At 60.6% G+C, this 56746-nt stretch carries 50 protein-coding genes and 1 pseudogene (2 of these 51 only partly in view); 25 read left to right on the forward strand and 26 right to left on the reverse strand.

Annotation, left to right across the window (positions count from 1 at the left end):
* The 3 genes from ACFSDX_RS11855 to ACFSDX_RS11865 all read right to left on the reverse strand — a co-directional run.
* Nucleotides 1-372: the 5' portion of a hypothetical protein gene (locus ACFSDX_RS11855; protein WP_382313649.1), read on the reverse strand. Its footprint begins 288 nt before the window's first position; 372 of the gene's 660 nt are visible here — the first part of the coding sequence; the start codon lies at nt 370-372; the stop codon falls past the left edge of the window.
* 94 nt (nt 373-466) lie between these two features.
* The gene (locus ACFSDX_RS11860) at nt 467-1900 is read right to left on the reverse strand and encodes an ATP-dependent DNA helicase (RefSeq protein ID WP_382313651.1); all 1434 of its coding nucleotides are present in this window, start codon (nt 1898-1900) and stop codon (nt 467-469) included.
* 12 nt (nt 1901-1912) lie between these two features.
* On the reverse strand, nt 1913-2155 hold the full coding sequence (locus ACFSDX_RS11865; protein WP_382313652.1) for a hypothetical protein: 243 nt from the start codon (nt 2153-2155) through the stop codon (nt 1913-1915).
* A 167-nt stretch (nt 2156-2322) separates the two neighbouring features.
* On the opposite strand from ACFSDX_RS11865, the gene ACFSDX_RS11870 reads away from it, so the two are divergent.
* Nucleotides 2323-3351, forward strand: coding sequence for a LacI family DNA-binding transcriptional regulator (locus ACFSDX_RS11870; protein WP_382313654.1), 1029 nt, complete (start codon nt 2323-2325; stop codon nt 3349-3351).
* 88 nt (nt 3352-3439) lie between these two features.
* On the opposite strand, the gene ACFSDX_RS11875 is transcribed toward ACFSDX_RS11870, so the two are convergent.
* Both ACFSDX_RS11875 and ACFSDX_RS11880 read right to left on the reverse strand, forming a co-directional pair.
* Entirely contained in the window at nt 3440-3865 is a 426-nt protein-coding gene (locus ACFSDX_RS11875) for a PaaI family thioesterase (RefSeq protein ID WP_382313655.1), read from the reverse strand.
* A 20-nt stretch (nt 3866-3885) separates the two neighbouring features.
* Nucleotides 3886-5391, reverse strand: a complete 1506-nt coding sequence (locus ACFSDX_RS11880; RefSeq protein WP_382313657.1) for an ArnT family glycosyltransferase — start codon at nt 5389-5391, stop codon at nt 3886-3888.
* Between the two features lie 151 nt (nt 5392-5542).
* Here ACFSDX_RS11880 and ACFSDX_RS11885 point away from each other — a divergent pair, with 151 nt between their 5' ends.
* The 3 genes from ACFSDX_RS11885 (at nt 5543) to coaD (ending at nt 7674) form a co-directional block, all read left to right on the forward strand.
* Nucleotides 5543-6034 (forward strand): NUDIX domain-containing protein, encoded by a 492-nt coding sequence (locus ACFSDX_RS11885; protein WP_382313658.1) that lies wholly within the window; start codon nt 5543-5545, stop codon nt 6032-6034.
* A 119-nt stretch (nt 6035-6153) separates the two neighbouring features.
* The gene (locus tag ACFSDX_RS11890; protein WP_382313659.1) at nt 6154-7047 is read left to right on the forward strand and encodes a DUF3822 family protein; all 894 of its coding nucleotides are present in this window, start codon (nt 6154-6156) and stop codon (nt 7045-7047) included.
* Nucleotides 7048-7203: 156 nt separating this feature from the next.
* Complete coding sequence (gene coaD / locus ACFSDX_RS11895; RefSeq protein WP_382313660.1) at nt 7204-7674, forward strand: pantetheine-phosphate adenylyltransferase; 471 nt, start codon at nt 7204-7206, stop codon at nt 7672-7674.
* A 101-nt stretch (nt 7675-7775) separates the two neighbouring features.
* On the opposite strand, the gene ACFSDX_RS11900 is transcribed toward coaD, so the two are convergent.
* Nucleotides 7776-8276 carry a DUF4199 domain-containing protein gene (locus ACFSDX_RS11900; RefSeq protein ID WP_382313661.1) on the reverse strand — a complete coding sequence of 167 codons (501 nt, stop codon included), beginning with the start codon at nt 8274-8276 and terminating at the stop codon, nt 7776-7778.
* Nucleotides 8277-8557: 281 nt separating this feature from the next.
* Here ACFSDX_RS11900 and ACFSDX_RS11905 point away from each other — a divergent pair, with 281 nt between their 5' ends.
* Nucleotides 8558-10189: an ABC-F family ATP-binding cassette domain-containing protein gene (locus ACFSDX_RS11905; protein WP_382313662.1), complete on the forward strand. Its 1632-nt coding sequence runs from the start codon at nt 8558-8560 to the stop codon at nt 10187-10189.
* A 126-nt stretch (nt 10190-10315) separates the two neighbouring features.
* Nucleotides 10316-11140 (forward strand): outer membrane protein, encoded by an 825-nt coding sequence (locus ACFSDX_RS11910; RefSeq protein WP_382313663.1) that lies wholly within the window; start codon nt 10316-10318, stop codon nt 11138-11140.
* Between the two features lie 90 nt (nt 11141-11230).
* On the opposite strand, the gene ACFSDX_RS11915 is transcribed toward ACFSDX_RS11910, so the two are convergent.
* Entirely contained in the window at nt 11231-11401 is a 171-nt protein-coding gene (locus ACFSDX_RS11915) for a lmo0937 family membrane protein (protein ID WP_144843642.1), read from the reverse strand.
* A 198-nt stretch (nt 11402-11599) separates the two neighbouring features.
* Here ACFSDX_RS11915 and ACFSDX_RS11920 point away from each other — a divergent pair, with 198 nt between their 5' ends.
* A complete protein-coding gene (locus ACFSDX_RS11920; RefSeq protein WP_382313665.1) occupies nt 11600-12478 on the forward strand; it encodes a 3-hydroxyacyl-CoA dehydrogenase family protein in 879 nt (292 codons plus the stop codon).
* Between the two features lie 194 nt (nt 12479-12672).
* The gene (msrA, locus tag ACFSDX_RS11925; RefSeq protein WP_382313667.1) at nt 12673-13212 is read left to right on the forward strand and encodes a peptide-methionine (S)-S-oxide reductase MsrA; all 540 of its coding nucleotides are present in this window, start codon (nt 12673-12675) and stop codon (nt 13210-13212) included.
* Nucleotides 13213-13329: 117 nt separating this feature from the next.
* Here the strand turns inward: msrA and ACFSDX_RS11930 are convergent, their stop codons facing one another.
* Together ACFSDX_RS11930 and ACFSDX_RS11935 are read right to left on the reverse strand one after the other, a co-directional pair.
* On the reverse strand, nt 13330-14190 hold the full coding sequence (locus tag ACFSDX_RS11930; protein WP_382313668.1) for a 2,3,4,5-tetrahydropyridine-2,6-dicarboxylate N-succinyltransferase: 861 nt from the start codon (nt 14188-14190) through the stop codon (nt 13330-13332).
* Between the two features lie 172 nt (nt 14191-14362).
* A complete protein-coding gene (locus tag ACFSDX_RS11935) occupies nt 14363-15577 on the reverse strand; it encodes an alpha/beta fold hydrolase (RefSeq protein ID WP_382313669.1) in 1215 nt (404 codons plus the stop codon).
* Nucleotides 15578-15879: 302 nt separating this feature from the next.
* Here ACFSDX_RS11935 and ACFSDX_RS11940 point away from each other — a divergent pair, with 302 nt between their 5' ends.
* From ACFSDX_RS11940 to ACFSDX_RS11960, 5 genes are all read left to right on the forward strand, one after another.
* Nucleotides 15880-17142: a glycosyltransferase family protein gene (locus ACFSDX_RS11940; protein ID WP_382313670.1), complete on the forward strand. Its 1263-nt coding sequence runs from the start codon at nt 15880-15882 to the stop codon at nt 17140-17142.
* 119 nt (nt 17143-17261) lie between these two features.
* The gene (locus ACFSDX_RS11945; protein ID WP_382313802.1) at nt 17262-18263 is read left to right on the forward strand and encodes a 3-oxoacyl-ACP synthase III family protein; all 1002 of its coding nucleotides are present in this window, start codon (nt 17262-17264) and stop codon (nt 18261-18263) included.
* Between the two features lie 102 nt (nt 18264-18365).
* Nucleotides 18366-19022: a metal-dependent transcriptional regulator gene (locus ACFSDX_RS11950; RefSeq protein WP_382313671.1), complete on the forward strand. Its 657-nt coding sequence runs from the start codon at nt 18366-18368 to the stop codon at nt 19020-19022.
* A gap of 175 nt (nt 19023-19197) precedes the next feature.
* Nucleotides 19198-20616, forward strand: coding sequence for a tRNA uridine-5-carboxymethylaminomethyl(34) synthesis GTPase MnmE (gene mnmE, locus ACFSDX_RS11955; protein WP_382313672.1), 1419 nt, complete (start codon nt 19198-19200; stop codon nt 20614-20616).
* 313 nt (nt 20617-20929) lie between these two features.
* The gene (locus ACFSDX_RS11960) at nt 20930-22222 is read left to right on the forward strand and encodes a citrate synthase (protein ID WP_382313674.1); all 1293 of its coding nucleotides are present in this window, start codon (nt 20930-20932) and stop codon (nt 22220-22222) included.
* 70 nt (nt 22223-22292) lie between these two features.
* Here ACFSDX_RS11960 and ACFSDX_RS11965 read toward each other — a convergent pair whose 3' ends face one another.
* The 6 genes from ACFSDX_RS11965 to ACFSDX_RS11990 form a co-directional block, all read right to left on the reverse strand.
* Entirely contained in the window at nt 22293-22484 is a 192-nt protein-coding gene (locus tag ACFSDX_RS11965) for a DUF4177 domain-containing protein (protein ID WP_382313676.1), read from the reverse strand.
* A gap of 82 nt (nt 22485-22566) precedes the next feature.
* A complete protein-coding gene (locus ACFSDX_RS11970; RefSeq protein ID WP_382313677.1) occupies nt 22567-22947 on the reverse strand; it encodes a hypothetical protein in 381 nt (126 codons plus the stop codon).
* A 312-nt stretch (nt 22948-23259) separates the two neighbouring features.
* Nucleotides 23260-25215 carry an OmpA family protein gene (locus ACFSDX_RS11975; protein ID WP_382313678.1) on the reverse strand — a complete coding sequence of 652 codons (1956 nt, stop codon included), beginning with the start codon at nt 25213-25215 and terminating at the stop codon, nt 23260-23262.
* A 124-nt stretch (nt 25216-25339) separates the two neighbouring features.
* The gene (locus ACFSDX_RS11980; protein WP_382313679.1) at nt 25340-25996 is read right to left on the reverse strand and encodes a 7-carboxy-7-deazaguanine synthase QueE; all 657 of its coding nucleotides are present in this window, start codon (nt 25994-25996) and stop codon (nt 25340-25342) included.
* Between the two features lie 177 nt (nt 25997-26173).
* Nucleotides 26174-27073, reverse strand: a complete 900-nt coding sequence (locus ACFSDX_RS11985) for a bifunctional 5,10-methylenetetrahydrofolate dehydrogenase/5,10-methenyltetrahydrofolate cyclohydrolase (RefSeq protein WP_382313680.1) — start codon at nt 27071-27073, stop codon at nt 26174-26176.
* Nucleotides 27074-27197: 124 nt separating this feature from the next.
* Nucleotides 27198-29576 carry a mechanosensitive ion channel domain-containing protein gene (locus tag ACFSDX_RS11990; protein ID WP_382313682.1) on the reverse strand — a complete coding sequence of 793 codons (2379 nt, stop codon included), beginning with the start codon at nt 29574-29576 and terminating at the stop codon, nt 27198-27200.
* Nucleotides 29577-29637: 61 nt separating this feature from the next.
* On the opposite strand from ACFSDX_RS11990, the gene ACFSDX_RS11995 reads away from it, so the two are divergent.
* Nucleotides 29638-29991 carry a DUF805 domain-containing protein gene (locus tag ACFSDX_RS11995; protein ID WP_382313683.1) on the forward strand — a complete coding sequence of 118 codons (354 nt, stop codon included), beginning with the start codon at nt 29638-29640 and terminating at the stop codon, nt 29989-29991.
* A 49-nt stretch (nt 29992-30040) separates the two neighbouring features.
* Here the strand turns inward: ACFSDX_RS11995 and lepA are convergent, their stop codons facing one another.
* Nucleotides 30041-31828 (reverse strand): translation elongation factor 4, encoded by a 1788-nt coding sequence (lepA, locus tag ACFSDX_RS12000; protein WP_133655230.1) that lies wholly within the window; start codon nt 31826-31828, stop codon nt 30041-30043.
* 62 nt (nt 31829-31890) lie between these two features.
* Between lepA and ACFSDX_RS12005 the strand changes: the two genes are divergently transcribed.
* The gene (locus tag ACFSDX_RS12005; protein ID WP_382313684.1) at nt 31891-32772 is read left to right on the forward strand and encodes a hypothetical protein; all 882 of its coding nucleotides are present in this window, start codon (nt 31891-31893) and stop codon (nt 32770-32772) included.
* Between the two features lie 151 nt (nt 32773-32923).
* Here ACFSDX_RS12005 and ACFSDX_RS12010 read toward each other — a convergent pair whose 3' ends face one another.
* Entirely contained in the window at nt 32924-33844 is a 921-nt protein-coding gene (locus tag ACFSDX_RS12010) for a helix-turn-helix transcriptional regulator (RefSeq protein WP_382313685.1), read from the reverse strand.
* Between the two features lie 247 nt (nt 33845-34091).
* On the opposite strand from ACFSDX_RS12010, the gene hxlB reads away from it, so the two are divergent.
* The 4 genes from hxlB (at nt 34092) to fdhA (ending at nt 37390) form a co-directional block, all read left to right on the forward strand.
* Nucleotides 34092-34676 (forward strand): 6-phospho-3-hexuloisomerase, encoded by a 585-nt coding sequence (hxlB, locus tag ACFSDX_RS12015; protein WP_382313687.1) that lies wholly within the window; start codon nt 34092-34094, stop codon nt 34674-34676.
* An 84-nt stretch (nt 34677-34760) separates the two neighbouring features.
* Complete coding sequence (hxlA, locus tag ACFSDX_RS12020; RefSeq protein ID WP_382313688.1) at nt 34761-35393, forward strand: 3-hexulose-6-phosphate synthase; 633 nt, start codon at nt 34761-34763, stop codon at nt 35391-35393.
* Nucleotides 35394-35636: 243 nt separating this feature from the next.
* Complete coding sequence (locus ACFSDX_RS12025) at nt 35637-36044, forward strand: GlcG/HbpS family heme-binding protein (RefSeq protein WP_382313690.1); 408 nt, start codon at nt 35637-35639, stop codon at nt 36042-36044.
* 116 nt (nt 36045-36160) lie between these two features.
* Entirely contained in the window at nt 36161-37390 is a 1230-nt protein-coding gene (fdhA, locus tag ACFSDX_RS12030) for a formaldehyde dehydrogenase, glutathione-independent (RefSeq protein ID WP_382313692.1), read from the forward strand.
* Between the two features lie 108 nt (nt 37391-37498).
* Here fdhA and ACFSDX_RS12035 read toward each other — a convergent pair whose 3' ends face one another.
* Complete coding sequence (locus ACFSDX_RS12035; RefSeq protein ID WP_382313693.1) at nt 37499-37798, reverse strand: TIGR03643 family protein; 300 nt, start codon at nt 37796-37798, stop codon at nt 37499-37501.
* A gap of 216 nt (nt 37799-38014) precedes the next feature.
* Between ACFSDX_RS12035 and ACFSDX_RS12040 the strand changes: the two genes are divergently transcribed.
* The 6 genes and pseudogenes from ACFSDX_RS12040 to ACFSDX_RS12065 all read left to right on the forward strand — a co-directional run.
* Nucleotides 38015-38617 carry a Uma2 family endonuclease gene (locus tag ACFSDX_RS12040; RefSeq protein ID WP_382313694.1) on the forward strand — a complete coding sequence of 201 codons (603 nt, stop codon included), beginning with the start codon at nt 38015-38017 and terminating at the stop codon, nt 38615-38617.
* A 21-nt stretch (nt 38618-38638) separates the two neighbouring features.
* A complete protein-coding gene (locus ACFSDX_RS12045; protein ID WP_382313695.1) occupies nt 38639-38995 on the forward strand; it encodes a hypothetical protein in 357 nt (118 codons plus the stop codon).
* A gap of 120 nt (nt 38996-39115) precedes the next feature.
* Nucleotides 39116-42538 (forward strand): methylmalonyl-CoA mutase family protein, encoded by a 3423-nt coding sequence (locus tag ACFSDX_RS12050; protein WP_382313696.1) that lies wholly within the window; start codon nt 39116-39118, stop codon nt 42536-42538.
* Nucleotides 42539-42630: 92 nt separating this feature from the next.
* Nucleotides 42631-43608, forward strand: a complete 978-nt coding sequence (locus ACFSDX_RS12055; protein ID WP_382313698.1) for a hypothetical protein — start codon at nt 42631-42633, stop codon at nt 43606-43608.
* 187 nt (nt 43609-43795) lie between these two features.
* On the forward strand, nt 43796-44104 hold the full coding sequence (locus tag ACFSDX_RS12060; RefSeq protein WP_382313699.1) for a Fic family protein: 309 nt from the start codon (nt 43796-43798) through the stop codon (nt 44102-44104).
* Between the two features lie 234 nt (nt 44105-44338).
* Nucleotides 44339-44494 (forward strand): annotated as a pseudogene (locus ACFSDX_RS12065) (Fic family protein); the annotation flags it as partial.
* A gap of 24 nt (nt 44495-44518) precedes the next feature.
* Here ACFSDX_RS12065 and ACFSDX_RS12070 read toward each other — a convergent pair.
* From ACFSDX_RS12070 to ACFSDX_RS12105, 8 genes are all read right to left on the reverse strand, one after another.
* Nucleotides 44519-45592: a dipeptidase gene (locus ACFSDX_RS12070; RefSeq protein ID WP_382313701.1), complete on the reverse strand. Its 1074-nt coding sequence runs from the start codon at nt 45590-45592 to the stop codon at nt 44519-44521.
* A 13-nt stretch (nt 45593-45605) separates the two neighbouring features.
* Nucleotides 45606-46709 (reverse strand): D-TA family PLP-dependent enzyme, encoded by a 1104-nt coding sequence (locus ACFSDX_RS12075; RefSeq protein ID WP_382313703.1) that lies wholly within the window; start codon nt 46707-46709, stop codon nt 45606-45608.
* A 145-nt stretch (nt 46710-46854) separates the two neighbouring features.
* A complete protein-coding gene (locus ACFSDX_RS12080; RefSeq protein ID WP_382313705.1) occupies nt 46855-47319 on the reverse strand; it encodes a RidA family protein in 465 nt (154 codons plus the stop codon).
* Between the two features lie 9 nt (nt 47320-47328).
* Complete coding sequence (locus ACFSDX_RS12085; protein ID WP_382313707.1) at nt 47329-48645, reverse strand: gluconate:H+ symporter; 1317 nt, start codon at nt 48643-48645, stop codon at nt 47329-47331.
* 8 nt (nt 48646-48653) lie between these two features.
* Nucleotides 48654-50975, reverse strand: a complete 2322-nt coding sequence (locus ACFSDX_RS12090) for a glycoside hydrolase family 20 protein (protein ID WP_382313710.1) — start codon at nt 50973-50975, stop codon at nt 48654-48656.
* Nucleotides 50976-51066: 91 nt separating this feature from the next.
* Complete coding sequence (locus ACFSDX_RS12095; protein ID WP_382313712.1) at nt 51067-52695, reverse strand: alpha-L-fucosidase; 1629 nt, start codon at nt 52693-52695, stop codon at nt 51067-51069.
* Between the two features lie 151 nt (nt 52696-52846).
* Nucleotides 52847-54388 carry a SusD/RagB family nutrient-binding outer membrane lipoprotein gene (locus ACFSDX_RS12100; protein WP_382313714.1) on the reverse strand — a complete coding sequence of 514 codons (1542 nt, stop codon included), beginning with the start codon at nt 54386-54388 and terminating at the stop codon, nt 52847-52849.
* 15 nt (nt 54389-54403) lie between these two features.
* A protein-coding gene (locus ACFSDX_RS12105; protein WP_382313717.1) for a SusC/RagA family TonB-linked outer membrane protein crosses the window boundary here: on the reverse strand, nt 54404-56746 show its 3' portion. It continues 1104 nt past the right edge of the window; the window shows 2343 of its 3447 coding nt (coding positions 1105-3447); its start codon lies beyond the right edge, outside the window; it ends in the stop codon at nt 54404-54406.

The following is a 56746-nucleotide window of genomic DNA, read 5'->3' on the forward strand; positions in this document are numbered from 1 at the left end:
CTGCTCCATGGTCATGGCGGGCAGCTTATCGGCCGTGATGCTGTTCTGGGCCAGCAGGGCGTTGGTTTTGGCAATATCCTGCACGTCCACTAGCAGGTCCTTGTCTTCCTTTTGCTTTAGAAAATAGGATTGCAGCGCGCTCTGCACGTCCAGGCCCTCGCGCTCTTCGAGGCGGCGCACGCCCTCGGGGCCACCCTGCTTGGCTACCTCGTTGGGCCGCAGCGACAGCGTGGCCCGGAAGGGCAGGATGGCCAGCGTTTTGTGGTCTTTGGCCAGCTCTTTAAATTTTGCATTGGTATAAATTTCGCGGGTTTGGGCCGCCGCGCTACCTATCCCTACTACCAATAGCCACAGAAAGAAACAGTACTTCATAAACTCAGAAAAAAGAATAGAAAAGATGAAAATTTTGCGCCAGCAAAGTAAATAGGCTGCGCCGTAATCTTCTATTTCGCTATCATTAATTTCTTTAATCCTCGCTCACTTCGCTCTCCGCAATAAGGCGCTGCTGAAAGTTGAGCAAAAACAGCCGCTCCGAGGCCCGCGTAATGGCCGTGTAGAGCCAGCGCGCAAACTCACCTCCCACCGGCTCGTCGGGCTTCAGGAAGCCGTGGTCCACGAACACGGCCTGCCACTGGCCGCCCTGCGCCTTATGGCAGGTGAGAGCGTAGGCAAATTTTATTTGCAAGGCATTGAGGTACGGGTCTTTGCGCATTTCGGCGTTGCGCTCGCTCTTTTTGGTGAGGTGACTATAGTCTTCGCCGATGGCCTGGTAGAGCGCCTCGTTCTGGTCGCGCGGCAGCGAGGGGCTTTCGGTGTGCAGCGTGTCGAGCAGCAGCTTTACTTCCAGCTCGGGCTCGTCGGGATAGTCGACCAGCCGCACCCGCGCCTGGGCAAAGCGGCAGCCAAATACTTCCTCGCGGCGGATAATTTTGGTGATTTCCAGGAAGTCGCCGTTGGCCAAAAAGCCAATTTCCGAGTCCTTGGGCAGCCAGAAATAGTTGTTGCGCACCACCATGATGTAATCGCCGGCCTCAATCTCCTCCTCGGCATCGAACAAGGTGCGCCGGATGAGTTGGTTGTACTGGTTGGCATTGCGGTTCGAGCGGCAAATAATAGTCGTGTTCTCGTGCCCAAAGTTGCGGTAGGCCCAGCGCAGGCCGTCCTCCAGCTTGTCGCCGCCCATCTTAAACATGTCCTTGAAACCCTTGGTATGCAGCCGAATATCGGGCACCTCCTGGCGCAATTCTTCGCGCAACTCGGTGGCATTGACCAGAATGCCCGATGCCTCGGCCTGGCGCATCACCTGGCGCAGCTCCACGCCTTCCACGCGGGCGCGGAAGCGGTGGGCCAGCAGCTCGGGGTCGAGGGCCGGGCTCAGGAGCTGGCCCACGGGCGGCAGCTGGGCAGTATCGCCAATGAGCAGCAGGCGGTTGGTGCTTTTCTCGAACACGTAGCCCATCAAATCGTCCAGCAACCCGCTCTCGCCGAAGGCTTTCTCGTCCGATATCATGGAGGCCTCGTCCACGATGTAGAGCATTTCTTCGGTGCGGTTGGGCTGGCGCTGAAAGCTGAGGCGCTCGGTGGGCGCACCGCTGGTTTGGCGATATATCTTTTTGTGAATGGTACTGGCGGGCACGCCGGCGTAGGCGCTCATCACCTTGGCGGCGCGGCCGGTGGGCGCCATAAGCGTGTATTTGCGCTGCAACTTACTGAGCCACTGCACCAGAGCGCTCACCACGGTGGTTTTACCGGTGCCAGCGTAGCCGCGCAGCACGAACACCTTGCGGCCCGGCAGCGGGTCGCGCAGAAACTCATCGAGCTGGGTAAAAAGCACAGCCTGGTCGTCGGTCGGCTCGAACGGGAAATAGTCGCGGACGGACGGAAATCGGGTTTTTAACATTAATCTAGGTACTTACGACCGCTTAAATCTTTTAAGAATGTGCGGAGCTTTTACCTCATTGCACACTCGGCCAAGTTCACTCTCAAAAAAGTCACTTCTATCCTCTTGCCAGGCAATGACATAGCCCATTAACCCTTCCAATTCATCGAAATAAGTAAAAGAGTCTGGGCCTGACATTCCCTCTCTGGAAAGTCGGCGGCCTTCTATCAGCAAGCGGTGAATGGCTTTTAGGGCTTGCTTTTCTTTAACAACCATTTTATGCTATTAGCTCAATGAAAGTGACCGTTTGGCCGCTTGTAGCGAAGGTAGGCAAAGCGGCCGGTGCGGGCTACAAGCCCCGTATTACTCCTGGGTAGCGTACAAGTTTATCCCGGCTTCCTGCTTAGCTTGCGGGGCCCATTCCTACCCCTACTTTCCTTCCCGTGTCCTCCGTTACCCTGAAGCAGCTAGCCCAGCAGCTAGGCCTGGCTTCTTCCACCGTGTCGCGCGCGCTGCGCAACGGCTCCGACATCAGCGCCGAAACCAAGCGCCGCGTGCAAAGCATGGCGACGCAGCTTCAGTACCAGCCCCACGCCTACGCCAGCGGGCTGCGCAACCAGCTCAGCCACACGATAGGCGTGGTAGTGCCCGAAGTAAACGACCGTTTCTTTTCGCTGGCCATTGATGGCATCGAAGAGCTAGCCCGCCAAAACGGCTACCACACGCTCATCTGCCTCACCCACGACAGCTACGACCTCGAGGCCGAGGTGACCCGGCAGCTCACCCGCGGCCGGGTCGATGGCGTGCTCATCTCGCTGGCCGGCGAAACCCAGGGCCCCGCCCACCTCCAGCAGCTCAGCAGCCGGGGTGTGCCAGTAGTGTTTTTCGACCGCGTGAGCGACGCCCTAGGCACGGCCACGGTCACGACCAACGACTTCGACGCTGCTTACCAGGCCACCGAGCACCTGCTCAGCAACGGTTGCCGCCGCGTGGCCTACCTATTGATGTCGGGCAAGCTCGCCATCGGCAACCAGCGGCAGCGGGGCTACGAGGCCGCCCTGGCGGCCCACGGCCTGCTTCTCGACCCCGACCTGGTGCTGGAAGGTGGCGGCTCGAACGACGAGAACACCGCCGCCATCAGGGCCCTATTGCAGCGGCGCCCCGACCTCGATGGCCTGTTTGCCTCTACGGGCCGGCTGGCGCTCAGCGCCTACCAGGCCTGCCAGGAGCTGGGCCGCGCCATTCCACAAGATGTGAAAGTCATCGGCTTCTCGAACCTCGAAATTGCCTCCCTGCTGGCCCCGCCCCTCTCCACCGTCACGCAGCCGGCCTACGAAATCGGCCGCGAAGCCGCCCGCTTGCTCTTCAGCGCCATTATCGAGAAGAAGCCCCTGCTGGCCAGCCAAAGCGTGGAGCTCCCGGCCGAGCTCATCGTGCGGGCTTCTACCGCAAACTTAGTTGTCAGTGCTTAGGCATTAGTTGTTAGTGGTTAACTATTAGCGCTTAGGTATAATGCACTAAGCACTAATAGTTAATCACTAACAACTAAACACTAACGACCTACTGCACTACGACCATCGTGGCCGAGGCCTTGGCCACGAGCACGTCATCGCACCACACTTCAGCTTCGCAGAAGTATAGGCGCCGGCCGGCCTTCAGCACCCAGCCCAGGGCTTTGAGGCGGGCGCCCACAGCGGGGTTGAGGTAGCTCACTTTGAGGTCGGAAGTGACCACGCCTACCTCGTCGGGCACGAGCGTGACGGCCGCAAAGCCCGCCGCCAAGTCGGCCATGGTAGCCACCAGCCCGCCGTGGGCATAGCCGCGCTGCTGCTGGTGCTGCTGCCCCATAACCAACTCAGCCTCGATGCGGCCGGGCTCGATGCGGGTAAGGTCGGCCCCAATGAGGTGCATAAAGTGCTGGCGCTCGAGCTTGCGCCGGATGCGGGCTTCCAGGTCGGAAGCGGGGGAAAGGGCAGAATCTGACATGAGTAGCGGGGGTTAGACACTTATTTGACAGCTGGTTGGCTAGCCACTGCCGGGCCAGTCACTTCGTAGAGCGTGCAAGTCTCGCGCTGGTTGACGAGCCGCACGGCGTAGCGCTGCAGCAGGCGCTGGCGCAAATCGGGCAGGCACACCAGCACCTGGGCGCCGGGCGCGAGCTGCCGGGGCAGGCTATCGGGGCCGCAGCAGCGCAGGTGCAGCCCCCGCGCCCCCAGGGTTTGCTGATAAAAATGCAGGCTGCCGAAGTAGTCGTCGTCGTAATACGCCAGCACGTGGGCCGGCTTTTGGGCCGGCTGGTAGGCGCGCACATAGGCGCTGTAGGCCCGGTAGCTGCCCCATACCTGGTAGCCCACGCGCTCCTGCTTTATCCAGTAGAAAGCCCGGCCCAGCGGGATGGCCACCAACCCCACCGCCAGCGCGGCGCCCAGCAGCGGGCGCCACCAGGCGCGCTGCACCCGGGCCGGCAGCCAGCTTTGTACTCTGGTGTAGGCCGCCCCCACCCCCAGGGCCAGCAGCAGGGCCAAGGCCGGCAGCATGGGTCCCGTGTACCACTCAAATTTGGTTTCGGAAAACGTGATGACGGCCAGCCATTGCACCAGAAACAGGCCCAGCAAGGCACCTAGGCGGCGGCCCGCCGAAGGCGGCGCGGCCACCAGAAAGCCGGCGAGCGGCAGCAGCGGCAGCCAGGCCTTGCACTGGTACTTTACCAGGTTAGCCACGTGAAACAGCAGCGGGTGCGGGCCATACGACAAATCATGGGCGTAGCGGCCGCCCAGCTCGTTTTCCCACACGGCAGCCAGGTAGCCGGGCAGCGCCCGCTCGCGCAGCAGGTAGTAGGCCACCGGGCCGGCCAGGCCCACCGCCGCCGCGCCCCAAAAGGCGGGCCGACGCAGCGTAGGCCCCAGCTTTTTTTGCAGCAGCAGGTACAGCACCAGGCTGGGCAACCCCAGCAGCCCGGCCACGCTTTTGGTAAGCACGGCCCCGCCCACGGCGCCCGCCGCCAAAAATAAATAGCGCCGCCGCCCGGTTTCGGCGTAGGCGAAGGTGGCGAGCAGCTGCCCCAGTACCCACAGGCACAGCAGGGCGTCGTAGTCGCCGCTGCGGGCCAGGTGCGGGCCCCGATAGCCCGGCATGGTCACGAGCAGGGCCCCGGCCAGCAGTCCCAGGCCCGGCCGGCCCACCCGGCGGCCGGCCAGGTACAGCAGGCCCACCACCCCCAGCGAGGCCAGCAGCGAAGGCAGCCGCACCGCCACCTCGGTGGGGCCCAGCACGCTCATGCTCAGGGCTTGCAGCCAAATAAGCAGCGGCGGCTTGGTGTTCCACAAATCGGGCTGGTGGTCGAAGGTAGTGACGAGCCACTGCCCACCTGAGCGTAGCATTTCCAGCGAATTAACGGCCTGGCGGGCTTCATCCCAGCTCTGAATGGGCAGGGCCCCTAGGTCGAAAGCCAGCGGCGACCCGATAAGCAGCAGGGCGAGGACCGTCAGGGCTGCCTCGTATTTTTTCAGCATACACGCTTTTGCCTAACCAGGCACCCGGCAAAGATAGCCGCTACCCTAGGTGCCCGGCGGCCTTTAGGCCAACCGCCGGGCCGCCGCGCACGTTAGGGCAGGGCTACGTTTCCTGCCCCAGGCTTTGCGGGGGCCTAGCCCGACTATTATCATGGCATATACTGACGACTTACTACGCCCCTACGCCGGGCAGGTGCGCGTGCGCGTGGGCGGCCTGCTGCTGCGCGAAGGCACGCTGCTGCTGGCCGCCCACCGCGGGCTGCTGGCCGGGAGGGCGCCCTTCTGGTCGCCGCCGGGCGGCGGCTGGGTTTTTGGCGAGTCGCTGCGCGAGGCAGTGCGCCGCGAGTTTCGGGAAGAAACCGGGCTGGCCGTGCAGGCGGGCCGCCTGCTGCACCTGCACGAGTTTCAACAGGGCGAGCTGCAGGCACTAGAGCTATTCTTCGAAGCCCTGCCCGATGACCCCAAGGCGCAGCCCCAGCTGGGCCACGACCCCGAGCACGCCCCCGACCACCAGCTGCTTACTGAATTGGCCTGGTTTAGCCCGCGCCAGCTGCTGGCCCTGCCCCCCGCCCAAGTACATCCCGTGCTGCGCGGGCTGCTCAGCGTCGACGATGTTTTTGTGCCCCAGCAGCTGCTTAAGTAGCTGCTATTTAGCGTATAGTTAAGGTAGCATACCGGGTTTAGTCTCCCCTCGCCGCTCACGGCGCCGGGCGGTATGCTACTTTTATCCCCGGCGGCCGCCAGCGGCCGCCGCCCTTGCCCGTGTCCGCTACCGCTATTCTTCCTCCTTCTTCGGCCCTGCTGCCCGCCCCCGTCGTGCAGCTGCACGACGAAACCTTCGACCCGGCCCACCTAGGTGCCTACCACCTCGATATTCTGCTCACGGAGGGCCACTGCCGCCTGGCGGTGCGCGAGGCGGCCCGCCAAAAAGTAGTGGTGTTGGAAGACTGGACGCTTGCGGCACCGGCCGATTTGCCCGCCCTGGCGGCCGGCCACGAGCTGCTGGGCCGCCCGGGCTGGGCCGCGGTGCGGCTCGCGGTGGGCGGCGGGGCATTCACGCTGCTGCCGGCGCCCTTGTTTCGGGCCGGCGACGAGGCCGCTTATTTGCAGTTGCACCACCCACTGAGCGCCACCGAGCAAGCCTGGGCCTACGCGCTGCCGCCGGGGTCGCCCGCGCACGAGCTGGTGAGCCTTTTTGCGGTTGAGGCGGCCGTGGCCGAATGGCTGCATGCCACCCACGGCCCCGGCGCCCGCCTACTGCACCACACCAGCGCGCTGGTGGCCGGCCTGCTGCACCAGCGGGGCCCAGCGGCCCCCACCCGGCAGCTGTACCTGCACCTGGCCGGCCCCGAGCTGACGCTGGTAGTGCTGGGCGCGCAGCTAGAGTTTTGCAACGTCTTCGCCATCAGCACGCCCGAAGACGCGGTGTACTACACCATCCTGGTGATGCAGGAACTGGGCCTGAATCCCGACCAGGATGCCGTGGCCGTGTGGGGCGACCTCACCAGCGAGTCGGCCATCTTTACGCTGCTGCGCACCTACGTGCGGCACCTGCGCTTCGGCAGCCGCCCCTTTGGCCTCCAGTACAGCTACCGCCTCAATGAGCTGGCCGAGTGCCGCCACTTCGAGCTGTTTAGCCTCGCCTTTTGCGCCTAGGAGGGTTTCATTTAACATTGGTCATTTAATAGTTAACAGCTCGTAGAGATTGCTATAAATGTGCTTACCAGTTTGCTGCCAAGCTCTACGAGCTGCTAGAAGCTTTCTGTTGAATAAAAAACGACGAGTTGTTAAGTGTTAAATGACCAGTGTTCAATGAAAAAAATCGCGCTCTTTCCTGGTTCTTTCGACCCTTTCACCAACGGCCACCTCGACGTGGTGCGCCGGGGCGCCGAGCTGTTCGATGAGATTATCATCGCCATCGGCAACAACAGCAGCAAGCAGCGCTACCTACCGGTGGAGTGGATGGAGGCCCAGATAACTGAGCTGTTCGAGGACGAGCCGCGCGTGTCGGTGCGCAGCTACCGCGGCCTCACGGCCGATTTTGCCCGCAACACCGGGGCGCGCTACCTGCTGCGGGGCCTGCGCAACACCACCGATTTTGAGTACGAAAACACCATCGCCCAGGCCAACCGCCACGTCAACCCGGCCCTGGAAACCGTGTTTCTTATCACCTCGCCCCTGCTGGCGGCCATCAGCAGCACCATCATCCGCGAGATTCACCGCTTTGGGGGTGACGTAAGCCAATTTGTGCCGTTTGCGTTGCCCCTGCCCAAGGAATATTGAGTGCAGAGTTAAGCGTGATGCGTTAAAAGATAAAGCCCTGACCTCTCAGCAGAAGTCAGGGCTTTATCTTTTAACGCATCACGCTTAACTCAATCTCGCTCCTAGCTCTCCTCCATCATGTGCAAGGGGTCGGGAGTCGATACTTTGAAGTACTGCATGGCCACGAGCGACGTGATAACGCCCGTCATGGCGCCCATCAGCACGATGGCCAGCAGGGCAATTACGACCGATAAGTCAAAGCCAAACAAGCTTTCTACCTGCGTGAGGTCCATCGACTTGGGTATCAGCACCGTGAGAACTACGAAAAACAGGCCCAGGATAATAGACGCTACCAGCGCCGAAATGATGCCCGTGCCGTAGCCGCCGAGGTAGGGCATGTGGTCGCCCCGCACCTTGCGGAAATTGCGGATGGCCAGTACCGCCCCGAGGATTAGAATGAGCACGTCGAGCGCACCGGCCTCGATGCGGGAGAAAAAGCCCAGCAGCGCGGCTACTAGCGTGTAGGCGCACAAAACGATTCCCGTGATGAGGCCGTAGCGAAAGCCGTTTTGCTCGGGGGAGAGTACGGGGGTGGTAGAAGTGGAGGTGGGGCGGGCAGCCATAAAAAGACGAACTTGTGAGATGAAAAAGCAACCGGGCCAGCTAGTGCAGCAGCTTAGGGGCTATACTCCTTTTTGCGGCCCTACGTTGTGCCTAGGTTGCCTGATAAGGCGGTACCCAGCGCATTAGACCGACCTACGAGCGGCGCCAACCAGCCCGGCCGCCGGGCACAAATTGGCGAGCTGGGTTGTTAAGTAGCCTCGGGGCCGGGCCACGCGTGTGCGGCAAACCCGGCAGCCGCTGTATTTTTGCGGGGCTATTTGTAGTTTTTATTCTGGCTTAGATGATTTCGACCTCCAACGTGAGCTTGCGCTACGGCAAGCGGGTATTGTTTGAAGACGTGACGGTGAAGTTTTTGCCGGGCAACGTGTACGGCCTCATTGGGGCCAACGGCGCGGGCAAATCCACCTTCCTCAAGATTCTCTCGGGCGAGATTGAGCCCAACACCGGCTCGGTAGAGCTGCCCGCCGGCCAGCGCCTGGCGGTGCTCAAACAGAACCAGTTTGCCTACGACGACCAGCAGGTGCTGGCCACCGTCATTCAGGGCCACCAGCAGTTGGCGGCCGTGATGCGCGAGAAGGACGCCCTCTACGCCAAGTACGACCTGGGCACCGCCACCGACGCCGACGGCGAGCGCCTAGGTGTCCTGGAAGGCGAATTTGCCGACATGAGCGGCTGGGATGCTGAGTACCAGGCGGCTGAATTGCTGAGCGGCCTCGGCATCACGGAGGACAAGCACTATTCGCTGATGTCGGACCTAGGGGCCTCCGAAAAAGTGCGCGTGCTGCTGGCCCAAGCGCTGTTTGGCAACCCCGACGTGCTGCTGCTCGACGAACCGACCAACAACCTCGACGCCGAGAGCGTGCTCTGGCTTGAAAACTTCCTCGACAATTTCGAGAACACCGTTATCGTTGTAAGCCACGACCGGCACTTCCTGGATGCCGTGTGTAACTACATGGCTGACCTCGACTTCTCGAAAATCACGATGTACCCCGGCAACTACGGCTTCTGGTACGAGAGTAGCCAACTGGCCCTGCGCCAGCGCCAGGACGTGAACAAAAAGACCGAGGACAAGCGCAAAGAACTCGAAGAGTTTGTGCGCCGCTTCTCGGCCAACGCCTCGAAATCGAAGCAGGCCACTAGTCGCCAAAAGCTGCTGCAAAAGCTGACGCTGGAAGAAATCAAGCCTTCGTCGCGCCGCTACCCCTACATCGCCTTCAAGCCCGAGCGCGAAGCCGGCAACCAGTTGCTGAGCATCGAGGGCGTGACCAAGCTGGTGGACGGCCACCCAGTGCTGAAAAACGTGAGCTTTACGCTCGACAAGGGCGATAAAATCGCCATCGTGGGCCGCGACGACCGGGCGGCTTCGCTGCTGTTCGACATTCTGTTCGGCGAGGCCAAGCCCGACAAAGGCACCTACGACTGGGGCACCACCATCACGCCGAGCTACTTTCCGAAGGAAAACAGCTCGTACTTCCAGGCCGACAACATGAACCTGGTGGACTGGCTGCGCCAGTACTCGGTGGAGAAAGACGAGAGCTTTGTGCGCGGCTGGCTGGGCCGCATGCTGTTCTCGGGCGAGGAAAGCCAGAAGAAGCCTAACGTGCTGAGCGGCGGCGAGAAAGTGCGCTGCATGCTGAGCAAGATGATGCTCGAAAGCGGCAACGTGCTAGTGCTGGACGACCCCACGAACCATTTGGATTTGGAAAGCATTCAGGCCCTGAACAACGGCCTCAAGGACTTCACCGGCTCGCTCATTTTCGCCTCCCACGACTTGCAGTTTATCGAAACGGTGGCCAACCGCATCATCGAGCTCACGCCCGATGGCATCATCGACCGCCGCATGAACTACGAAGAATACTTGTCGGACGAAACCCTGAAAGCACAGCGCCAGAAGATGTATCAGCTGGCCTAAGAAATTAAAAATTATGAATTAAAAATTAGAAATTGCTTCCTAGGGCTACTTGGGAAGCAATTTTTAGTCAATCAGTTCTTAATCAGTAATTTTTAATTCATAATTTCTAATTTTTAATTACCCCCAATGAAGCGTTTGCTTTTTCCGTCGCTGCTCGTAGCAGTGGCGCTGTTGGCTCCCGGCCGGCTGCTGGCCCAGGATAAACCGGTGCTGAATACGGCGCCCGTAGTGGTGCCCGCCCCCGTGCAGGTGCCGCCCCCCGCCGTTCCTGTACCTGTACCTGTGCCCGTAACGCCGACTACGCCGGCCGAAACGCCCGCTACCACGACGCCTACCCCCGCGCCCACTACGCCGGCCAACGCTGACTTGCCCGCGCCCGACACCTACAGCCCGTCGGGCCTGGAGCTACCCGAGCGCGAGCAGAAGCGCAAGGCCTTGCAGCAGCACGCTGAGCAGTACACCAAGATGTTTGTGTACTCGGGTATCGGGCTGGGCTACAGCTCGTACTACGGCCTGAGCAACTTCAACTTTAGCATCTCGCCGGCCGTGGGCTACCGCGTGAGCGACCGGTTTTCTATCGGGCCGGGCATCAGCTACGCCTACAACTACTACGGCGCCGACAATGGCCGGGGCGGCAGCACCAGCTTTAATACCAGCAGCTTTGGGGTGAAAGGCTTTGCCCAGTTCATGGTGTACAACCAGTTCTTCGTGCACGCCGAATACGAGGTAACTCGCGCCGAGCTGCTGGCCGTTGACAACAACGGCTACCTAACCGGCGGCAAAGTGACCCGCTCGATTCAGACGCCGCTGCTGGGCGCTGGCTACCGCTCGCAGATTAGCAACCGCGCCGCCGCCGACATTGTGCTGCTCTATAATTTTCAGGATGACTACAACAGTATTTATCCTAACCCCGTCATTCGGTTTAATTTCTTGTTCAACATCGGGCGCTAGCCCCTGGTTGAGTTGACCTACAAAAAAGCCCTTGCTACGATACGTAGCAAGGGCTTTTTTTATAGGGTGTGCGCTGGGCGAAACGCCTGCTTACACCGGGCGGCGGCCACTGATGACGCGCAGCAGAATAGCAACGATAGCGATAACCAGGAGAATGTGAATCAGGCTGTTGCCCTGAATACCAGTTCCAAGAATACCAAAGAAGCCGAGGGCCCACACGATGATGAGAATGACGGCGATGAGATACAGGAGGTTACCCATGAGTGAAAGGAGCGTGTTAAGATTGGAAGAGTAGCGAAAGGCTTTCCGGGCCTTCCGGGGTGTTGTACGAAGCCGTAAAAAAAAGGATAATGTGGCGCTTATTTTTTTACCTATCCAGCGGCCTACCCTAGCCGTGGCAAGGCTAGCGAGTAGTTTTGCGAAATCTTTTTCACTCGTTTCCAGCTCGCTTTCCCACCCATGCAAATTGCCGTTATCGGTTCGGGTACTATGGGCAATGGCATTGCCCACGTGTTTGCCCAGCACGGCTTTGCCGTCTCGCTCATCGACATCAACCAGCCGGCCCTCGACCGGGGCCTGTCCACTATCACCAAGAATCTCGACCGCCAGGTAGCGAAGGCTACGCTGAGCGAAGAAGACAAAACGGCTACCCTAGGTCGGCTGCGCACCTTCACGAGCATCGAGGCCGGCGTGGCCGGCGCCGAGCTGGTGGTGGAGGCTGCCACCGAAAACGTGGACCTCAAGCTCCAGATTTTTCGCGACCTCGACCAATACGCGCCCGCCGGGGCCATCCTGGCTAGCAATACCTCGTCGATTTCGATTACCAAGATTGCGGCCGTTACCAAGCGCCCGGCGCAGGTTATCGGCATGCACTTTATGAACCCCGTGCCGGTGATGAAGCTGGTGGAGGTTATTCGGGGCTACGCCACCTCCAACGAGGTGACGGCGCGCGTGATGGACTTGTCGCGCCAGCTCGGCAAAACGCCCACTGAGGTCAACGACTACCCCGGCTTCGTGGCCAACCGCATCCTGATGCCCATGATTAACGAGGCCATTATCACGCTCTTCGAGGGCGTGGCTGGCGTGGAAGAGATTGACACGGTGATGAAGCTCGGCATGGCCCACCCCATGGGCCCGCTCCAACTGGCCGATTTCATCGGCCTCGACGTGTGCCTGGCCATCCTGCGGGTGCTGCACGAAGGCCTGGGCAACCCCAAATATGCGCCCTGCCCGCTGCTGGTAAACATGGTAATGGCCGGCCGCCTAGGTGTCAAATCAGGCGAAGGCTTTTACCAGTACACGGCTGGCTCGAAAGAACCGCAGATTAAACGAATTTAACGGATTACGCGGATACGCTTGCTACGCAAGCTGACTATGCGCTGTAGAGCGCTGTAGCTGGCACCAACTAGCAATGAGGGCGAACGCTGAGCCATTCTTTTTCGTTAGTAAACCAGTGCGGTAGCGGCATCAGTCCGCAGTCAGCTTGCGCAGCAAGCGTATCCGTGCAATCAGTTAAATCAGTTAAATCTGCGATGGAACATGCAACTTTTGGGGCCGGCTGCTTTTGGTGCGTCGAAGCCGTTTTTCAGAATTTAAAAGGGGTAGAGAAAGTGGTATCGGGCTACGCCGGCGGCCGCATCAAAAACCCTACGTACCGCGAGGTATGCAGCGGCATGACCGGCCACGCCGAGGTGATTGACATCACCTTCGACCCGGCCATCATCAGCTACGAGGAGCTGCTCGAAATTTTCTTTAAGACCCACGACCCCACGACCCTCAACCGCCAGGGCGCCGACACCGGCACGCAGTACCGCTCGGTTATCTACTACAATACCGAGGAGCAGCACCAGCTGGCCGAGCAGTGGAAGAAAACCCTGAACGACAAGCAGGCTTTTCCGAACCCCATTGTGACCGAAATCACGGCCGCGCCCGAGTTTTACGTGGCCGAGGACTACCATCAGAACTACTTCAACATGCACGGCCACGAGCCTTATTGCCAATTTGTGGCCAAGCCGAAGGTGGATAAGGTGAAGGCGCTGTTTGGCGAGAAGTTGCGGTCAGTAGCCGCTTAAAATCGTAAATTCAAACAAATTTTTCAGAGTAAACAACAAAAAAGGCTGCTCAGTAGAGCAGCCTTTTTTGTTTAATATATGTAGCCCGCCCGCCGTGGGCGGACTTGAATCCGCTATCTAGACGGATACGCCAAAATCACGCAACGCGTCATTAAGCGACGTTTTCAAGTCGGTGCTGGGCTTGCGCTGGCCGATGATGAGGGCGCAGGGCACCTGGTACTCGCCGGCCGGGAAGCTCTTGGGAATGGTGCCCGGAATGACGACCGAGCGCGGCGGCACGTAGCCGCGGTATTCCTTGGGCTCGGGGCCAGTTACGTCGATGATTTTGGTGCTGCCCGTGATGGTAACACCCGCGCCGATAACGGCTTCCTTGCCAATGCGGCAGCCTTCAACCAAGATGCAGCGCGAGCCGATGAAGGCACCGTCTTCGATGATAACCGGGGCCGCCTGCACGGGCTCGAGCACGCCGCCTAGGCCCACGCCGCCGCTCAGGTGCACGCCTTTGCCCACTTGGGCGCAGCTGCCCACGGTGGCCCAGGTATCGACCATGGTGCCTTCGCCCACGTAGGCACCAATGTTGGTGTAGCTCGGCATCAGGATGACGCCGGGGGCCAAGTAGGCGCCGTAGCGGGCCACGGCGGGCGGCACCACGCGCACTTTCTGGCTGGCGTAGTCGGTTTTGAGGGCCATCTTGTCGTGGAACTCGAAGGGGCCGACTTCCTGGGTTTCCATCTTGCGGATGGGGAAGTACAGAATCACGGCCTTCTTCACCCACTCATTGATAGTCCACTCGCCGCCTTCTTCGGTGGGCGGCTCGGCTACGCGCAATTTGCCCTTGTCGAGGTCTTCAATGACGTGCTCGATAGCAGTTTGGGTTTCGGGCTGGTCGAGCAAGGTGCGGTCGTCCCACGCGGCTTCGATGGCCTCTTGGGCGGCAAAGCGGTCGAGTACGGGGCTGTGGTGGCTGGTAGTATCCATGAAAAAAGAGAAGTAAAACTGGGCGCAAAAATAGCCCCGCGCTTACTTCTCTTTTTCAGAAAGAATGGGCATCGCCGCCACCTAGGTGGCACAAGTAACATAATAGCGGCGCTAATAGGCTACCAATCAGCACAACGCACCAAAACCGGGCAACAGGACATAGGCCGGCCGCTTACTTATCCAGCGATTGCAGCCAGGGTAACGCGTCGGCCATCATGGGTATGATGCTCGTTGCGTGCATGCCGTTCGGGATGGAAATAAGCGTGACGTTGGTAGCGCCCGCAGCCTGGAAACGGGCCGCCGTGGTGGCCGAGGTTTGGTAGAATACGCTCTCGTCGGCGGTGCCGTGGTAGAGGCGCGTGGGGCTGCGCGGCACCCAGCCGCCGAAGCTATTATCGGCCAGCTGCTGCTTGAGCACGGCCTCGCCGCTGGCGGTACCTAGGGCTGTGTAGAAAGCGGGCGTGAACAAGGCCACCGGGCTGGTCGTGAGCTGGGCGTCGATGGTCGCGCGGTCCTTGGTGCCGTCGAGCAGCGCCGGAATCCGAGCCGCGTAGGGCGCCTGAAAGAAGTCGGACAGTGGCCGGTTCCAGCCGTAGGTCGTGTTGTAGCCGTTCAGCAAAAGCGCTAGAAAAGAGGGCGTGGCGTAGGTGGGCGTGGTGGCAATGCCGCTGAGCATGCCCGCCAGGTCGTAGCCGCCTGCACCTTCGGCAGCGGCCGTGAGCGTGAGCTGGTGGGCGGGGTTGGTTTCGATTTCCTGCTGCGCGGCCATCGTCACGTAGCCGCCTTCGGAGTAGCCCAGCAGAAACAGGTTTTTATTGGTAGCAATGCTTTGCTGCTGCAAAAAATACTTCGCGGCCTTGAGCATATCCACCACCGTGCTGGCCGAGGTGGCCTTGTCGTAGTAGGGCTGCACCACATTGCTCGACGCGCCCAGGCCGATAAAATCGGGAATGACCGTGACGAAGCCGGCGCTGGCAAACAGCTCGAAGCCGGTGAAAGCACTGGGAAAGTTGGACGGGGCGTCGCTTTGCTTGAACATAGTGCCGTGCTGCGCGCTGAGCAAGGCGGGCGGCGTAGGCGTATTGAGCGGCACGCCCAGCAGCCCCGATACCTGGATGAGCTGGCCCTTATAGGTGGTCTTGTACAGGAACTTGTAGTAGGTGGCGTCGTACTTGAGCTGCGGCGCGAACGCCCCGAAGCCCACCAACGCGGCCTGGCTTTGCAGCAGCAATCGGGGCACAGTACCGATGGACTGCGCCGATACGAAGAGGTCCTGGCCGGTGGGTTGCGTAGGCTGCGGGTCTTCGGTGGTGCGGCGGCAGCCTAGGCTGCTCACCAATAAGGTGGCCAGCAGCAGCAGGCGAACGGGGCGAAATAGTGTTTTCATAAGCAGGAATGAGTGAGGGCCGCTGCACGGGCGGGCAAAGGCGCCCGCGTCGCGTAGTCAGCCAGAATGCCCAGCAATATAGCGGCAAGCGAGGCAATACACTGTTCATTAAAGTATTAACCCGAACCTTAACTTCTGTGCACGACCTGCTTACTAGCCTTAGGCGCTGCACAGCTAGCAGCCGGGCCTTGCTCACCTAACCTGTTTATATACAAATTTCTAGCTACATACCTGGCAAAACCGGGGGCACCCCGTGCCCCCAGGCGCCCCTGCTTTAAGGAAATGCGCAGCATCTTTGGAAGATGTCACCGCCCCGCCCACCGGCTCCAACCTACGGGGCTACACCTAGGATAGTCGCCACCGACGATACGCTGCGCCCCGTGGTACTGGCCTCGGTACTGAAGCCGGTGGACGATACCCGGATGCGAGGCAAATTTGCCGAGACCATTCTGCAACGGCCCGACTTGCGCGTGCACGTGACTGGCCGCGGCACGGGCGACGACCTGCACCCGGACCTGGTAAAGCCGCGCGTCATCCATAATGCTATTTTCTGGAGCTCGCGGCTGAGCCTAGGGCGGCTAGCGGCCCAGTGGCGCTACTGGCGCCTGCTGCGGATGCTGCGCCCAGCCCCGGCGCTAGTGGTGGTGCATGCGCCCGAGCTGCTGCCCCTCACGCTGCTGTGGCAGCACCTAGGGCGCGGCCGGCAGTTTGTCTATGACATTCGCGAGAACTACGCCCTCAACATCCGCAGCCAGGGCGTGTACCCGGCCGTGGTGCGCCAAGTACTGGCTGCCACCTTGCGCCGGGTAGAGGACGTGGCCGCCCGCCGCGCCGCCGCCGTGGTGCTGGCCGAGGCCAGCTACGCCGACGAGCTGCCCTTTCTTACCGACCTGCCCGCCGGCCGGGTGCTGCTGCTCGAAAATAAATACCAGCCCCAGCCCGGCGAGATACTGCCCCACGCCGCCCGCCCGCTTCCCATAGGTACTGAGCCGCTGCGGCTGCTGTTCTCGGGCACCATCGCGGAGCTGACGGGCGTGCGCGAGGCCATTACGCTGGCCCGGCACCTAGGGGCTGCCTGGCCGGGCGGGGTGCGGCTCACCGTCATCGGCTTTTGCCAGCAGCCAGCGCTGCTGGCAGAGTTGCAGCACCTGGCCGCGGCCGAAGCCAACTGGCTCACGCTCATTGGCGGCGCGGCGCTGGTGCCCCACGCGCAGGTGGTGGCCGAAATGGGGCGCAGCCACCTAGGGCTGCTACCCTACCGGCCGCACCCCAGCACCGAGCGCTGCCGCCCCACCAAACTGTTTGAGTATCTGGCCCACGGCCTGCCAATGCTAGTGCCGCCCAATCCGCTCTGGACGGAGCTGGTGCAGGCGCACGGGGCGGGGCTGGTGGTCGATTTTGCGCAGCCCGCCGCGGCGGCAGCGCAGGTGGCCGCGGCCTTGCCAACGGCTGCTTTTTACCCCAAAGGCCCGCCCACCGACGAGGTGCTGTGGGCGGGCGAAGGCAAAAAATTACGGCATTTGCTGGAAAGCCTGCTGCCACCCGCCACCTTTGCACCCGCCTAGCGTAGCCTAGATGAGGTAATTTTGAGTTGCTTCACTGTTTCCTCATTCGGCGCAGGCTGGCCACTACCCTCCCCTCCCACCCCCTTTTTCGTTCATACTCAATGGCTTCTCCTACCACCTTGCGCCGCGCCGAAATTGCGGGCGTGGGCCACTACGTGCCCGACCGCGTAGTCAAAAACGCGGACCTCGAAGAAATGATGGCCACCTCCGACGCCTGGATTCAGGAGCGCACCGGCATTCAGGAGCGCCGCTGGTTTGAGGAAGGCAAGGACACGACCGCTGGCATGGGCGCCGAGGCGTCGCGCCGCGCGCTGGCCGCCGCTGGCCTGCAGCCCAACGACGTGCAGCTCATCGTGTTTGCTACGCTCTCGCCCGACTATTTTTTCCCCGGCTCGGGCGTGCTCATGCAGCGCGAATTGGGCATGACCAACAACTGCCCCGCCCTCGACGTGCGCAACCAGTGCTCGGGCTTCATCTACGCGCTGTCGGTGGCCGACCAGTTCATCCGCACTGGCATGTACGATAACGTGCTGGTGGTGGGCTCCGAAATCCATTCCTCGGGCCTCGACAAGTCGACCCGCGGCCGGGCCGTATCGGTTATTTTTGGCGACGGCGCGGGCGCGGTCTTGCTGCGGCCATCTAGCCAGGAGGGCCACGGCATTCTCAGCACGCACCTGCACGCGCAGGGCGAGTTTGCCGAAGAGCTGATTGTGAAGGAGCCCGGCTCAAACCGGGAAGACCGCGCCGGCTACGTGGCGGATAATCCGCTGGAATTGTACCCCTACATGAACGGCCAGAACGTGTTCAAGCACGCCGTGGTGCGCTTTCCGCAGGTCATTAAGGAGGCGCTCGACCAGAACGGCCACCAGCCCCAGGACATCGACCTGCTCATTCCGCACCAAGCCAACCTGCGCATTACGCAGTACGTCCAGCAGAAAATGGGCCTCGGCGATGACAAAGTGTTCAGCAACATTCAGAAGTACGGCAACACCACAGCCGCCAGCATCCCCATTGCTCTGAGCGAGGCCATGCAGGAAGGCCGCATCAAGCGCGGCGACCTCGTGTGCCTAGCTGCCTTTGGCTCGGGCTTCACCTGGGCCTCGGCGCTGATTAAATGGTAGGTAGTAATGAGCAATTAACAATAAGTAATGAGCAGCTTTTCCTGATTGTTATTTCTCGGTGTTACCTGCTCATTGCTCATTGTTAATTGCTAATTGAAAGCAATGCCCAGCCACACCGAAGAGAATTATCTAAAAACCATCTATAAGCTGGCCGAGGCCGAGCCGGGGCAAGACGTGAGCACCAACCGCATTGCGGCGGCGCTGACCACCCGGGCGGCCTCGGTGACGGACATGCTGCGCCGCCTGGCCGAAAAGGAGCTGCTGCGCTACGAGAAGTACCGCGGCGTGCAGCTCACGCCCGAGGGCCGGCGGCTGGCGCTGCTCACGGTGCGCAAGCACCGGCTATGGGAGGTGTTCTTGGTGCAGCAACTGGGCTTCAACTGGGACGAGGTGCACGAGGTGGCCGAAGAGCTCGAGCACGTGCAGTCGCCGCTGCTAATGCGGCGGCTCGATGAGTTTCTGAATTACCCTACCCTCGACCCGCACGGCGACCCCATTCCGGCCGAGGACGGGGCCATGCGCCGCCCCACGCAGCGCCTGCTCGCCGACCTAGCCGTGGGCGAGCGCGGCACGCTGGCGGCCGTCAAAGACACCTCGGCGCCCTTCCTCCAGTACCTCGATAAGGTAGGCCTGCCCTTAGGTGCCCACCTTAAAGTACTGGATAAAGTAGAGTTTGATAACTCGCTAGAGCTGCGCGTTAACCGTGAGCGCACCATTCTTATCTCGGCCGAAGTCGGGCGCAATTTGTTTATCACCTAGCAGCTTGTCAGAACCACGGATTCGTCGGATTTTTCGGATTACACGAATTCTGTGAACGCCTGAATAATACGTCCCTAGGTTCAGCAGTTGCCTTGTGCTTCATTCACATTCATACGGAAGATGCTGACTTTCTGAAAAGCGGGCGGCTGCAAAATCCGAAAAATCCGACGAATCCGTGGTCCCGACCTTATCCGATACTATCGTTGCCCTTTCCACGCCGCCCGGCATTGGGGCGCTGGCCGTGGTACGCCTCTCGGGGCCCGACGCGGTAGCCATTACCCAGGCGCTGTTTTCGAAGAAAAACCTAGCCGCCCAGCCCGGCCACACCCTGCACTACGGCACCCTGCGCGACCCCGCCAGCGGCCAAATCCTGGATGAAGTAGTGGCGGCCCTCTACCGCGCCCCGCGCTCCTACACCCGCGAGGACGTGGTAGAGATTTCGGGCCACGGCTCCGATTTTATCGTGCGCCAGGTGCTCGGCGCCCTGCTGCGCCAGGGCGCGCGCCTGGCCGAAGCCGGCGAGTTCACTAAACGCGCTTTTCTCAACGGAGCACTCGACCTGGCCCAGGCTGAGGCCGTGGCCGACCTCATCGCGGCCGACTCCGCTTTATCGCACCAGGTGGCACTGAACCAGCTGCGCGGCGGTTTTTCGGATGAGCTGCGCGGCCTGCGGGCCCAGCTCATCACCTTTGCCGCGCTGCTGGAGCTGGAGCTGGATTTTGGCGAAGAGGACGTGGAGTTTGCCGACCGCACCGGCCTCATGCGCCTGCTCACCGAAGTGCAGGGCGTCGTTAATGGCTTGCTGCGCTCGTTCGAGCTGGGCAACGTGATTAAGAACGGCATTACCACCGTCATTGCCGGGCGGCCTAATGCGGGTAAGTCTACGCTGCTCAATGCGTTGCTGCGCGAGGAGCGGGCCATTGTGTCGGCTATTCCGGGCACCACCCGCGACTTTATCGAGGATGAGGTGAGTATTGATGGCTTGCGCTTTCGCTTCGTGGATACGGCCGGCCTGCGCGATAACCCCGCCGACGAGGTCGAGGCCATTGGCGTGCAGCGCACGCGTCAGCGCATCGGTCAGGCGGCCTTGCTGCTGTACCTCTTCGACTTAACTAACATGACGCCCGCCGAAGTGCGGGCCGACCTAGGCGAGTTTACCGCCGCGCACCCCAAACTGCCGGTGCTGCTAGTAGGTAATAAACAAGACGCTGCCACGCCCGCTCAGCTAACGGCCTTTACGCAGCTCGCAAGTGCTCTAAATTCCGATTCTCAGCTTTCTACACTCTTTATATCCGCTGGGCAGCGCCTAGGTTTGGAGGAGCTACAAGACGCCCTGCTGACCCAGGTGCGCGGCGCGGGCCTGGCCACCACCGGCGCAGCTACCATCGTCACCAACGTGCGCCACGCTCGCGCCTTGGAGGCCGCCGCCGAGCACCTAGGGGCCGTGCAGCAGGGCCTGGCCACTGGCCGCGGCACCGAGCTGCTGGCCGCCGACCTGCGCCATGCCCTCGGCGCGCTGGGCGAAATCACGGGCGACATCTCGTCGGACGACCTGCTGACGAGCATCTTCACCCAGTTCTGCATCGGTAAATAAATCGCAGATTTAACTGATTTAACGGATTGCGCAGATACGCCCGCCTGCGGCGAGCTGACTAGGCTGGCTGGGGCAATGAGGGCAAACAAAGCCTTCTAACGGGTTGTTCTTTAGCCAGAAAAAAGGCGGCAGTGGTGCTTTCTCCTTCTTAGCGTCATATCTGCTTTGCCCTCATTGCCCCAGCCAGCCTAGCCAGCCCGCCGCAGGCGGGCGTATCTGCGCAATCCGTTAAATCAGTTAAATCTGCGGTCCGGCGTTAGCTTCGCGCTTAGAATCCTCCCTGACGTTACACCACCCACTCCTCTCTAGTACAATGGCAGAAACTGCTGACCTCACCCTCGATGGCAAGACCATTAGCTTGCCCATTATCGAAGGCACCGAGCACGAAAAGGCCTTCGACATCGGCAAGTTGCGCGACCAGACCGGCTACGTGACCTACGACCCCGGCTACAAGAACACCGGCGCCACCAAAAGCGCCATCACGTTTCTCGACGGCGAGGAGGGCATTCTGCGCTACCGGGGCTACCCCATCGAGCAACTGGCCGAAAAGTCTACCTTCCTGGAAGTAGCTTACCTGCTGATTTACGGCTCGTTGCCGACGCAGGCCGAGTTCGATGCGTTTCGCTACGACGTTACCCAGCACTCGCTGGTGCACGAAGACATTCGCAAGATTCTCGACGGCTTCCCGTCGTCGGCCCACCCCATGGGTATTCTGGCGTCTATCGTGTGTTCGCTCACGGCGTTTTATCCCAAGAGCATCGCCCCGGAGCTGAGCAAGGAAGAGCTGAACCTCAACATCGTGCGCCTCATCGCCAAGCTGCCGACCATCGCGGCCTGGAGCTACAAGAATTCGGTGGGCCACCCCTTCGTGTACCCGCGCAACGAGCTCGACTACACGTCCAACTTCCTCTACATGATGTTCAGCTACCCCACGGAGCAGTATGAGCAAAACCCGGTGGTAGTGAGCGCGTTGAACAAGCTACTCATCCTGCACGCCGACCACGAGCAAAACTGCTCGACCAGCACCGTGCGCCTCGTGGGCTCGGCCAACGCCAGCCTCTACGGCTCGGTATCAGCGGGCGTGAATGCCCTGTGGGGCCCGCTGCACGGCGGCGCCAACCAAGAGGTTATCGAGATGCTCGAAGAAATCGAGCGCGACGGCGGCGACACCAGCAAGTTCATCGCCAAGGCCAAGGATAAGAACGACTCGTTCCGCCTCATGGGCTTCGGCCACCGCGTGTACAAAAACTTTGACCCGCGCGCCAAAATCATCAAAAAGGCCGCCGACGAGGTGCTGCAAGCCCTAGGTAAGCAAGACAGCCCGTTGCTGAAAATCGCCCAGGAGCTGGAGCAGGCGGCCCTCACTGACCAGTACTTCATCGAGCGCAAGCTGTACCCGAACGTAGACTTTTACTCGGGCATCATCTACAAGGCCCTAGGTATTCCCACCGAAATGTTCACGGTGCTCTTCGCCATGGGCCGCCTCCCCGGCTGGATTGCCCAGTGGAAAGAGCTGCGCGAGAACAAGGAGCCCATCGGCCGCCCCCGCCAGATTTATACCGGCGAGACCGAGCGCGACTACGTAGCGATGGGCGAGCGCGCCTAGGTAGCTATTCATCAGTAAAAAAGGGCCAGCCTGCAAGTAGCAGGCTGGCCCTTTTTTTAGTGGTCCTACCCTACCCTGGTAGCTCGCGCTTGAGCGTGATAAGCAAGTTGTTGAGTTGATTGCCGGCCGGGGCGTTAACTGTCGAAACTACCTCCCAGCCTTGGCTACCTAGTTGATTGAGCTGGGTAGTGATTTTATCATAGTCGTAGCCCTTGAAAACACCACTTTCAGGGTTGAGCAGGCGGTATTCAAATTTTTTCATGGGTTAAAACGAGTTATTTCACGGAAGTAATTCAATCGCTGCCGATGGAGGCTAGGCCTCTATCGGCAGCGACCCAAACTTATTACAGCCGGTGCGCAGTAAACGAGGCCCGCAGCTGCTGGTAGGCCAGGCGCTGCTCGGGCTCCAGAATATTATTGAGCGCCTGCTCGTACTGGTACTGGGCGGTAGACAGCTGCTCGTCGCGTTCGGCGGCCGGGGCGTTGGCAATACCTAGCTCAAATTCCATCTGGCGGCGCTCCTCTAGGTAGTGCAGGTGCAGCTTCTTGATGGCGAGGTACTGCCCCTCGTTGCAGTGAATGCGGCGGGCCAGCGCCTGGGTCAGCGCCGTAGCATGCGTGGCTACCGACCGGGGGTACGCCTTGGGGTCTTCGCCGGGACCGTGGGCGGGGCGGGCACTGGTGAGGCCCACCGTGAGGCAAGCAGCGGCTAATAGGTTTTTCATGAGTAAAAAAGGTAGAGGTTGGAAAATGATGATATTTTAGGAAGCCGGCCAGCAGCGTTGCCGAAGTGGCCGGGGTAACTGATTCAAACCTACACGCTTTTTATTTTTTGGACAAAATCGGGTGACTATGGCACTTTTTTAATTCGCCTATTTTTTACTCAAAACATAACCATCTCATATTCGGCTTCTTATTTTAGATTGAAAAAGCCAAGCTTGAGATAAAAAAAATGCCCGCACAAAGGCGGGCACTACATTTTATTCGAACAATCCTAGTAAATTTTCGCCCTCTTAAAGCCTTGCTTTAAGTCACGGCTACAGAATCCGCAGCTCGATACGCCGGTTTTGGGCACGGTGCACTTCCGTATCATTAGCCGCCAGCGGCCGGGTTTCGCCGTAGCCCTTGGCCCGCAGGCGGGCGGCGGGCACGCCCTGGCTGGCGAGGTAGTCCAAAACCGTCTGCGCCCGGCGCTGGCTCAGGCTCAGGTTGGCGGCCGGCGTGCCCACGTTGTCGGTGTAGCCGGCTACTTCCACGCGCAGGCTGGGGTCCTGGCGCAGAAACTCGACCAGCCGGCTGAGCTCGGTGCGCGAGCGGGGCTTGAGGGTGGCCTTGTTGGAGTCGAAGAAGAGGTTGTTGAGCACCGCGCTCCGGCCGCTTTTGGCGGGGTCGAGGTAGATGTCCAGCGTCAGCGGGTCAAACTTTTGCTGGTTCGAGTAGTCGAAGCTCAGGCTTTTGAGCAGGTAGCCGGGCGCAGCGGCGTACATGGCGTAGGCGCGGCCCTCGTTGAGCACGGCGGTGTACTCGCCGGTTTCGCCATCCGAGTACACTTGCTGCATCAGGGCATTGGTATTCAGGTCAAACAGCTGCACCATAGCCTCGATGGGCTTTTTGGTCACGGCGTCAAACACGCGGCCCTGGGTGTAGGTGCTGGTTTCGCGGGCGCGGGCGCTGGCCGGCACCTCGCTGCCGTAGAGCAGGATGGCGGGCGGCAGGCCGGGCGCGTCGCCTGACTGCGGCCGCTCGGTGCGGGTGTAGTAGGCGCGCTTATTATCGGAGCTGATGAAGAGCGAGGCCTCGTTGGCAAACGTGTTGAGCGGGTAGCCCACGTTGAGCGGCTCGCCCCACTGGCCCTTCTCATCGAGCACCGAGCGGAAGATATCGGAGCTACCTAGGCCCACCCGGCCGTTGGTGCTGTAGTAGAGCGTGGTACCGCTGGCGTGGATGAAGGGCGCCAGGTCGTCGCGGGTGGTGTTGATGGGCACGCCTAGGTTGCGGGCGGCGCCCCAGCTGCCCTCAGCCCCGATGGTGCTCACGTACACGTCGTAGCCGCCCACGCCGCCGCCCCGGTTGGAGGAGAAGTACAGCGTGCGCCCATCGGCCGAGAGCGAGGGCTGCGAGTCCCAGGCTTTGGAATTCACCAGCACGCCTAGGTTACGCGGGGCCGTCCACTGGTTGCCGCGCCGGTGCGAGATGTAGAGGTCGCAGTTACCCAGCCCACCCGCCCGGCCGCAGCTGGTGAATACCAGTGTTTTGCCATCACCGGAGATGGTGGCCGCGCCCTCGTTCTCGGGCGAGTTGATGACCGGCGAAATCGACTGCGGCGCCCCAAACTTACCGCTGGCATCGACGGCGCTGATGAGCAAATCCTCGTTCTCCTGGCCTTGCTTCTCGGGATTGCGGCGCACCGTGAACACCAGCGAACGGTTGTCGGCGGTGAGCACCGGGAAGTACTGGTCCCGAAACTGATTGAGCGGCGCGGCTAGGCGCTCGGGCGGCGGGCCGGTGGGATGCGCCATGGCCTCGGCCGCAAAATCGCAGTTTTGCAGCTGCAACTTGGCCGTCTCCACCTGGCTTTTACTGTTCGGGTTGGTTTGCAGGTAGTTGGTAAACGCCGTGCGCACGGCGGCATAGTCGCCCACTTCGCCGGCCAGGCGGCCCATCAGGAAGTAGTCGGCGGCGCGGGCGGGCTCCACGGGCAGCTTACTGAGGCCGGCCTGGTAGGCTTCAAGCGCCCTAGGGTGGTCGCCGAGGGTGAGCAGCAGCGACGCCTTGCGCAGGTAGGGCTCGCCGTAATCGGGGTATTTATCGGTGAGCTGCTGCCACACGGCCAGCGCCTGCTGGGGCTGGCGGTCGCGCTGGAGTAGCTGCTGAGCCTTTTCGTAAAGGCCGCGGGCCTTGTTGTCGGTGATGCTAGCGGGCACTTGCGCCAGGGCGGGCGCAGCGGCCAAACCAACGAGCAGGCTGGCAGAAAACAGGATTTTGGGCAGCATAGAGCAGAAAAGACGCGAGCAGGTGCCCTAGGTGGGCCAACCCGAACAGCTTAACGACGCAAGCCGCCCGACCGTTCAGGCCTCCTTCACCTAGGCTCCGCAAAGATGCAGCGCCCGCGCCGCGCTACGGAATATCGAGGTACTTGTGGGTTTGCAGCGACACCTGCCAGCGCGGGTGGGCCTTCACGTAGTCGATGAGGGCGGGCGTCATGCGGGCGGCGCGGCTCCACTCGGGTTGTAAGTATAGGCGCGTGGTGGGCGGCACGAGGGCCGCGTGCTCCTCAGCCCACTTGAAGTCGCTGTCGTTGAAGACGATAATTTTCAACTCGTCGGCGTGGGCCAGCACCTCGGGCAGCGGGGCCTTAAACTTCTTGGGCGACACGCATATCCAGTCCCAATTGCCCGAGAGCGGGTGCGCGCCGCTGGTTTCAATCCAAGTTTTAAACCCGGCTTCCTGCAAAGCTTTGGTGAGCGGCAAGCAGTCGTGCATCAGCGGCTCACCGCCCGTGATAACTACGTTGCGGCCGGGGTACTCGCTGGCTGACGCTACCAGGTCGGCAATGGCGTGGCGCGGGTGCGCGTCGGCATCCCACGACTCTTTCACGTCGCACCACACGCAGCCCACGTCGCAGCCCCCTAGGCGGATAAAATAAGCCGCCCGCCCCGTATTAAAGCCTTCGCCCTGAATGGTATAGAACTGTTCCATTACGGGCAGCGCGGTAGCGGGCTCGTGGGCGGTAAGGATAGGCAACGAAGCAAAAAAATCGGTGACGGCAGACATAAGCAACTAAAAAAGGGCGCGACTTACGTCAACGCCCGCGGCGCGGCCGGGGGTTCCGGCCGCTCAAATTTACGAAAGGAATCCCCCGTTTGTCATTGCGAGCGCAGCGAAGCAATCGCACCTGTTCAGCCGCCGCTCAGGTGCGATTGCTTCGCTGCGCTCGCAAGGACAGAAAGACTACTTCGGATACACCGTCCCCTTGGCCGCGCGCAGCGTGTTCAGCAGCAGCATGGCAATGGTCATCGGCCCCACGCCGCCCGGCACGGGCGTGATGCGCGAGGCCAGCGGCGCCACTTCGGCAAAGTTGACGTCGCCTTTCAGGCTGAAGCCGCTTTTCTTGTTGGCATCGGTTACGCGGGTCGTACCCACGTCGATAACCACCGCGCCGGGCTTCACCATATCGGCCGTCACGAACTCGGGCCGGCCGATGGCGGCCACGATAATGTCGGCTTGGCGCACGATTTCGGCGAGGTTCTTAGTGCGCGAGTGGCATAAAGTAACCGTGCAATTAGCCGTTTCTAAGTTCTTAGCTAATAGTATACTAACCGGCGTGCCCACGATGTTACTGCGCCCGATTACCACAGCGTGCTGGCCGCTGGTTTTGATGCCGGCGCGGGCCATCAGCTCCACAATGCCGGAGGGCGTAGCGGGCAGCAGGGCGGGTAGCCCGGCCACCATGCGGCCCAGGTTGGTGGGGTGAAAACCGTCCACGTCCTTCTCGGGGCGGATGGCCTCAATTACCTTTTCGGCGTCGATGTGCTTGGGCAGCGGTAGCTGCACGATGAAGCCGTCGATGTCGGCATCCTCATTGAGCTGCTGCACCTGGGCCAGCAGCTCGGCCTCCGTAATATCGTCCTCGAAGCGCAGCAGCGTGCTACCAAAGCCCACGCGCTCGCAGGCCAGCACCTTGTTGCGCACGTAGGTTTCGGAGCCGCCATCGTGGCCTACTAGGATGGCGGCGAGGTGCGGCACTTTCTGGCCGGCCGCTTTGAGCGCTTCTACTTCGGCGGCAATTTCAACTTTGATGTCTTCGGCGGCTTGCTTGCCGTCGATGAGGTGCGGGGCGTTTTCGGGCATGGGGGAAATTAAAAATTGGCTGTCATTGCGAGCGTAGCGAAGCAATTGCACCTGAATGGCTCGTTTTGATGCGATTGCTTCGCTGCGCTCGCAATGACAGACTTTAAGTAAGTAAATAATGACGTTATCGCATCGTAATGCCGGCCTCCGTAAGGTGCTGGTAGATACTGGCCAGCAGCTCACTTTTTAGAGCTTGCTCCTGGCGGATGTTGTTTATCCAGAATAGCACCTTGAGTTCATAGCCAGCAGTATTGACGCTGTTGAGCAGGATTTCGGGTGCCACACGGTGCAGCGTATTAGGGTTGTTGAGCACGTCCTCGGTGATGAGCTGCCGGGCTTTGTCGAGGTCAGCATCCGGCCCTAGGCTGAGCGCTAACTCGCTGCGAATATGATTGTTGCTGAGCGTCCAGTTGATGACGTGGCCCGAAAGCAGGTCACCGTTGGGCAGAATAATCTCGGAACCCGCCTGCGAAATAAGCTTGCTGGAGCGGATACCAATGTCCTTCACGCGGCCGGTTTTGCCATTGACCTCGATATAGTCGCCCACCTGAAACGGCCGCTCAAAGATGAGAATCACGCCCGACACGAGGTTGTTGATGATGTTCTGCAAACCCAGGCCAATACCAACACCTAGGGCACCCAGCACGATGGCGATTTTATCGACCGGCAGCCCCGAGGCCAAAGTGGCCAAAAACAGGCCCACCGCCAGAATCCCCAGCCGGATGGCCACCATCCAGGAGCCCTTCCGGTCGGTATCGACGCCGAAATCGTCGTCGGCCTCGCCGAAGAAGTAGCCCACGTACTTCTGCAACTGAATGGTAATAAAGATAATACCCGTAAAAAGCAGAATATTACCCAGCGTAAACGTGGTGCTGCCCAGCTGGTGCGGGGCCGTGAGCGCGTGCTCGATAATGCGGTAGAAGAGGTTGTACAGGTTCAGATTAGCGAAGAACAGCATCAGCCAGAGCACGCCCACCATCACCGTGAGCGCCTTGCGCAGGCCGCTCTCTATCTTGCCGAAGCTGAACCGATTACCAAACTTACCGCCCTGCCGCGTACGCCGCACCTGGAGGTAAAACGCCTCCGTAACTACCCGCACGAAGGCTGACAGCGCCACCACCTGCGTGAGACCGTAAATGGCGGCCGTGGTGAACATTTTGGCTAGGCTCATGCGGCCGTAGGCGTTGGCCAGCACGGCCAGCACCTGTAGGCCAATGAAGAGCAGCACCACCGGCCGCACGAAGCCCGCCAGCACCCGGTTTTGGCGCAGGTAGCGCCAAAACTGCCAGCCCAAGCCACCCGCCGCCACGTTGAGCAGCAGCGCCACCCAGCGCATCCCTAGCCCCGGCGCCCGCCCCGCGTAGGCAAACGTGAGGGCAAAAAAAGCGACCATAATACCCACCCAATACCAGAAAACCGGCCGCGGCCAGCTGCGCCAACCCAGCACCGAGAGCGTGATAAGCAGCAGCAGTTGCAGTAGGCTCGTGTAAGCGGCCGGCGCGTTCAGGTCAAAAAACGGAGCCAGGCTAAACACCACCAGCAGGGCCGCCGCCACCGGCCCCGGCCGCAGGTAGTGCAGCCGCTGCTCGGGCAGCTCCAGCGGCGTGGGGGCCGCCGCGTCCCTCGTCGCCGCCAGCCGCAAGGCCCGGAAACTGCGCGATACCCAGGCAAAAAAGCCGCCCGCCAGCACTACCATCCACAGCCAATACGCCCAGTTTTCGCGGAAATAATAGCTTACCAGCGAGCGCTGGGCGGCGTATGACTGCCGCGCCAGTTCGCCCATGCGCTCGTCGGCCACGATGCGGCTGGGCTGCCACAACGGCGGCAGTTCGGCCCGGCTGTTGCTGCGGTTGAAGCGGAACATCTGCTCGCGTACCACATCCTGCAATTCCAGCACCTGAATGTAACCGTCCGACACCCGGGTTTGCAGGCCGGTTACGGTTTGGCGGCTGCGGCGCAGCAGGGCGGTGGCCTTGTCTTCCTTACTTTGGAGGCGGGCCAGGGCGCGGCCCACGGGCGTGGTGGCGGGCGGGCGCTGGGCGGCGGGCGGTAGCTGAGTGGCCAGCGTATCGAGCCGGGCCTGCATGGCCGTGAGCTGCTTGCCGCCATCGGCCAGGGTGGTGCGCCAGCCGCCCAGCTTTTCCTGCATGTCGGCCAGCAGCAGGCGATACATCTGGAGCTGCTTCACGTCCACCACGTCGCCGTACTGGTCGAGGTTTTCCCGAATAACTTCCAGATTGTCCTCCACCGTGGGCAATTCGTCGCTTAGGTCTTCGGTGTTGGTGGCGCGACGCGCCGTACCATTAATGCGGCTCAGCACGAAATACGCCCGCTCGACGCGCTGGGCCAGCGAGTCGGGCAGCACCGGCTGCGGCTGGCGGCGCTGGACTTTAGTGCTGGTTGGCTTTTGCGGCGCAGGGGCGGCGTGAAGAGTACTTGCCTGGACTGCCAGTAATAGGAGCAGCAGGAGGCGAAAGGGTAGCTTAAAGATTACTAAACGCATTCTAAAATAACAGATATACAGTATATTGGTGGTCCTAACGGCTTAGTTCAACAAACTTTATATGAAACACTATTTTACTGTTTTAAGAAGATATGCAAGTGTCGAAGGCCGAGCAAGCCGGGCGGAGTATTGGAATTTTATTCTTTTTAGCTATATCACTTCCGTTGTCATCGCCTTTATCGAAATCAAGTTGCATACAAATTTTCTTAGCATGACTTATCTGGTAGCCATCATGCTACCTAGCCTAGCCGTTGGGATGCGACGAATGCATGACCTAGGGAAATATGGCTGCTACGCCCTGATTCCGGTTTACAGTCTAATCTTGGCTTGCTTGCCTGGCAATAAAGGCCCCAACATATATGGACCTAACCCCAAAACTCAAAAAGCCGCAGCAAGCAAATTATCCTCTCTCTAAATAAGCTTATCAAAAAAGCGCGGCCCCTTTCGGAGCCGCGCTTTCGTTATCAGTCAATCTTGAGCACTGCCAGAAACGCTTCTTGCGGAATCTCAACCGAGCCCACGGTACGCATCCGTTTTTTGCCTTCCTTCTGCTTTTCGAGCAGCTTGCGCTTGCGCGAAATGTCGCCGCCGTAGCATTTGGCAATCACGTTTTTGCGCAGCGCTTTGATGGTTTCGCGGGCGATAATCTTCTGCCCGATGCTGGCCTGAATGGCGATGTCGAACATCTGGCGGGGCAGCAGTTCGCGCAGCTTTTCGCAGAGGCGGCGGCCCCACTCGTAGCTCTTCGAGCGGTGCACAATGGCCGAGAGGGCATCGACCTTCTCGCCGTTCAGCATCACATCGAGCTTCACCATGTCCGACTCGCGGAAGCCAATCAGCTCGTAGTCGAGCGAAGCGTAGCCGCGGCTGATGGTTTTGAGCTTGTCGAAGAAGTCAAATACGATTTCGGAGAGCGGCAGCTCGAAGCTCATTTCCACGCGCTCAGAGGTCAGGTACGACTGGCCCTTGATGATGCCGCGCTTCTCCATGCAAAGCGTGATAATCGGCCCCACGTACTCGGAGGCGGTGATAATCTGCGCTTTAATGTAGGGCTCCTCGATGTGCTTAATCAAATTCGGCTCGGGCATTTCGCTCGGCGCGTTGATGGTCAGCAGCTGGTCCTTAGTGCCGGTGGCATGAAACTGCACGCTCGGCACGGTGGTAATCACCGTCATGTTGAACTCGCGCTCGAGGCGCTCCTGCACGATTTCCATGTGCAGCATCCCGAGGAAGCCGCAGCGGAAACCGAACCCTAGGGCCACCGAAGTCTCGGGCTCCCACACCAGCGAGGCGTCGTTGAGCTGGAGCTTTTCCATGCTGCTGCGCAGCTCTTCGTACTCGGTGGTATCGACGGGGTAGATGCCGGCAAATACCATCGGCTTCACGTCGGCGAAGCCTTGGATGGCCTCGGCCGTGGGGTTGTGCACGTGCGTGATGGTGTCGCCCACCTTCACTTCGCGCGCTTCCTTGATGCCCGAGATGAGGTAGCCCACGTTGCCGGCGCTCATCACCTGGCGCGGTTCCTGGTTGAGGCCTAGGATACCGATTTCGTCGGCACCGTACTCCTTACCCGTTGCCATAAACTTCACCTTGTCGCCCTTGCGCATGGTGCCGTTTTTGATGCGGAACAGGACTTCGATACCCCGGTAGGAGTTGAATACCGAGTCAAAAATGAGGGCTTGCAGCGGCGCTTCGGGGTCGCCCACCGGCGCCGGGATGCGCTCACAGATGGCGTTCAGGATGGCTTCGATGCCGATGCCAGCCTTGCCCGAGGCGTGGATGATATCCTCCGGCTTGCAGCCAATAAGGTCCACAATCTCGTCAGTCACCTCTTCCGGCATGGCGTGCGGGAGGTCGATTTTGTTGAGCACCGGAATGATTTCCAGGTCGGCCCCGATGGCGAGGTAAAGGTTGGAAATCGTTTGGGCCTCAATACCTTGCGACGCATCCACAATGAGCAGCGCACCTTCGCAGGCGGCGATGCTGCGGCTTACTTCGTAGCTGAAATCGACGTGGCCGGGCGTATCGATCAGGTTCAGCGTGTAGGTTTCGCCTTTGTAGGGAAACTGCATCTGAATGGCGTGGCTCTTAATGGTGATGCCGCGCTCGCGCTCGAGGTCCATGTTGTCGAGCAGCTGGGCCTGCATGTCGCGCTTGGCCACGGTACTCGTGAACTCGAGAAGCCGGTCGGCCAGCGTGCTTTTGCCGTGGTCGATGTGGGCAATGATGCAAAAATTACGGATATTCTTCAACGGAGGGCGGTTTTATCGCACACGAAGATACGGCCGATTTGCGGCCGGTCGTATGTTTGGGTATGAACCCACTCGCTACTACTACTGCCCCGCTCCCCCCCACCAGCACCTCCGGGGCCGGCCCGGCCGGCGGGGCGCACAGCAAGTTTCTCAAGATATTTCTCAATGCCACGGCCTGTTACCTGCTGGCCTACCAGCTCGTTGCCTTTGTCTACCAGGCGGGCACGGTGTACATGGCGCGGCGCGCCAACGTGCCGGGTTTTTGGAGCCTAGGCGGCGTGCGCTTCGAGCTGGGCGACGGTGGCTGGCAGCGCGGCATGGTGCTGGATATCTACAGCGCGGGCCCGGCCCTGGCGCTAGCGCTGGGCGGGCTGTGCTTTCTATTGTTTTGGCGGCGGCGCCAGCAGCCGGGCCTCGGCAAGCTGCTGCTGCTGTGGGTGGCCCTGCACGCCACCAACGCCGTGCTGGGCGGCCTCCTGGCCGACACCGTGACGCAGTCGGGCTCGTGGTACGTGCCCAACTGGCTGCTGGGTGGGGGCGGCACCTGGCCCAGCATGGTGCTGGGGCTGCTTTTTGCGGCCGCGCAAGTGGTACTGGGTTTTCTGGCGGCCGAGCCGTTTTTGCAGGCGCAGGACTCGCGCACGATTATGCAGTTTGACCGGCGGGCGCACCTGGTGGTGTACGCCCTGGTTGGCCCCTGGCTGGTGGGCTCGCTCCTGCTGGCCGGCAGCAAAATTCCGCACCTAGGCGTCAACGAAGGCCTCCGCTACGCCACCATGGGCCTGCTGCTGATTCCGCTGGCGATGAGCTGCCAGCGGGAGTTTTTGAGCCAGCGCGAACTGCTGCCCCGCCCCACCCGCGTGGCCTGGGGCCTGGTGGGGCTGGCGCTACTGGCACTGCTGGCCTGGCGGCTGGCGCTGGGCGCGGGCGTGACTTTCCAATAGTAGCGCAGCTTGGCTGCTGCGAGTCCGAGCGCGAGCGCAGCTCGCATCTGCGCTCGCGCGGCCCAAGCCGCCAGGCAGAAAACAACTGACCTAGGCGCGGCATGCTCGCTGCGCGAGCGCCCGGATTCGCAGAGCCCGAGCTACTTCCGAGCTAAATCAGGCACAGCACCCGGTAGTCGGTGGGCGTCATACCCTCGAGTTGCCGAAACATGCGCGTGAAATAGGCAAGGTTACTAAACCCAGCCTGGAAACAGATTTCGGTGATGCTGAGCGCCGGGTTGCGCAGGCAGCGCTTAGCCAGGCGCATGCGCTCCTTAATAATGTAGTCAATGGGCGACAAGCCAAACTCCTGCTTGAAAGCGCGGAAGAAATTGGGTTTGCTCATGTAAGCCTGGGCGCTGAGCTCGCCGACGCTGATTTTCTCGGCGATGTGCTCCTTGATGTAGTGCAGCGTGTGGGCAAAGCGGTTGGAAGTGGCCAGCACGGCCACGTTGCTTTCGGTGGCGTGCAGGCTTTGCAGCTGCATCAGCCTCAGCAGCAGCTCCTTCACGGCAAAATCGGCCAGAATATCCTTGTTCTGCGAATTATCAAACCCCAGGCGCACCAGCTTATAGATGAGCGCCGTTACTTCCTCATTGTTATAAAAGTGGTGCTGCGTGAAGCTGAAGCTCCACTTGACGCCCTCGGTGCGCGGGTAAAACTCGTTGAGGTAGTTGACGGTATCGATGATTTGGAGCCGGTCGATGGCCAGGGCCACGCACTGCGTGGGGGTAGCGTCGGAGGCCTCCGGGAAGTCAATCATCATCTTGAGGTGCGGCGGCACCACCATCGTGTGGCCGGGCAGGTAGTGGAAGGCCTGCTGGTCGAGCAGGTGCATCACTTTCTTGCCGCGCAGCATGTTAGTGAGCACCAGGTCACTGAACGACTGCGCAACTTGGTCGGTGGGCACCAGCGTTTCCAGGATGCTCAGCTCGTACTTCTCCAGGGTCTGCACCCGGCGGTGGTCGATGAGGGTAGTTAGCTCGTGGGGCGGGGTGCGCGGGATAGCGGGCAATAAATCGGCAGACGACATAGCGGAGGAACGGACACACCTCCTAACGATATCTAGCCCAAGGCGGCCGGGTTTGGGGCCCGTCGGGCGGACCCCAACGCCTCGCCTAGCGCATTTGCTAGGATAGTGCCAGCGGTTGCTAGGATAGTACAAGCCCCGGAATTAGGGCGCTTCTACTTTTGCAGTGCAAGTATCGGCCGCACAAAACGCTGACCGATACGCCCCCCTAGCACGGGTTTGCCGGGGCCGAAAAAGCAGTGATTTCCCGATGAGCGAGTTAGATGCCGATAAGCTGAGCCACGACCTGCGCCAAAGCTGGCAGGCCATTATTGACGAAAACCAGCGCCTAGCGGCGCAAGTAGATTTTGCCCCGGTGGCGGCCCTAGTGCCGCTGCTCCAACACGCCAAGCGGGTTTTTGTGGTGGGCGCGGGCCGCACCGGGCTGGCGCTCAAGGCCACCGCCATGCGCCTGATGCACCTAGGCCTCACGGTATTTGTGGTGGGCGAAACCACTACGCCGGCCATCGGGGCCGGCGACCTGCTGCTGGCCGGCTCGGGCTCGGGCACCACCAGCACCATCGTGAAAGCCGCCGAAAAAGCCAAAGCGGCTGGCGCGCAAGTGGTCGCCATCTCCACTACGGCCGACTCGCCCCTGGCCGCGCTGGCCACGCTGGTAGTGGTGCTGCCCGCCGCCCAAAAGCAAGACCACGGCGGCACCATTTCGCAGCAATACGCGGGCAGCCTCTTCGAGCAATCAGTACTGCTCCTGACCGACGCTATCTTCCAGACCCTGTGGGCCTTGGATGGTACACCGGCCGAGGAGCTCTGGAAACGCCACGCCAACCTGGAATAAATCTGTAAAACGGAGTGGCACTCCGTTTTCTACCCCCCAAAACGGAGTGCCACTCCGTTTTACTCTCTATCAAGAACCCTTCCCATGGCTAAGTTACAAGTTGCAATCGACCTACTAAGCACCCAAGAAGCCCTCGAACTGGCCGCTAAAGTGGCGCCCTACGTGGACATTATCGAGCTGGGCACCCCGCTCATCAAGAGCGAAGGCCTGGCCGTTATCAAGGCGATGAAAGCCGCGCACCCCGACAAGCTGGTGTTCGCCGATTTCAAAACCGCCGACACCGGCGAGCTGGAAGCCGGCATGGCTTTCGGTGCGGGCGCCGACCTGGTTACCATCCTAGGCTCGGTAGATGACGCCACCATCATTGGCGCCGTGAAGGCGGCCAAAGAGCACGGCAAAGGCGTAGTGGTAGACACCATCGGCGTGAAGGACCGCGTGAAGCGCGCCCAGGAAGTGAGCAAGCTCGGTGTAGAGTTTGTGGAGCTGCACGCTGGCCTCGACGAGCAGGCCGCGCCCGGCTACTCCATCCAGGTGCTCATTGACGAGGCCAAACGCGCCGGCGTGCCCGTGTCCATCGCGGGCGGCGTGAACCTCAACACCATCGCCGCCGTGAAGCAGGCCGGCGTAGCCGTGGCCGTGGCCGGTGGCGCTATCTACGGCGCCAAAGACCCCGCCGCCGCTGCCAAGGCGCTGCGCGAGGCGCTCGACGCGGCGTAGGTTTGAGCCGAGCGGGGCTGCTTTTAGGTAGCGCGCTGGCCTAGATAATGAAAAATCCCCGGCCGTTTCGCCGGGGATTTTTTGCGTTTTAGCGGCTGGCGCTGCCCTGCTATTATGGGCGGCCTGTGCTATCGTCGCAAGAAGGTTGGGTATCGTCGCAAGTCCTTCATACCAAGCAACTACCCCATGGGTTTCGCCGTAGCGAAGGGACTTTTTTTCCACCTCTCCAAACTGCGTATTCTCATGGGTATCTCCCTCGAACAGGCGCAAGCCGCCATCCAAGCCGCCCACCAAAAGTCTTTAGACCTAGGGGTCAAGATGAACATTGCCATCGTGGATGCGGGCGCCAACCTCGTGGCCTTCGCCCGCATGGACGATGCGTGGCTGGGCTCGCTCGACATTTCGATTAAGAAGGCCAAAACGGCCCGCTTCTTCGACATGCCCACCGGCGACCTCGGCCAGGCCTCGCAGCCCGGCGGCCCGCTCTTCAACATTGAGGTGTCGAACGGCGGCCTCATCACCTTCCCCGGCGGGCTGCCCATTAAAGACGGCAGCGGCAAAATAATCGGCGCCATCGGCGTGTCGGGCGACTCGGTCGAGAACGACCACACCGTGGCCGAGGCTGGCGTGAACGCTGTAGCAGGCAAGTAGTCTTTTCAGTTATCAATTGACAGTTGTCATTCTAATTTACATGATGATAACTGTTAATTGATGACTGATAACTGAAAAGCTGACTGATAACAGAACCTAAAACCACCCAAACCAATATGGCAAGTAACAGAGGCGTTGTGTACCTGGGCCCCGGCAAAGTCGAGGTGCAAAGCATTGATTTTCCAGAGCTTAAAAACCCGAAGGGCAAGAAAATTACCCACGGGGTTATCCTCAAGGTCGTTTCGACCAACATCTGCGGCTCCGACCAGCACATGGTGCGTGGGCGTACCACAGCCCCGGCGGGCTTGGTGCTGGGCCACGAAATCACGGGCGAAGTCATTGAAACCGGCGACGACGTGGAATTTCTTAAGAAGGGCGACCTCGTGTCGGTGCCCTTCAACGTGGCCTGCGGCCGCTGCCGCACCTGCAAAGAGATGAAAACCGGCATCTGCCTGACCGTGAACGAAGGCCGCGCCGGCGGCGCCTACGGCTACGTGGACATGGGCGGCTGGGTCGGCGGCCAGGCCGAGTACGTGATGGTGCCCTACGCCGATTTTAACCTGCTCAAATTCCCGAACAAAGACCAGGCGATGGAAAAAATCCGCGACCTGACCATGCTGAGCGACATTTTCCCGACCGGCTTCCACGGCGCCGTGAAGGCGGGCGTGGGCCCCGGCACCACGGTGTACGTGGCCGGCGCGGGCCCGGTGGGCCTGGCCGCTGCCGCCTCGGCGCAGCTGCTAGGGGCCGCCGTGGTGATAGTGGGCGACATGAATAAGGCGCGCCTGGCGCACGCCCGCTCGTTCGGCTGCGAAACGGTGGACCTAAACGAGGACGCCAGCCTGACCGAGCAGATTACCCAGATTTTGGGCGTGCCCGAAATCGACTGCGCCATCGACTGCGTGGGCTTCGAGGCTAGCGGCCACGGCGCCCAGGCCAAAACCGAAGTGCCCGCCGCCGTGCTCAACTCACTCATGGAAATTACCCGCGCGGGCGGCTCCATCGGCATCCCCGGCCTGTACGTCACCGACGACCCCGGCGCCAAGGAAGCGGCCGCCAAAACCGGCAACCTGAGCATCCGCTTCGGCCTGGGCTGGGCCAAGAGCCACTCTTTCCACACCGGCCAAACCCCCGTGATGAGCTACAACCGCCAGCTTATGCAGGCCATTTTGTACGATAAAATTGAGATTGCCAAGGCCGTGAATGTGGAGATTATCAGCCTCGACGACGCACCCAAAGGCTACGCCGAGTTCGACAAAGGCGTGGCTCGGAAGTTTGTAATCAACCCTCACAACTTGATTCCGGACGTGAAAAAGGCTAAAGTCCAGAAGGAAACCGCCGCCTAGGTAGCGGCGGCATCAAAAGCAAACGGCCGGGCTACCTAGGAGGTAGTCCGGCTGTTTGGCGTTTTATAGGAATGTCAAACACGACTTCTCGCTACGAAATCGCAAGCGCTAGCGGCGCTTGGATATCTTATTGAAGGTGATGTTCTTCTGCAAGGTGGATTTGAAACGGGCATCATCCACGGCGCTTTTAGCCCGGTGCTTGGTGGGGCGGCCCTGCACGCGGGCGCGCCACATGCGCCACGACGAAGCCTTCATTTCGCGGCGCATGAGCTTGATAACGTCCGCTTCGGCCAGGCCAAACTGCAGCTCGATGGCTTCAAAAGGCGTGCGGTCTTCCCACGCCATTTCGATGATGCGGTCGATGTCCTGCTCGGTTAATACGGTTTCGGGTGAAGTAGCTTCTTTCATAGTAAATACGTTGGGGCCGCGCATGGCGGCTGTGGCAAGGCATTAACGTTTTAGAACGCGTTTTAGTCATCAAACTAAAGAAAATGATGGACCTGGGCGGGCAGTCTTTTCGCCACATTTACGTGAGAGCGACCCTGGCCTGCTTGCCCTGCCCAGCCAGCCACTGCGCCGGCGCTTTTTCGTACCTTGTTCTCTCACCCAATCAGCGCCTCCATTATGAACGCCCTCTTCGCCGACGAGCCTTTGATTTTGGATGACCCGTACATGAGCCGCATGAGCGAGGCGGAGTTTTTCGACTTTTGCCAGCAGCATCGCCAGTGGCGCATCGAGCGTAATGCGCAGCACGAAATTCTGATTATGGCCCCTACGTTCACCATCACCGGCCGGCGCAATGCCCGCCTCCTCGCTCAACTCGGTGCTTGGTGGAACGAGCACCCCGAAGCTGGTGAAATTTTTAACTCCAATGCCGGCTTTACCCTACCCAACGGCGCCGTGCGCGCCCCCGATGCCTCGTGGGTATCGGCGGCTCAGTGGGCAGCGCTCACGCCGGAGCAACAGGAAAAATTCGCAGCCGTGTGCCCGGATTTTGTAGTCGAGCTTCGCTCCAAAACCGACTCCCTGAAGGTTCTAGTAGCCAAAATGGAAGAGCACCGTCAGTGTGGCGCGCTCCTAGGTTGGCTGCTCTCGTGCGACGATGAAAAAGCGTACATTTTCCGTGCCGGGCAGGAAAGCTACGAAACAGTGGAAGGCTTCGAGCGCGAGCTATCGGGCGAGGCCGTGCTACCGGGGTTTCGGCTAGATTTGCGGAAGCTGCGGTAATTACCAAAAACCTCTTTCACTATGGTATCACAGTACCAACGGGACTTTTTGGCACAGCTTGATTTTGAGCTTCCCAAAGAGCACTTGGCCTATTTGTTCTCTGCTGAAAGCACCTACCAATTTGATGGTGCTTATCTGGTTGAGGACCATGAGCTGTTGCAATACAATGCTGACCGCGAAGCAGCCGAAGTTTATCCAGGCTATTTTTTAATCGGCGCTGATGGAGGCGGTGAAGCCCTTGCTATTGAGAAAGATACCGGCAATTTTGTAGCAGTACCCTTTATTGGTCACGACGAAGAAACTGCTGTTGTTATAGGCCGAACATGGGACGACTTTTTACAGCGTCTTCAAACTGATAACTTATTCGATGACGAGTAACGCAAAGCCCCGGCCGACCCCGCCGGGGCTTTTTCGTACCTTCGTATACTCAAAAACCTCGCGTCCTCCCCCCTTCAGAACTGGACGCGAAGTGAAACTTCGCGCTACTTCCCCTCCCCCATGCATCCCGCCCCAGCCGCCCCCTACAAGCCCAAAAACCACGTTCGCATCGTCACGGCCGCCGCGCTGTTTGATGGGCACGACGCGGCTATCAATATTATGCGTCGCATCATCCAGAGCAGCGGCGCCGAGGTTATTCACCTGGGGCACAACCGCTCGGTGCAGGAAGTCGTGGACTGCGCCATTCAGGAAGACGCTCAGGCCATTGCCATCACGAGCTACCAGGGCGGGCACAACGAGTACTTCAAGTTCATGTTTGACCTCTTGCAGGAGCGCGGCGCGGGCCACATCAAAATCTTCGGCGGCGGCGGCGGCGTAATTCTGCCCTCCGAAATCGCGGAGCTGCAAGGCTACGGCATCACGCGCCTCTACTCGCCCGATGATGGCCGCTCGATGGGCTTGCAGGGCATGATTAACCACTTGCTGGAGGAGAGCGACTACCCCACCGGCCAGCAGCTGAACGGCGAGGTTTCGCATATTAAGGAGAAGGACGCGCGCAGCATCGGCCGGCTGATTTCGGCGGCCGAGAACTTCCCCGAGGAGTTTGAGCGGGTGAAAGGCCAGTTGGTGGCTGACTTTCAGCAGCAGGAAAGCGACGGCACGCAGCTTTTGACACCTGGCAAAACGCACGGCGCGCCCATCCTCGGCATCACCGGTACGGGCGGCGCGGGCAAGTCGTCGCTGGTCGATGAGCTGGTGCGGCGCTTCCTGCTTGACTTTCCGGAGAAGACGCTGGCCATCATTTCGGTGGACCCTAGCAAGCGCAAAACCGGCGGTGCGCTGCTCGGCGACCGCATCCGGATGAACGCCATCAACTCGCCTAGGGTGTACATGCGCAGCCTGGCCACGCGCCAGAGTAACCTCGCGCTCAGTAAGTACGTGCAGGACGCGGTGGACGTGGTGAAGGCCGCCGATTTCGACCTCATCATTCTCGAAACCAGCGGCATCGGCCAAAGCGACACCGAAATTATCGAGCATTCCGACGTGAGCCTCTACGTGATGACGCCCGAGTACGGCGCGGCCACGCAGCTCGAAAAGATTGACATGCTGGACTTTGCCGATGTCATTGCGCTCAACAAATTCGACAAGCGCGGCGGCCTCGACGCCCTACGCGACGTGCGCAAGCAGTACCAGCGCAACCACCAGCGCTGGGATGCGGCGCTGGACACCATGCCAGTGTTTGGCACCATCGCCTCGCAGTTCAACGACCCCGGCATGAACCGGCTCTACCGGGCCATCCTCAGCACGCTGGAGGAAAAGACGGGCGCGCAATTCACTTCGCACCTCGAAACCAGCGCCGAGCAGTCGGAAAAGGTCTACATCATTCCGCCGAGCCGCACGCGCTACCTCTCCGAAATCGCCGAAACCAACCGCGCCTACGACAAGCGCGTGGCCGAGCAGGTGGCCATTGCCGAAGTCGCGGGCTCGTTTGCGACCCTAGCCAAGCACTATGGCGCCGCCGATAGCGCCGATGCCACGGCCCAGGACTTTGCTAAAAACGTGCAAACCCAGCTCCGCCGCCTCGACGCCGACGCCCAGGCGCTGCTCGAAAACTGGGACGACACGCTCCAAAATTACCGCAACCCCGAGTACGTGTATAAGGTGCGCGACAAGGAAATCCGGGTGCAGACGCACACGAAGTCGTTGTCGGGCAATAGTATACCTAAAGTGGCCGTGCCGCGCTACCTGGGCTGGGGCGACCGCCTGCGCTGGGCCATGCAGGAGAATTTTCCCGGCGAGTTTCCCTACACGGCGGGCGTGTTCCCGTTCAAGCGCGAGGGCGAAGACCCGACCCGCATGTTTGCCGGCGAAGGCGGGCCGGAGCGCACCAACCGGCGCTTCCACTACGTGAGCAAAGGCCTGCCCGCCAAGCGCTTGAGCACGGCCTTCGACTCGGTGACGCTCTACGGCGAAGACCCCGACCACCGGCCCGACATCTACGGCAAAATCGGCAACGCAGGCGTCAGCATCGCCTGCCTCGACGATGCCAAAAAGCTCTACTCGGGCTTCGACCTCTCGCACCCCGCCACCTCGGTGAGCATGACCATAAACGGCCCGGCGGCGACCCTGGCGGCGTTTTTTATGAACGCGGCCATCGACCAGAACTGCGAGAAGTACATTCACCAAAACGGCCTCGAAGCCGAGGTGGAGGCCAAAATCGACCAGCTGTACGCCGCCCGCCAGCAGCCCCGCCCCCGCTACCAGGGCGAGCTGCCCGAGGGCAACAACGGCCTTGGCCTGCTCCTACTCGGCGTGACCGGCGAAGACGTGCTGCCCGCCGACGTGTATCAGCAAATCAAAGCCACGACCCTGACCCAGGTACGCGGCACCGTGCAGGCCGATATTCTGAAGGAAGACCAGGCTCAGAATACTTGTATTTTCAGCACCGAGTTTGCGCTGCGCCTGATGGGCGACGTGCAGGAGTATTTCATCACCGAGAAGGTGCGTAACTTCTACTCGGTCAGCATTTCGGGCTACCACATTGCCGAGGCGGGCGCTAACCCAATTACCCAGCTGGCGCTCACGCTCAGCAACGGCTTCACGTTCGTGGAGTACTACGTGAGCCGGGGCATGAACATCAACGATTTCGCGCCCAACCTGTCGTTCTTTTTCTCCAACGGCATCGACTCCGAGTACGCCGTCATTGGGCGGGTGGCGCGCCGCATCTGGGCCAAGGCCATGAAGCTGAAGTACGGCGCCAACGCCCGCAGCCAGATGCTGAAATACCACATCCAGACCTCGGGCCGCTCGCTGCATGCCCAGGAAATCGACTTCAACGACATCCGCACCACGTTGCAGGCGCTCTACGCCATCTACGACAACTGCAACAGCTTGCATACCAACGCCTACGACGAGGCCATCACCACGCCCACCGAGGAAAGCGTGCGCCGCGCCATGGCCATTCAGCTTATCATCAACCGCGAGTTGGGGCTGGCCAAAAACGAAAACCCGCTGCAAGGCTCCTTCATCATTGAGGAGCTGACCGACCTGGTCGAGGACGCGGTGCTGCTCGAATTTGACCGCATCACGGAGCGCGGCGGCGTGCTCGGCGCGATGGAAACCATGTACCAGCGCGGCAAAATCCAGGAGGAAAGCCTGCACTACGAGATGCTGAAACACACCGGCGAATACCCGATTATCGGCGTCAATACCTTCCTCTCGTCTAAGGGCTCGCCCACAGTCATTCCGGCCGAGGTCATCCGCGCCACGGAGGAGGAAAAGCAGTACCAGATTACGATGCTCGACGCTCTGCACGCGCGCAACGCCGCCGCCACCCCCGCCGCCCTGAAGCGCTTGCAGCAAATCGCCGTACAAAATGGCAACCTCTTCGCTGAATTAATGGAAACGGTGAAGACCTGTTCCCTAGGTCAGATTACGAATGCGCTGTTTGAGGTCGGCGGGCAGTATAGAAGGAATATGTAGGTTTGGTCTAATGTAAGTGGAGTGACTACAACGAATACAGTCACTCCACTTACATGTTTCTTGCTTCTCTTATCGCTAAAATCTTATTCACAATGGATACCCAGTTAGCACTAAAAGTCAGGCTTGAAAAGGACCGGAAGCATATTTATAATCGCAGCAGAACTTGTCTTTTCGAAAACTGTCGAAAGGCCGCAATTGGGAGCCATGTTTTACAGAAAAGGCCTATTATAAATAGTATTGTCGACAACACAAATCATTTTTACACAATAAAGAACTCAACTTTATTTGAAGCAACGGCGGAGCAGCACTTCTCAATTGTTAAAGTTGGCATTGATAACGGCTATAAATTTCCTGGCTTCTGCAATGAGCATGACACAGCGATTTTCAAGGATATTGAAATTCATCCGGTCGATTTATTCAATACAAGAAACCAAGCTCTTTTTACTTACCGAACAATCTGCCTTGAACTAAGGAAACAGCACTTCTATTTAGAAACGTGTGAGAGCCTCTTAGCTGCTCACAAAGCAATTGAACCTCACAAGATTCACTACAGCAATTTTGATGGAGCTAGACTAGCCATTAAGGATTTGGTTTTCTTCAAAAAGGAGTTAGAAACAGAATTAAGAACGGGCGTATTTATAAATAATTTATTCACCACAGTAGAACTACCAGAGAGAAAAATATGCTTCTCCGCTTCATTGACAATTCACGACCCAAAAAACAAGCATACGTGGGAGTATGATGAATACGGACGAACTAAGACGACACCTCTTGCGCCAACGACCTTAAATTACTTTCCATACCAAGGAAAGTCATACATCATTTTAGCTACACATAGAGCCTTTCCATGTTACTGGACAAGAAGACTTATTACAAATCTTAAAAACACGAACAGCATTGATAAGATTATTAGCGATATTTTGACATACAGACTAGAGTTTTGGGGAATCTCACCCGACCTTTATGAATTAATTCCAGAGGCAAAGAAACTTCAGTTTATGAGAGAGTCAGAAGGAAATTACGATAATTTTAACTTTGATATTAACACTAATTTCAATTTATTCAAATAATTAATTACTTTATTAAAACTGGCGCGAGTTTAGGCGCAGCCGTAACTCGTGACTGACTATAAGGTGGAGGTTGTACCTCCGCTTTCGCGCTAGCGACACGCGGCGGTAGGCGAGGCTATCGTATCACCATCGTATATAATCGTATCAAATCGTATCACGAGCGGCGGGGCTGGCCTACTTTTGGGCTATGGCTGAGCACGTACACACCGTAGAAATAACGCTGGACTGGAGCTTGTTGGGTACCTTGAGCAAGCTCGACCGCTTCGATGCCTCGTGGTCGGCCATTGAGCAGCAGCAGGGTCAGAGCCTGAAGCAGCTAAAAGCCATTGCCATGGTGCGGAGCGTGGGCGCTTCGACCCGCATCGAGGGCTCGCGCATGAGCGATGAAGAAGTGGAGGTGCTGCTGCGTAACACCGACATTACCAAGCTTGAAGACCGGGACTCGCAGGAGGTGGTAGGCTATTTTCAGGTACTGGATTTAATTTCTGAGTCGTAGGCCGACATCGACATCACGGAGAACAGTATCAAAGGGCTGCACAACCAGCTGCTGCGCTTTAGCCGCAAAGACGACTGGCACCGGGGCAACTACAAGCAGCACAGCAACACCGTAGAAGCCTCGCTGCCCGATGGAAGCAAGCAGGTGATTTTTCAAACTACCGCCCCAGGCTTCGCTACCGAAGACGCGATGCGCGAACTGCTAGCCTAGTACCACGCCGATACCGCCACGCACCCGTTAGTAAAGTGCGCCCTGTTTTGCTACGACTTCGTCAGCATCCATCCGTTTCAGGATGGCAACGGCCGCCTGAGCCGCCTGCTGGCTACTCTGCTCCTATTGCAGCACGGCTACGTCTGGATTCAGCATGCGCGTCTAGAGAGCGAAATATAAGCAACTACTTTAAAAGCAGGAATTTTACACCCACGTATTTTTTAAAAACCGAAGCCAGTTGCCGTGCAGCATTCCCTCAATATCCGCGGGGCTGTAGCCGCGCTTGGCCAGCAGCGCGGGCAGTTTTTGCAGGTCGGCAATGGTTTCTAGGTCATAGGGGCACTGCTCGCGGCCGAACGCGCCGTCGAGGTCGGTGCCGATGCCTACGTGCTGCGCGCTACCCGTGAGCTGGCAAATGTGGTCGATGTGGTCAAGCGCCACTTCCAGGTTGCAGTGCATACCTAGGGGCGTCGAGTGGCCGCGCACCCAGTTGGGCACCATCATCCAGGCATCCAGGGCGGCGCCGATGACCGCGCCGCGCGCCGCCAGGGCCCGAATCTGGTCGTCGCTGTACTGGCGGTTGTGGTTGACCAGGGCGCGGCAGTTGTTGTGGCTGGCCCACACGGGGCCGTGGAAGTGGTCGAGCGCCTCCCAAAAGCTGTCATCACACAAGTGGGTAGCGTCGAGGATAATGTTGAGGCGCTCCATTTCCTGGAGCAGCACCCGGCCCTGTGGCCCTAGGCCGCCCGTGGCGTCGGTGCCCTGGGCGTAGCGGCCGGGGCCGTAGTGGGCGGGGCCCACGGCGCGCAGGCCGCTGGCGTGCGCCCGCTCCAGGTAGTCCACGGTTATTAGGGAGTCGGCCCCTTCCAAGCTCAGGATGTAGCCGATGGGCTTGCTGGCGGCGGGCGTCGCGGCGTCGGCCCACCGGGCTAGGTGCTGCTTCAGCGTCACTAGGTTATTGATTTGCACCATCTCGCCGGCGGCTTCCATGGCCTGGTACCAGGCTAGCTGGCCCTGGGTTTGGGCCCAAGCCTGAGCCGGCGAGTGCCAGCCGGGCAGCGGGTTATCGGGGGCCACGTAGCGCGCAATCTGGGTGGCCACGACCAGGCCCACGTTGCCCCGGCGCAGCTCGGGCAGGCTCACCGTAGCCAGGCCCCGGTCGGGCTTGTCGGTGAGGCCGGCCTCGCGGGCGTTTATCGCGGCCACGGGCAGGGTTAGGTCGCGGTTCCACTCCAGCGCATTCATGCTCAGGTCGAGGTGGGCGTCTACAATCAGCATGGGCTAAATGGTGCTAGATAGTGATGGTGCGGGCGCGGGCCAGGGTGGGCCACTCGCCGGCTACGCGCTGATTCTCAATGATAACAGCCCGCTCATAGAGCGCCACCGTGGGGCAAATGTGGTGCGGCAGCCCGTAGAGCAGGTCGCCCAGCTGATAGCCGTGGCCGGGGCCGGCCTCTACCACCAAGTGCTCTTCACTGTGCCCCACCACCCGTAACTCTGGGGCGTTGAGGAAGGTGACGCGTTTATCCAAAGTGCTCTCGGAGGCCACGGCTTTGTGCCCTAGGTCGAGGCAGAGCTTGGTGGCGTCGGGCAGCGATACCACCCGGCTCAGCACCAGCGCGGCGGGCTCAAACGGTTGCTCGGCATACGCCCGGCCGTAGCCGCCATCCCAGTAAATAAACGTGCCGGGACTGCACTCCACGCCGGCCCGCGCGGCGTGCACGGGAAACGTAGGCGTGCCCCCCGCCACGATAATTGGGTTGAACCCCGCTGCCCGCAGCTGCCCGGCCAGCGCCTCCACCGGCGCAAAGGCGGCGTGGCAGCGGGCGGTGCGCACGGCCAGGTCTTCGTCGTGGATGTGACCATCGTAGGCGTGCAGCCCCATTACTTCCAAATGGGGCAAAGCCGCGCACTGCTGGTACAAGGCCAGGGCGGCGGCCGGAGCAATGCCCGAACGGTTCATGCCTACGTTCAAATCAATGAACATCCGCACTGCCAAGCTCGCCGCCGCGGCCAGCGCGTTAAGCTGCTCTGCCGTTGTCAGGTGGTCAACTAAACAGGCAAATTGGGTGGCGGGGTAGCGCTCCATTAAGGTAATAAAGCGCTGCGCTTTTGGGCCTACGGGCTGGTAGGCCAGCAGCACGTCGGGCGCTTGGCACTCTCCCAGTAGCTCAGCTTCGGCAATGGTGGCGCATTTGAACTTGGTGATGCCAGCGGCCAGCGTCAGCCGCACGGCCTCCGCGCTTTTGTGCGTTTTTATGTGCGGCCGCAGCCGGGCCACGTCGGCTATGCTGGCCGTTAGTTGCGCCAGGTTGCGCTGCACCTGGTCAGGGTACACGACCAGGGCGGGCGTGTCGAGGGTTTCCGCGTTTAGGATATTGAACCACTCCTCCATATTAGGGCTATTAATTATCGGGGGTACTTATCATAGAAGAGGTAGGGTGTGGGGCTGGCCCCCGCCCGGCGTTGTTGAGAATGCACCTGCTCAACAACGCCGGGCGGGGGCCAGCCCCGCACCCTACGTTTTGAAAAATAGCTAATTACACCAGCTCAAACAGCGCCTCGATTTCCACCGGAATGTTATCGGGCAGCGAGCCGAAGCCCACGGCGCTGCGCACGCCCACGCCGAGGTCGGGGCCCCACACCTGCACAAAAAGTTCGCTGCACCCGTTGATGATGTAGGGATGCTTCTCAAAATCGGGCGTGCAGTTGACCATGCCCAGCACCTTGATGACGCGCTTGACCTTGTCGAGGCTACCTAGGTTGGCCTGGATGGTGGCCAGGATGGTGAGGCCCACCTGGCGGGCGGCGAGCTTGCCGGCCTCCTGGTCGAGGTCGGCGCCAATGCGGCCGATTATCAGGCTTTTATCGTCCTGTACGGGGCCGTGGCCCGATACGTAGAGGTACTTGCCGTCGATGAGGCAAGGCTTATACACACCTAGGGGGGCGGGGGCGGGCGGCAGGCGCAGGCCGGTTTGGAGGAAGTTTTCGGCGGGAGTAGGCATGGTGGTTAACTAGGTAAGTAAATGGTTGAGTAGCAGCACGCCGCCCAAGCCCATCAGCCCCACCAGGGCTTCCATGACGGACCAGGAGCGGAGCGTGTCCTTCACGCTGAGGTTAAAGTATTCTTTAAACATCCAAAAGCCCGCATCGTTGACGTGCGAAAACATGAGACTGCCCGCGCCCACGGCCAGCACCATGAGGTTGGGGTTGGTAGGCGTGTGCAGCAGCAGCGGCGCCACCAAGCCCGCCGTGGTGAGCCCCGCCACCGTGGCCGAGCCCACGCAAGCTCGCAGCACGGCGGCCATGAGCCAGCCCAGCAGCAGCGGCGGCAGGGCCACGTGCTGCAACAGGGCGGCCACCTCGGCGCTCGCCCCGCTGTCGGTCAGCACCTGCTTGAGTGCCCCGGACGCCCCGATTATCAGCAATATCATGCTGATATCCTTGATGGCCTCGGCGTAGAGGGCCATGAGCTGCGGCATAGTTTTGCCCAGGCGCAGGCCCACCGAATAGGTGGCGTAGGCCACCGCCAGCAGCATGGCCACCGAGGGCTGCCCCACCAGGGCCACGGTCCCTTGGTAGGGCAGCCGCCCCCCGGCTAAGAAAGGGTAACCGGCCGCCAGTGTGAGCAGCAGCACGGGCAGCAGGGCCGTAAAAAGGCTGTTACCCGTGCTCGGGGCGAGGGCCGCCGGGGCGGGCGCCGCCGCAAACGCGGGCAGGGGCCTCGCCGCTAAGCCCTTGAGGGTGCGGGCAAACAGCGGCCCGGCCACCACGATAGTCGGCACGGCCACGGCCAGGCCGTAGAGCAGCGTCAGTCCCATATTGGCGTGGAACTGCACCACCAGCGCCGCCGGCGACGGGTGCGGCGGCAGAAACCCGTGCGTCACCGAGAGCGCCGCCAGCATGGGCAGGCCGATGTAAATGGCCGACAATTTATAGCGGTGCGCGATGGAAAAGATGAGCGGCACCAGCAGCACAAACCCCACCCCGTAGTACAGCGGAATGCCTACCACGAAGCCCGTCACGACCATAGCCCACTGAATATAGCGCGTCCCAAACGCCCGCATGAGCGCGGCGGCCAGCACCTGGGCGGCCCCGCTTTCGGCCAGCAGCTTGCCCAGCACGGCCCCCAGGCACAGAATGAGTACCAGCCCGCCCAGGGTATCGCCAATGCCTTTTTCCACCGACTTCGGAATCTGCGCCAGCGGCATACCGAGCAGCACGCCCGCCGCGAAAGCCGTGAGCAGAAAGGCCGCAAACGCATTGAGTTTGCCAACGGAGATTAAAACGACGAGGCCGGCAATGCACAGCAGAACGAGGGCGAGGGTCACGGCAGAATTTAATTTACGAGTAGCTCGTCAAGGAGCAGCCAAGCCTTGCCGCCCGCTCCGTATTCCCCGGCCGGAATGACGCCCTGGTTCACACCCCGCACGCGCACGTAGCGCGCCTGCACCGGCGCAATGCGGGCCCGCACCGGGTTAATGCCGTTGATTAGAAAGTCGGTTTGGCGATACACATCCTGATAAGTCACGCCGTCGGTGGACACCGAAAACACCAGCTCGGTCGGGGCCCACATTTTCTGCCAGTGGTAGTTGAGCACGTTGGTGCCCAGCGCGCTGATGCGCTGCGGGGCCCCTAGGTCGAGGGTGGCGCCCAGGTCGGTGCCGCTGAAGCCGAACCACTGCCCGTCGTTGTAGCGCGGGCTGCCGGCTACGCCGTTGGTGAGGCCCCAGGGGCTGGCCGGGGCGTAGTTGCCAGCCGGTGGGCTAGCCAGTGTCACCGGTTTGCCAGTGGCTAGGTTGATATCAAACTGCTTGCTATAGAGCGGCTGCGTGCGGGTCGCACCCACAAATAGCCCGGCCTTGACCATGCAGCTGCGCTCAATCAGCACGGGCCCTAGGTAGCGCGGACTCAGCGCGGTGGGCTCCTGGCCGTTGGTGGTGAAGTGGATTTCGCCGGCCGGGGCGCTGGTTCGAAGCTGGAGCAGGGGCAGGTTAGCGCGGCCAGCGCGCAGCGTGTCCGTTATCGCGTCGTAGTTGCGGGCCGACGCCACGCCCAGTGCTTGTAGCTGCCGGTCGTGGGTGCGGGTGCGGGCCAGAAAGGAGGGCAGATTGCGCGCCGCTTTCGGCGACCAGGCGATTTCGGCCAGGGCCAGCAGGCGCGGAAAAATCATGTATTCCGCCTTGCGCACAGTGGGCATGTACTCCGTCCAGACGTTGGCTTGCACGCCGCGTACGTAGCCGGCCTGGGCGGCGGTGAGGCTGGCCGGCACGGGCTCGTACTGGTAGATTTTACTGAGCGGCGTGTAGCCGCCAGCCGCCAGCGAATCGGCGGCATACAGCGACTGGTAGTAATCGAGGTAAACGTATTTCTCGGGCGTCATGATGGCGGGGTGGCCCAGCCGGGCCGCTTCGATGCCCCCCTGCTCGCCGGTCCAGCTCATCACGGTGGCGCCTGGCGTCAGGCCGCCTTCCATAATCTCGTCCCAGCCAATGATTTGCTTGTTTTGGGTGGCCAGGTGCTGGCTAATGCGCCGGATGAAATAGCTCTGCAACGCCCGCTCGTCGGGCAGGTGCTCGGCCTGCATGCGGGCCTGGCACTTGGGGCAGGCCTGCCAGCGCACCTTGGGGCACTCATCACCGCCGATGTGCAGGTAGCGCGAGGGGAAGATGGCCGCCACCTCGTCTAGCACATTCTCCAAGAAGCTGAACGTAGCCTCGTTGCCGGCGCAAAACACGTCGTCAAACACGCCCCAAAACGTGGCGGTTTGGTACGGCCCGCCGGTGCAGCCCAGGGCCGGGTAGGCGGCCAGCGCCGCCAGCGCGTGCCCCGGCATCTCGATTTCGGGGATTACCGTGATGTGGCGCGCGGCGGCGTAGCGCACCAGGTCGCGGGCTTCGGCCTGGGTGTAGTAGCCACCGTAGCGCCGGCCGTCGAAACGGTGCGGCAGCTCCTTTTTGTGGCCAATGAGGGTTTCATTGCGGTAGGCTGCCACGCTTTGTAGGCGCGGGTATTGCTTGATTTCGATGCGCCAGCCCTGGTCGTCGGTGAGGTGCCAGTGCAGGGTATTGATTTTGTAAAACGCCAGCACATCCAGCCACTTCTTCAGCACCGGCACCGGAAATAGATGGCGGCTCACGTCGAGGTGCATGCCGCGGTAGCCAAACCTAGGGTAGTCCTCCACCACGCAGCCCGGCACGCGCAGCGCCCCGCCAGTGCCCGCCGGCAGCAGCTGGCTCAGGCTTTGCAGGCCGTAAAAAACGCCCGCCTCGTCGTGCCCCGTCACCGTGATGCGGTGGGGCGCCACCACTAGCCGATAACCCTCCGGATGCGTCACCGCCTGGGAGTCTAACCGTAGATAAATGGCATCGACAGCCTCGCCAGCTGCGCTAGTTTGGCTGAGCGCGAGGTGACCCACGGTGCGCACGTACTGCCGAAACAGCGTGGCCGCCCCCGGCGTCAGGCCCGGCCCGGTGTGCACTGCGGTGCGGCTCGTCAGCACGAAGGGCGCGCCGCCCATGCGCACTTGCACCGGCTGCGGAATAATCGGTGGCGGAGTACCTAGGGCCTGCGCCCTACCCTCCTGCCCTAGGCCGGTGCCCAGCAGCACCAGGCACAGCGTAATTCGTAGCAAGAATATCAGGTCTGTCTTTTGGTGCAAAGCTTTAATTATTGGGACACATTATTTGCGTGTCATGCTTCGGCTTCGCTCAGCATGACAAACATATTTTGAGTAATTACCTAAACTGCCCTTAATTCACCAACTTGGTGTCACCTTCCACCGCCACGCCGCTCTGCTCGGCCACGGCCTTATATTCAAAGGAGCCTTTCGGCGGTTTTACTGGCCCACTAAAGCGGCCATCGGCGCCCACGGGCACCCAGGCTGAGTACTGCCACGGGTCGGCGTACAGGGTTTCGACCCGGCCGCGGTAGGGCCGGTAGGCGAAGCGGGCGCGGGTTATGCTTTTGTTTTTGAAGTTGTAGAGGCGGCCGCTGAGTTGGGTACTGGCGGCGGTGGCTTTGGCGGCGGTGGTTTCTACCGTCACGGCTTCGGCCATGGCGGGCTGCACGTTGGTGAGCTTGATAACCACGGCGTTGGGCCAGCGGTGGTCGTCGTAGATGCGCTGCGCTTTTACGACTGATACGGTGAGGCCAGCCGCCGTTTGCTGGTAGGTACAGCGCACGTCGGCGTTGGGCTTGTACTCCATTATTCGGCTATTCTGGCCCAGCACACTCACCGCCGTGTTGGGCTGCGCGCGCACCGAGTGCAGCGTGAAGCTGCGGCGCTCGCCCTCCTTCCAGTCGGGCACCTCCGTCACGATGGCGTACAGGTCCTTGCCTTTGGCGGTGAAGAGTACGTTGTTTTCCTTGTTTATCACCCAGCTACGGACGCTGTCGATGCACTCGTGGTTGAGAAAGTACCAGGCGGCCATTTCGCGCAGGCGGTCTTCCTGGGGCTCGGGCAGCGCGCCGTTGGGCTTGGGGCCCACGTTGAGCAGCAGCGAGCCGCCCTTCGAGCGGGCCTCAATGAGCAAGTCGATGAGCTGGGTACCCGACTTATAGCGCTCATTGGTAGGCTGGTACTGCCAAGCCGTGCCGATGGTAATGGGCGACAGCCAGGGCTGGGTAATGGGCGTACCCGGCAACGTTTGCTCGGGCGTTTTGATGGCGCCGCGGGTGATGAGCAGGTTGGGTTGGATTTTCCAGCAGGTTTGCTTGACGACTTCCTTGGGCTCGCCGTCGATAAAAAACACGTCGATTTTGCCGTAGTTGGTCATCAGCTCCTCGCACTGCCGGCGGTTGTAGTCGTTGTATTTCTGGGTCAGGGCCGCGTCCAGCTTCACGTTGTCGCGGGTGATGGGCAGGTGATTGGCGTGCAAAAAGTTGAAGTCCTCGGGCGAAAAGTACAGGCCCACGTCCAGGCCCGCGGCGCGGGTGGCGTCCACAAATTCTCTCAGCAAATCCTTCTTATAGGGCGTTTTAGTGATGTTGAAGTCCGTCGTCTTGGTGTCCCACATGCAAAAGCCCGAGTGATGCTTGGTGGTAAACACAATGTATTTCATGCCCGCCAGCTTGGCCAGCTCGGCGATTTCGCGGGGGTTAAACTTGTCGGGGTTGAACGTCTTGGGCAGTTCGGTGAAAAAGCGCTCCACGTAGTCGTCCGAAGCGCCCACCAGCGAATGGCTGATGACCACGCCCAGTTGCGCATCCACGCTAAAGTGGATGAACAGGCCGGCGCCGGTATTTTTCAGCCACTGCTCGCGCTCGGGTTTGTTGAGGTTAAAGCTGCTTTTCTCGTCGTCGTTCACCACGTCGTTTTGGGCACGCGCGGCTTGGCAGCACAGCAGAAAAGCCAGGACAGCAAGTAGTTTGGTGGGCATCAAGAAAACAGAAAAATAGCTGGCGGCCCTAGGGCCTAATTAATGATGTTGGTCATGCAGTAGGGCGCGGGGCTGGCCCCCGCCCGGCGTTGTTCAGAGATACCTTGCTCAGCAACGCCGGGCGGGGGCCAGCCCCGCACCCTACGAAGCACTATTGCTTGTCCCAGTACACGCGGGTCAGCAGGTTATCGGGGCCCTGGCGGGTGATAGCGGCCGCGTAGGAAGTCGCATTCAGGTTCTGCTCGGAGAGCGGGTAGAGAAAGCGGCGCGGAAACTGCCCGCCGGTGGCGTTGCCGGGGTAATTGTTGGGCGTGAGGGCGGGGTAGCCGGTGCGGCGGTAGCTGGCGAAAGTTTCCTGCGCATCGGGGAAGATGGCGACCCAGAACTGCGTGTAAATCTGCTGCATCTGCTGGGCCAGGCTACCCGTCACCAGCGGGTTTCTGGCGACGTAGGCGTTGATTTTGGCGGTGGGAATCGTGCCATCGCTGGCGCTGATGAGGCTCCACTGGCGCAGGCCCGCGCTCACGCCATTGGCGTACAGCGTAGCCGCCGGCGTGCTGCTCGACCAGCCCCGCAGCGTGGCCTCGGTTTGCAGAAAGTACGACTCGGCCGCCGTGAACACCAGGAAGGGCGAGCCGCGCAGCAGCACGGTCCGGGGGTTAGGCTCGCTGAGCTGGGCGAAGTTGGCGGGCTTGGCGCTGAGGTTGGCCGGCATGCCCTGCTGCTTGGCAAAGGTGGTGTCCGTGACGTTGGGCGAGCCGCCCGTGTACACCACCGACACGACCCCTAGGCGCGGGTCGCGGTTTTGCTTGAGGTAGTTGATGAAGACATCCTGGTACTTGCCGCCCTCCTGGTTGGTGCTGCCGTTGGCCGCAATATAGTCCTGGTTGTAAAGCTGGTAGGCCAGCGGGTTCTGGTTGATAATCTGGCCGCTGGACAGGTAGGTGACCTTGGCAATGTCCCCATCGGCCGTGATGACGCCACCGGCCAGGGCCTTGGTGGCCCAGGTTTGGGCGCTGGCCGGGTCCACCTTGGTCAGGCGCATCCCTAGGCGCAGCATCAGCGAGTAGGCCAGTTTCTTCCACTGCGTGGTATTACCGTTGTAGATGAGGTCGGAGGCGCCGTAGGTGGCCTTGGCCGGGTCCAGGCTCTGGGCGGCCTCGTCGAGCTCCTTCAGCATATCAGCGTAGATGTCCTTCTGCGCGTCGTAGGCCGGGGTAAACAGATTGCTGGTGTAGCCCGACGTGGCCTGCGAATACGGAATGTCGCCGTACACGTCGGTGAGGCGGCTGTAGCAGTACACCCGCCAAATGCGGGCCTCGGCCAGCAGGTTCACCCTGGTGGGGTCGTCCTTCACGGCGTTGATAATCAGCGACAACTCATTGAGCGCACCGGGGTAGGCGCTGCTAAACGACGACGACGAGCTGTTGACCTGGCTGGCAATGTACTTCGAGCCGAAGCCCGCCACGTCGTTGAAGCTGGTGGTGTACTGCATGGTGCCCAGCAGCAAAAACAGCGTGTTGGACACCCCGTCGTACTCGGCCTTGGTAAACAGGAACTCCGGCGTGAGCGTGCTCACCGCGTTGGGGTTCGTATTAATCTCGGCAAAATCCTTAGTACACCCGCTGGCGGCGGTGAGCGCCACCATTCCGAACCCAGCGAGCAGCTTACACTTCGATAAAAACTTGTTCATAACGTTCGGCGGGAGTTAGAATTTGACGGATAGGTTCACGCCGTACGACCGGGTGCGGGGCAGGCCAATGGACTCCAAGCCCTGGTAGTTGCTGTTGCTGAAGCTTTGCTCGGGGTCGAAGTCGGTGTGCCGCAGCAGCGTGACCAGGTTGCGGGCCACGAAGCCGATGGTGGCCGATTGCAGCTTGAAGGAGCTGATGTGAAAGGCCGGCAGGTTGTAGGTAAAAATCACCTGGCGCAGCTTGATGAAGCTGCCGTCGTGCAGAAAGAGCTCCGAGTAGTTCTTGTAGTTGTCGTAGTAAAGGCGCAGCCCGCTCACGGGCACCGTGCGGTCGTAGACATCGCCGGTCTGGGTCACGCCCTGCAGGCGCAGGCCCGCCTCGCGGCCCGGCAAGGTCGACTTCAGCAGCCCTAGGCGCGTTTCGTACACCTCGCTGATGGAGAAGACCTTATTGCCAAACTTGCCATCGAGCAGCACGTTCAGCGAGAAGCGCTTGTAGCGAAAATCGTTGCTGAAGCCCATCGTGAGCGGGGCCACGCTCTTGCCCAGCGGCTGCAAGCCGGTGGCCACCGGAAAGCCGCTGGTGGCGTTGTACACGGTGTTGCCCTGAGCGTCTTTCAGGATGCGGGTGCCCACAATCTCGAAGGCCGACTCGCCCACGATGTTGTTGATATAGGCCCAGTTACCCACCGTCGAGGTCAGGTTGATGGACGAAATACCGTCGGCCAGGCTCAGCACCCGGTTGTCGTTGTAGGCCACGTTGTAGCTGGCGTTCCACGAAAAGGACGAGGTTTTCACCGGCGTGCCGCTTATCAGGAACTCCACGCCGCGGTTGCGCACCCGGCCCGCGTTCAGGTACACGCTGTTGTAGCCCGAGGTGGGGCTGATGGTTGAATTAACAATGTCCCGGTCGGTCAGCCGGTTATAGTAGGTCAGGTCAAAGCTCAGGCGGTTGCCGAAAAACTGGCCCTCGATGCCGCCCTCCGAAGTGGTCGAGAGCACCGGCCCTAGGTTGGCATTGGTGATGCCCGAGATGCCCGAGCCGGCGGTGTTGCTGCTCACGTTTTGCAGCGGCTGGCCCGAGCTGGCCACGTTGCTGTAGGTGAGGTTCACGGCGTAGGGGTCGGGGGCGCCCTGGCCCACCTGCGCAAAAGCGCCCTTGAGCTTTATCAGGTTGATGGCCGCCGGCATTTTGATGGCATCCGAGAGGATGAAGCTGCCGTTGACGCTGGGGTAGAATTGGCTGTTGTTGGCCGGGCTCAGGGTCGAGTACCAGTCGTTGCGGCCGGCTACCGTCAGGTAAAACAGGCTCTTGTAGTTAAAATCGGCCGAGCCGAACACCGAGTTCACTTCCTGCCGCGACGAGAGCGCCTGCGTGGTGCTCGACCCTAGGTTGTTGTAGCTGTAGAAGTACGGCACCGTGAAGCCCACTCCAAACTGGTCGAGCTCATTGAGCTCCGAATGCCGCCGGTTGGCCCCGCCCAATACGGTGAGGCCGAAGTTCTTAAACTGCTTGTTGTAGGTCGCGGTCAGCAACCCGTTAAGCTCCGTCACGTCCGATTTGATGCCCACATACTGTCCGGTGAGGGCGTACAGCGTGCCGGTGGGCGTGATGTGCGAGAAGTCGTAGTCGTAGTGGTCCTGGCTGACCACGCCCTTCACGACCAGGCTCGGAAACAGCTCGTAGCTCACCGAGCCCTGCCCGATGAAGCGGTTTTTGCGGTCGTTCTGCTGAAATTTATTGATGACGAAGTAGCCGTTGGTGGCCACGCTGGCGTCGTTCCACACGGTTTCGTTGCCGCTGGCGTTGGAGCCGGGGTCTAGCCAGCGCACATCGGCGGTGTTGGCAATCATGTAGGGCGACCAGTTGGGGTTGGCCGTGGCATCGCCAGCGCTGGGGCGGTTGCGGCCCACCTCCAGGTTGTACTGCGCCAGGGCTTCGAAGCTCAGGCGCGGGCTCAGCTTGCCGCTCAGGTTCAGGTTGGCCGTTTTGCGGTTGTAGCGGGTGCCGGGCAAAATGCCGATACTGTTCAAATCGGCCACCGAAAACCGGTAGTTAATGGCCTCCGTACCGCCCGAAAACGCCACGGTATTGGTAGCCGTGTGCCCCAACTGGTAGAAGTTCTTGAGGTTGTTTTTCTGGGCCACGTAGGGGTGGGTCTGGCCATCGACGCCCACGTAGTCGGTCGAGCCGTCGATGCGCGAGCCCCACGACCGACGCCCGGTGGCCTGGGCCGCGGCCAGCGTAGTGGGTTTCACGCCACCGTCGCCCTGCCCGTACTCATACTGAAAATCAGGTAGTACCGAAATCGACTCCGCAGTAAACGTGCCGTTGTACTCCACCCCAATGCCCTGCTG

The sequence above is a fragment of the Hymenobacter bucti genome (assembly GCF_042681145.1).
Lineage (GTDB): Bacteria > Bacteroidota > Bacteroidia > Cytophagales > Hymenobacteraceae > Hymenobacter > Hymenobacter bucti.

Bases quoted from the DNA above. Each gene is read 5' to 3' on its own strand.
- msrA (WP_382313667.1), top strand. From the start codon at position 12,673: ATGGAACATGCAACTTTTGGGGCCGGCTGCTTTTGGTGCGTCGAAGCC.
- ACFSDX_RS11860 (WP_382313651.1), bottom strand. From the start codon at position 1,900: ATGTTAAAAACCCGATTTCCGTCCGTCCGCGACTATTTCCCGTTCGAG.
- ACFSDX_RS11995 (WP_382313683.1), top strand. From the start codon at position 29,638: ATGAAACACTATTTTACTGTTTTAAGAAGATATGCAAGTGTCGAAGGC.
- ACFSDX_RS11910 (WP_382313663.1), top strand. From the start codon at position 10,316: ATGAAGCGTTTGCTTTTTCCGTCGCTGCTCGTAGCAGTGGCGCTGTTG.
- ACFSDX_RS11980 (WP_382313679.1), bottom strand. From the start codon at position 25,996: ATGTCTGCCGTCACCGATTTTTTTGCTTCGTTGCCTATCCTTACCGCC.
- ACFSDX_RS12035 (WP_382313693.1), bottom strand. From the start codon at position 37,798: ATGAAAGAAGCTACTTCACCCGAAACCGTATTAACCGAGCAGGACATC.
- ACFSDX_RS12050 (WP_382313696.1), top strand. From the start codon at position 39,116: ATGCATCCCGCCCCAGCCGCCCCCTACAAGCCCAAAAACCACGTTCGC.
- hxlA (WP_382313688.1), top strand. From the start codon at position 34,761: ATGGCTAAGTTACAAGTTGCAATCGACCTACTAAGCACCCAAGAAGCC.
- ACFSDX_RS11970 (WP_382313677.1), bottom strand. From the start codon at position 22,947: ATGAAAAACCTATTAGCCGCTGCTTGCCTCACGGTGGGCCTCACCAGT.
- ACFSDX_RS11880 (WP_382313657.1), bottom strand. From the start codon at position 5,391: ATGCTGAAAAAATACGAGGCAGCCCTGACGGTCCTCGCCCTGCTGCTT.
- ACFSDX_RS11985 (WP_382313680.1), bottom strand. From the start codon at position 27,073: ATGCCCGAAAACGCCCCGCACCTCATCGACGGCAAGCAAGCCGCCGAA.
- ACFSDX_RS11975 (WP_382313678.1), bottom strand. From the start codon at position 25,215: ATGCTGCCCAAAATCCTGTTTTCTGCCAGCCTGCTCGTTGGTTTGGCC.
- ACFSDX_RS12075 (WP_382313703.1), bottom strand. From the start codon at position 46,709: ATGGAGGAGTGGTTCAATATCCTAAACGCGGAAACCCTCGACACGCCC.
- ACFSDX_RS11990 (WP_382313682.1), bottom strand. From the start codon at position 29,576: ATGCGTTTAGTAATCTTTAAGCTACCCTTTCGCCTCCTGCTGCTCCTA.
- ACFSDX_RS11905 (WP_382313662.1), top strand. From the start codon at position 8,558: ATGATTTCGACCTCCAACGTGAGCTTGCGCTACGGCAAGCGGGTATTG.
- ACFSDX_RS12055 (WP_382313698.1), top strand. From the start codon at position 42,631: ATGGATACCCAGTTAGCACTAAAAGTCAGGCTTGAAAAGGACCGGAAG.
- ACFSDX_RS12005 (WP_382313684.1), top strand. From the start codon at position 31,891: ATGAACCCACTCGCTACTACTACTGCCCCGCTCCCCCCCACCAGCACC.
- ACFSDX_RS12070 (WP_382313701.1), bottom strand. From the start codon at position 45,592: ATGCTGATTGTAGACGCCCACCTCGACCTGAGCATGAATGCGCTGGAG.
- ACFSDX_RS12080 (WP_382313705.1), bottom strand. From the start codon at position 47,319: ATGCCTACTCCCGCCGAAAACTTCCTCCAAACCGGCCTGCGCCTGCCG.
- ACFSDX_RS11930 (WP_382313668.1), bottom strand. From the start codon at position 14,190: ATGGATACTACCAGCCACCACAGCCCCGTACTCGACCGCTTTGCCGCC.
- ACFSDX_RS11920 (WP_382313665.1), top strand. From the start codon at position 11,600: ATGCAAATTGCCGTTATCGGTTCGGGTACTATGGGCAATGGCATTGCC.
- ACFSDX_RS12100 (WP_382313714.1), bottom strand. From the start codon at position 54,388: ATGAACAAGTTTTTATCGAAGTGTAAGCTGCTCGCTGGGTTCGGAATG.
- ACFSDX_RS11915 (WP_144843642.1), bottom strand. From the start codon at position 11,401: ATGGGTAACCTCCTGTATCTCATCGCCGTCATTCTCATCATCGTGTGG.
- ACFSDX_RS11865 (WP_382313652.1), bottom strand. From the start codon at position 2,155: ATGGTTGTTAAAGAAAAGCAAGCCCTAAAAGCCATTCACCGCTTGCTG.
- ACFSDX_RS12095 (WP_382313712.1), bottom strand. From the start codon at position 52,695: ATGCCCACCAAACTACTTGCTGTCCTGGCTTTTCTGCTGTGCTGCCAA.
- ACFSDX_RS12045 (WP_382313695.1), top strand. From the start codon at position 38,639: ATGGTATCACAGTACCAACGGGACTTTTTGGCACAGCTTGATTTTGAG.
- ACFSDX_RS11935 (WP_382313669.1), bottom strand. From the start codon at position 15,577: ATGAAAACACTATTTCGCCCCGTTCGCCTGCTGCTGCTGGCCACCTTA.
- hxlB (WP_382313687.1), top strand. From the start codon at position 34,092: ATGAGCGAGTTAGATGCCGATAAGCTGAGCCACGACCTGCGCCAAAGC.
- coaD (WP_382313660.1), top strand. From the start codon at position 7,204: ATGAAAAAAATCGCGCTCTTTCCTGGTTCTTTCGACCCTTTCACCAAC.
- ACFSDX_RS11950 (WP_382313671.1), top strand. From the start codon at position 18,366: ATGCCCAGCCACACCGAAGAGAATTATCTAAAAACCATCTATAAGCTG.
- ACFSDX_RS12040 (WP_382313694.1), top strand. From the start codon at position 38,015: ATGAACGCCCTCTTCGCCGACGAGCCTTTGATTTTGGATGACCCGTAC.
- ACFSDX_RS11965 (WP_382313676.1), bottom strand. From the start codon at position 22,484: ATGAAAAAATTTGAATACCGCCTGCTCAACCCTGAAAGTGGTGTTTTC.
- ACFSDX_RS11885 (WP_382313658.1), top strand. From the start codon at position 5,543: ATGGCATATACTGACGACTTACTACGCCCCTACGCCGGGCAGGTGCGC.
- ACFSDX_RS11875 (WP_382313655.1), bottom strand. From the start codon at position 3,865: ATGTCAGATTCTGCCCTTTCCCCCGCTTCCGACCTGGAAGCCCGCATC.
- ACFSDX_RS11960 (WP_382313674.1), top strand. From the start codon at position 20,930: ATGGCAGAAACTGCTGACCTCACCCTCGATGGCAAGACCATTAGCTTG.
- ACFSDX_RS12010 (WP_382313685.1), bottom strand. From the start codon at position 33,844: ATGTCGTCTGCCGATTTATTGCCCGCTATCCCGCGCACCCCGCCCCAC.
- ACFSDX_RS11900 (WP_382313661.1), bottom strand. From the start codon at position 8,276: ATGGCTGCCCGCCCCACCTCCACTTCTACCACCCCCGTACTCTCCCCC.
- ACFSDX_RS11940 (WP_382313670.1), top strand. From the start codon at position 15,880: ATGTCACCGCCCCGCCCACCGGCTCCAACCTACGGGGCTACACCTAGG.
- ACFSDX_RS12060 (WP_382313699.1), top strand. From the start codon at position 43,796: ATGGCTGAGCACGTACACACCGTAGAAATAACGCTGGACTGGAGCTTG.
- fdhA (WP_382313692.1), top strand. From the start codon at position 36,161: ATGGCAAGTAACAGAGGCGTTGTGTACCTGGGCCCCGGCAAAGTCGAG.
- ACFSDX_RS12025 (WP_382313690.1), top strand. From the start codon at position 35,637: ATGGGTATCTCCCTCGAACAGGCGCAAGCCGCCATCCAAGCCGCCCAC.